This window comes from Selenomonas sp. oral taxon 892 str. F0426, from assembly GCF_000468035.1.
In the GTDB taxonomy this organism is placed as follows: domain Bacteria; phylum Bacillota; class Negativicutes; order Selenomonadales; family Selenomonadaceae; genus Centipeda.
This window is the reverse complement of sequence record NZ_KI260523.1, coordinates 1-57,671: the sequence shown is the minus strand read 5'-3', so window position 1 is coordinate 57,671 and position 57,671 is coordinate 1. Positions and strand designations below refer to the sequence as shown.

The window sequence follows — 57,671 nt, the reverse complement described above, 5'->3', positions numbered from 1 at the left end:
AGTGCAGCGAGACAGTCGAGATCTGAGGAGAGCTCCTTACGGCGAATGGTCTCCACTCCCTGCGCCGTGAGTCCAAGAAGGTCGCTCACAGCAACCCCAATGGTCGCATCACCAATATCAAGCGACAGATATCGCTTCATTTTTCGTTCTCCAGATAGAAGCGCACAAGTTCATCGAGCAATTCATCACGCTCAAGGCTGCGGATCTTCCCCCGAGCATCCTGATAACTCGTCACATATGCAGGATCACCGGAGAGCAGATAGCCGACCAGCTGATTGATGGGGTTATACCCCTTCTCCCGCATGGCCGCTGCGGCCGCTCGTATGACGACATCCGCCTTCGGTTTATCCTCACCGAAGGAGAACATCATTGTTTTCTGTTCATCCATTTGATTCACCTCACCGTGGAATATCTATAATAAATCTTCCCGGACTGCATTCATCGCAGATATGCATACTAAAATCACATGGTAGATATTACCACAAAATGGACGAAAAAACAATCTGACCGCATCATGCCTCGCTGCCAGAAAGACCTGAACTTCCAAGTGTGCGCGTGACACGGTAGACATCCTTTAACAGGCGGACACGCGTCATAACCTGTGTGATCTGGTCTATATTGCTCACATTGAGCCCAAGAAGGACCGTTGAGGTTTTATTACGGCGATTGGGTGTGGCATTGACGGTGTGAATGTTCACCTTCATCTCAGCAGGCACTGCGAGGATCTCAGAGAGCATGCCGTTACGGTCATTACAAATGATCTCGATGCCGACGGTATACTCCTTGTCCAGCCCGATATCCCAGCTCACCTCGATTACACGAGTGAACTCCGTATCGTTGAGGACATTCGGACAGTCGGAGCGATGAACCGAAACGCCGCGCCCGCGTGTGATATATCCCGTGATAGGGTCACCTGGGATCGGACTGCAGCAGCGTGCAAGGCGCACAAGATAGCCGCCCTCCCCTTCGACGAGGACGCCATGGCTCGCCTTTTTTCGCTTTCCTCTGCGCGGCGCCTTGAGTTCGGAAAGCATCTGCGAAACCTCGGGCGGTGTGCTGTCCTTGATTGACTGCTGGTGCAGTTCAATAAGCTTCGTCATAACACCACGCAGGGTTACGCCGCCGTACCCGAGCGCTGCAAGCAGGTCATCTTCACTTTGTACGTTGAGCTTCTCCGCAACCTTACCAAGGCGGCCTCCTGCCATTAGTTCCTTTGGCGCATAGCCAAGCCGCTTCGCTTCGTCGCGAATGAGGTTCATACCGCGTTCAACGTTCTCCTCGCGGTTCTCCTTCTTGAACCATCCACGGATCTTGCTCCGCGTTGCAGAAGATGCGACCGTATTCAGCCAATCAGGACTTGGCCCATTGCTCGCCTTGTTCGTGACAATGGATACGATGTCGCCATTCTTGAGTTTATACTCGAGCGGTACAATCTTCCCGTTGACCTTTGCCCCAACGCAGTGATGACCGATCTCCGTATGAATGTGATAGGCAAAATCAATTGGATTCGATCCCTTGGGCAGATCGATGACATCTCCACGCGGCGTAAAGACAAAAACCTCATCGGAGAACACATCCAACTTGAGTGCCTCAAAGAATTCCTTTGGGTCATCATATTCCTTTTGCAGGCTGACCATCTGACGCAGCCAGGACATCTTTTGATCATTTTCATCGGCCGCATTGATGCTCCGCCCTGCTTCTTTATATTTCCAGTGAGCCGCAACACCAAACTCTGAGACTTGATGCATGGAGTGCGTGCGGATCTGAATCTCAAGCGGATAACCATGTGTCATGACGGTTGTATGCAGGGACTGATAGCCGTTTGATTTTGGCATGGCAATGTAGTCCTTAAACCTTCCCGGAATAGGCTTCCACATCGCATGGATGACACCGAGCACACCATAGCAGTCCTTGACAGATGGTACAAGTACACGTACGGCGGAGAGATCGTAGATCTCACTGACACTCTTATTATCCCTCTTCATCTTCCGATAGATGCTGTAAAAATGTTTCGCGCGCCCCTTGATATCAGCCTCGATTCCAGCAGCCTCCAGCTTCTCGCGAATCTGCTGAATGGACTCCCGTATGAATTCCTGGCGCTCCTTTCGTTTGTGCTTGACTTCCTCTACGAGCGCATAGTATGCCTCCGGTTCAAGATAACGCAGGCAAAGGTCCTCAAGTTCCACTTTGATGTTGGAGATACCAAGACGGTTGGCCAGGGGGGCATAGACCTCGATGGTCTCCTTCGCAATACGATGACGCTTGTCCTCACGCATATACTTGAGTGTCCGCATATTGTGCAGACGATCAGCAAGCTTGATCATGATGACACGGATATCCTTGGCCATTGCGAGAAACATTTTGCGGTAATTCTCAAGCTTGACATCTTCTTTGGACATATATTCGATACGACCGAGTTTTGTCACACCATCGATGAGTTCCATGATGTTTTTGCCGAACTCAGCCTCCATCTCTTCGAGGGTAGCATGCGTATCCTCCACCACATCATGCAGCAGTGCAGCACAGATGGTTTCGTCATCAAGATGAAGTCCCGTAAGAATATAGGCAACATTGAGCGGGTGCATGATATAGGGATCACCAGAGATGCGTACCTGTCCACGATGTGCTTTCTCCGCATAGGCATATGCCTTTTTGATCTTCTCGATGTCTGCATCCGCCTGATAGGAACGCACCTTATCCAAGATCATATCGAGTGTGATATCCCTCTGCATGTCATCTGGCATCTTGCTTGTCCCCCTTGCTCTCCTCATACCGTCGAAATGTCGGCGCATCCATCAATTCTATTTTCCCCGCGGGTTGAATGAACTCCCAGACGCCCTCTGGAAGAGGACGGAGTATACCAAGTTCCTGGAAAATACAAAGAGCATTCTCCATGGTATAACGCGAGATATGTCCTATATCCCGCGAGAACTGCCGGGTAAGCACTATCGTATTACCTGCAATCCGGCCATCGTCTCTTCGCAGTCTTCTGAGAAATGAATACACGGATCTAAGCAAGGCACGGTCTGGAAAGATACATTCATGCTCAGCCGGCATGATAGTATCAACCATACACTGTACAGAGCGTATCCCCTGCCACTCATTGATGCTCGGCGTATAGGCGAGATCACTTGCTTCTTCGGTCACAATCTCTGCAAGATCTCCTGCGTTCCAATAGAGCGCTGACACACGTTTTTCTCGGCTGCCAACCTCTATGCGCAGATGTTTTCCCTCTGCGCCAATCGATGATGCAGACCGTGGACGAAAATCACGCGTTCCAAAAACAGGGCGTGGATTTCCCATGCCATAGGGTTCGAGACAAGCAAGTTCCTCTACTATTTCAAGCGTCCAGTCCGCTGGCGCAACAAGACCTTCGATACGTATTTTTGGCAGAAAGTCTCTGCTTCTCAAATGTGTATGTACATAGTTCGAGAATGCACATCGAAAATCCTCCACGCTCTCCCATGCGAGTGTAAGACCTGCAGCCATCTCATGTCCGCCAAATTGGATAAGCGTATGTCTGCATGCAGTCAGTGCGTCATACATATTTAGTCCCGCTATACTGCGGCAGGATCCCTTACAGATATCTCCCTGACGTGTGAGAACAATACTCGGTCGGTAGTATTTATCAACGAGACGAGAAGCTACAATACCGATGACACCGGAGCTCCAATGCTCCCCTGCGACCACAATAGCAGGTGTATCCGGTGTAATCCCCGCAAGCATATTTTCTGCCTCACTTAGGATACTCTGTTCCAGATCACGACGTTCTGTATTGAGTTCATTGAGCTCTCCAGCGATATGTTCTGCCTCTCTTGGATCGATGGAGGTAAGCAGTTCCACACCGCGATGTGCTGTCTCAAGGCGTCCCGCTGCGTTCAGACGCGGTGCCAGCTGGAAGCCAACCACGCCAGTATTGACCGTCTTTCCTTCGAAACCTGCTGCTTGAATGAGTGCAGCGATTCCAGCGCAGGGAGACTGTGTCATCTGCGTAAGTCCCATCTGAACAATCTTTCGATTCTCCCCAATGAGCGGAACAAGGTCAGCAATCGTCCCAAGTGCGGCGATATCCAAATCGTCTGCGTACGGCTGTCCCTTCTCCATCCTCCAGAGTGCCTGTGCAAGTTTAAGCGTAACGCCAACGCCTGCAAGATCCTTGAATGGATAAGAGCAGTCCGTACGATGCGGATTTATGACAGCATATGCATTTGGCAGTATCCTTCCTGGAAGATGGTGATCCGTAATGATGATATCCATCCCACAGTTCGCCTCTGCAATGACATCTGCAGACAAAATGCCGCAGTCTACAGTGACGAGCAGCTCGCATCCTTCCGCTGCTATTTGATGAAGCGCAGAAAGATTGATGCCATAGCCCTCGGTAAATCGATTTGGAATATAATAGGAGACCTTGCCGCCAAGACTTCGAATGTTCTTCATGAGCAGTGTGGTCGAGGTCATACCATCCACATCGTAATCCCCATAGACGACAATCTGCTGATCCCTACGAATCGCTTCCAAAATACGTTCTGATGCCTTCTCCATATCCATCATAAGAAATGGTTCATGAAAAGGGGCCTCAGCAGGATGCAGAAAGGTACGCGCAGCATCTGCCGTCTGTATGCCACGGTTCCAAAGGATCTGTCCGATGATCGGTGCGATCGCAAGTTCGCGGGCAAGGGCAGCGCCTTCTGCAGTTGCCTCGTTCACAATCCATTCTTTCAGCATAGTATCCCCCCTTTCACAATAATAAAAGAGAGGCTGATGCACATTCATTTGTTGCGTGCAACAGCCCTAACTTTATATTGGATATACCGATTCAAGCCCCCGTATCGACAAAGGAGGCTTTTTGAAATTACGATATTATCCCTCCACCGCCGCTGGTTTTGCAGCAGAACGTTGATCCGTACGATTGCGCAGCTCAATCCAAAACTGACTTGCAATAAAAATGGATGAATAGCATCCAACGGCAAATCCGACGAGGAGCGCAAAGGCAAAATCTTTCGTGGTCTCTCCACCGAACCAGTAAAGCGCAAATGTCGTGAACAAAACGGTAAAGACCGTATAGAGCGAACGTGTCAATGTCTGATAGATCGAACGGTTGACCAGTTCCTCGATATCGCCGTCACGACGGAAATGAAGTTTCAAATTCTCACGAATACGGTCGAAAATAACAATCGTATCATTGATGGAATACCCGACAATTGTTAAGAGCGCTGCAATAAAGGATGAGTCAATCTGCCGCTGCGTAAACGAGAACACTGCGAGCACAATAAGAATGTTGTGAATCAGTGCAAGAACTGCTGACACGCCAAATCGCCACTCAAAGCGATAGGCAACATAGACGATGATAAGCCCCCACGAAATGACAAGCGCAAGTACCGCATTCGTAATGAGTTCGCCTCCAATGGTAGCACCAACCTTCTCTTCACGAAGAACGGTGTAGGAACCAACATCCTGTGTAAGCGAGGCCATGACCTCTTTGCGTTGGTTTTCCTCGAGATCAACAGTACGAATCATGACATTCTCGGAGGACTCCACCCCGGACGCCGCTCCTGAAAGCTGGATTGTACTTCCGTCTAACCCGTACTTAGCGAGACTCGTTCGCACCTCGGGAAGCGTCACAGGCTTTTCAAAATGAAGATCCATAATGGTTCCGCCGGTGAAGTCAATGCCGAAATTAAATCCACGCATCCCCATGCAGATAATCCCTGGAATGATGAGAAGGAGCGCGATAGCAAAAAAGATTCTGCGGTGTCCCGCTATATTGAACTTAGGCATTCTTCTCATCCCCCGTCTTTTTTATCCCAAGCATGAAGCCATTCGCACCATAGAGCCATGGATTCTCCGATATCTTGGAATTGATCATGAGCTTGAGCATGAACTGCGTCAGAGTGATCGCCGTGAACATCGATAGGATCGTTCCAACGCCGAGCGTAATGGCAAAGCCTCGAATCGTTCCCGTTCCGAGGAAGAAGAGGACACCTGCCGCGATCAGCGTCGTAACATTTGAGTCGAAGATCGTCGTAAACGCACGCTTGAAGCCCGCATCCATCGCGAGCCGCAGCGATTTACGGTTCACCTGATACTCTTCCTTGAAGTGTTCAAAGATGAGGACGTTTGCATCAACAGCCATGCCGATCGAGAGAATAATGCCCGCAACGCCCGGAAGGGTCAATGTCGCATCCATCAGATAGAGAATCCCAAGAAGCATGACGGTATAGGCCATCAGAGCCACATCTGCAATGATTCCTGAGAGATGATAAAAGAAAATCATGAAGGCGACAACGGCGCCGAGGCCAACGACAAACGCAAACTGGGACTTATCCTTCGAGTCCTGCCCCAGTGTCGGACCAACCGTGCGCGTTTCGATGATCTCCACCTTTACAGGGAGTGCACCGCTACGAAGGACGACGGCGAGATTCTGAGCCTCTTCGAGGGTCTTTTGACCTGTAATCTCAGCACGCCCGCCAAGAATTGGCTCACGCACATTCGGCGCTGTGAGAACCTCGCCGTCCAAAAGAATCGCAATCGTACGGCCGACATTTCGCATCGTGAGATCGGCAAATTTCTGTGCGCCCTCATCTGAGAACTCTAGATTGACGACATTCTGCCCAGACTGCGGATTTGTGGATGCCTGCGCATCCTTTAGATCCGTGCCAGTCAGCACCGTATGCCCCTCCTCGTCACGGAACTCGAGCATCGCCGTTTTACCGATGGTCTGAATTGCTGCATCGGGGTCCTTAATACCAGGCAGCTCAATGATGACACGGCGGTCACCCTCGCGCTGGATAATCGGTTCCGTCAGACCAAGCGAATTGACGCGCTTCTCCATGATGGCGACAACACGATTCATGGAATCGTCATTGACCTGTGCCTGCTCGGTATCGACCGCTTCCAGCACAACATGCGTTCCACCCTGCAGATCAAGTCCCTGACGAATGGAACCAGCGAGAGGTTTGGCCAGGAAAAAAAACGCACCGACAATGACCGCAATCGAAATTACGAGCTTTAACAGACTATGTTGTCTCAACAGTCCTCACACCTCTTTCTCAATACATCCCGACAAGAAACGCGTCGATGCTCCGTTAAAACATAGTCTACACGAACATCCCGTCTCCCCATCGGAACGAATGGAACAAGTTGGAAATCAAAGGCTAACGCAAAGCGCACAGCATTTTCCGCCTGTGGTAAAAACCGATCATAATAGCCGCCCCCCAGGCCCAAACGTCCCCCATTTGGAGAGAATGCCGCTCCAGGAACGACTACAAGCTCGAGCTCTGTGGGTGGAATACGCGTGGAGTACAAAGGATCCGGTGTGGGGATGCCGAATTTCCCTGGGACCAGATTCTCCATCGCACGAAGTTCCCAGGCCTCCATCAGGCCTCTCTCAACGATCCGTGGAAGCGCAATGCGCCGCCCGTCAGACAGCAGCTTTTCCATAAGAGGAAACAGATTGATCTCCTCCGGCATCGACGCATACAGCATGATCGTCTGGGCATTTTGCAAGACCAACTCTTCCATAGCGCGTCCACATATCATCTGACTTATGTGCACACGCTCCTCAAGTGACAGAGCACGTCGCTTGACAGTCATATCCCCCCGCAGCGCACTCTTTTGTACAGCACAAAGTGCATCCGTCATCGCCGTCGTAATTACTCCTGCTGCGACGTATTCACGGCACTAATTGCGGAGCGCTCAAAGACGATGTGGACCGTATCTGCCGCAGCCAGGGTCACGGTTTTGTCATCCAGTGCGGTAATCGTTCCGTGCATACCACCGAGCGTTATGATCTCATCCCCGACCTTGAGGCGGCTGAGCATATCCTCACGCTTCTTCTGAGCCTGCTTCTGCGGACGATAGAGGAGAAAATAAAAGAAAAGGACCAATATGATAATAGGCCCCCACGAACTCAGCTGTGCCATCATTTCTGCATCCATAAATACAACTCCTTCAAAAAAATTATCTTTTATGATAATGGCTCATAAAATCCTGATAAAACGCTGAAAACGTACCCTCAATGATTGCTGCACGCATACGGCGCATAAATTCCTGCAGGAAATAAAGATTGTGCAGGGTCAGGAGACGAAGTCCAAAGATTTCCTCCGTGCGCACAAGATGGCGGATATATGCCCGTGTGTAACCATTGCGGCAGGCATAGCAGCCACAGTCTTCCTCAAGCACCGCATGATCATGTGTATGGATGGCGTTCTTCATGACAAGCCGCCCTGTGCACGTCATTGCCATACCATTGCGTGCCACACGTGTGGGGAATACGCAGTCAAACATGTCAATTCCATGGCGTACCCCCGTAAGAAGATAGTCTGGCGTACCGACGCCCATGAGATACCTGGGCTTGTTCTCCGGCAAAAGATCAACTGTATAGGAGAGGATCTCCTCCATCAGTTCATGCGGCTCACCGACACTCAGCCCGCCAATCGCATAGCCCGGCAGATCAAGTGCAGTCACTTCGGCCGCGTGCCATGCTCTCAGATCCCGATACATGCCGCCCTGCACGATACCAAAGAGGCCCTGTTGTTCTGCATCGACCATTGCATCACGACAGCGTATAAGCCAGCGTTGTGTTCGCTCTGTTGATGCTTTTGCATAGGCATGATCAGCAGGATACGGAATACACTCATCGAATGCCATGACAATGTCAGAGCCTAGGGCTTTCTGAACCTCCATCGACACCTCTGGTGAGAGAAACTTCTTGGAGCCGTCGATATGTGAGCGGAACGTGGCCCCCTCTTCTGTGATTTTCCTGAGATCACCGAGGCTGAATACCTGGAAGCCGCCACTATCCGTAAGGATTGCTCCATCCCAGTGCATGAAGCGATGCAGCCCGCCTGCCTCACGAACAAGTTCCATCCCGGGGCGGAGAAAGAGATGATAGGTGTTGCTGAGGATAATTCCTGCACCGAGGTCTTCCAACTCGTCGGGCGATACTCCCTTAACCGTCGCCTGTGTGCCTACCGGCATAAAGATTGGGGTTGGAAAGCTCCCGTGCGGTGTGTGAATCACGCCAGCACGCGCGCCTGTCACCGCATCTTTACGAATCAGTTCATAGGTAATCGCTGCCAATCATACACCACCATTCTCAAAACAAGCTATACTATATCACAAATAGAAAAAGTTTTCAAAACAGGAATTATCCCCTGCGTACCAGCTCTTCGCGCAGCACCCGCTTCATGAGGCTTGTATCTGGGCGCACTCCCGTCCATAGGAAAAATGCTTCCGCGCCTTGCGCGACAAGCATCGCCTCCCCATTGATGGTCTCATGTCCGCGTGCAGCCGCCTCCCGAAGAAAGCAGGTGTTGTCGGGTGTGTAGATGAGGTCATAAAGAACAGCGGCTGGATGAATCGCTGCAATATCTACCGGAGGCATCTTCTCTATGTCCGGTGTCATCCCCATCGGCGTCGTCTGCACAACAATGTCTGCACAACTAAGCGCAGTCGAAAACGCAGAATCATCAAATCGATATGCATGAACATCTGCATCCATCGTAAAGTCACAACAGAGCATTTGTCCTTTCTCTATGGTACGAACTCCAATATCCACCGAGGAAATCCCACTGCGCAGAAGCCCCCAAAGTGCTGCGCGCGCGGCGCCGCCCGCCCCGATCAAAACGGCCTTTTTCCCATGGAGGTCAATCCCTCTCTCCTCTAGACCCGCGCAAAAGCCGATGGCATCCGTATTGCAGCCACGGAGTCTTCCGTCACTCTGGACAACAACCGTGTTGACCGCCTGAATGCGCCGTGCATCCTCGCTCAGCTCATCCATCAACCGCATGACCTCCGTCTTGAACGGAATCGTTACATTGAATCCGACAACACCGGCATCACGAAGTCCGCGCACCGCTGAATCGAGTGCGCATCGAGAGACAGGAAACGCTGTATAGACATAGTCCAGATTCGCGGCACGTAGAGCAGCATTCTGAATGATCGGCGAGAGGCTATGTTCGATGGGCGCACCAATGACGCCCAACAGCCTTGTCGTTCCTGTGATCATTGCTTTTTCCCCTCTCAGCTGTGCTTGCCGCGCATATCATCGAGCAGACTCATTTTGAGTTCGTAGTATGCAGGGGTCATATCGAGATAGTGCCGATGCGGATTTTCAAACCGCTGCTCCTCTTGCCAGATCTCATCCGAGAGCTGCTTTCGGACGTAGGCGCGTATCTCATTCAAATGAGGAAGCCGCTCCACACGCTTCCCTTGACTCACGTAAAGACGACGCAGATTCACTGCGGAGAATCCTTCAAAGAATCGATTCTTCCACGGCTTACTGGGATCGACATAGCGAAAAGGAGTCGAGAGATCGATCTTTTCGCCGCACATAGCAAGCATATCTGCGACCGCATTTCCGTGATCATCATAGATACGATAGAGATCCTTGAGGCCTGGATTCGTGAGTTTTTCCACATTTTCCGACATCTTAATCCGGGGAATGAAGTCATTCCCTTTTTCCACAGCTACTAATTTATAGACCGCGCCAAAGACGGGGTCGGACTTCGCTGTAATCAGGCGTTCCCCCACACCAAAGGCATCCACCTGTGCGCCCTGAAGGAGAAGTGAGGCAATCGTGAACTCATCGAGACTGTTTGACAGGATGATTTTACAGTCGTAGAGCCCCTCCTCATCGAGTATTTTGCGGATACGCTTTGATAGGTAGGCAAGATCCCCAGAATCAATGCGAACCCCTGCGAGACGATGTCCCTGCGGTTCCAAGACCTCATGTGCCGTACGTACTGCATTCGGGAGACCGGAGTGAATAACATCATACGTATCAATGAGGAGCACCGTCGCCTGCGGATAGAGTTTGGCATAGCTCTTAAATGCCGTATACTCATCCTCAAAGAACATGACCCAGCTGTGCGCCATCGTCCCCGATATGGGGATACCGAACTGCTGTCCTGCCGAAACAGTTGCTGTCATGTCCACACCGCCAATATAAGCTGCACGAGCACCATATGTTGCAGCGTCCATATTATGTGCACGGCGTGCACCGAAATCGGACACGCTTCGCCCTTCTGCGGCACGTACGATACGTGATGCTTTCGTTGCAATCAGAGACTGATGGTTGATTTGTGAAAGGATCGCCGTCTCAAGAAGCTGCGCATCAATGGCAGGCGCAACAATAGTCATCAGAGGTTCATCGGGATAGATGATCGTCCCCTCTGGAAGTGAATAGATATCTCCGCGAAAGCGAAAAGTTTTTAAGAATGTCAGAAACTCTTCAGAGAATAGTTTCTGCTGACGGAAATACTCAATATCTTCTTCCGAAAAGGATAAGTTCTCAACGAACTCAATCACGTGCTCAAGTCCGGCGAACACCGCATAACCGCCTTTATCTGGAACCGAACGAAAGAAGAGATCAAAGGCAACACGTACATCTCCATGATGTCCATCAAAATATCCATACGACATCGTCATCTCGTAAAAATCCATCATCATGGATAAGTTTCTCTTATCAAACTGTGTCACAAATACTGACCTCCTTCACTGAAATCCTCATGACTCCATTTGTAATTTCAAAAATCGACGAAACGATATAATTGGTTATTATATCAGTTCCTGCGTATTCACGCAAAGGTCGTTTATTTGCTCTGCAGCGCAAGAAATTTCAAATCCTCCGGCATCAGCTTTGCCATAGGGAGAATCTCTGGTCGATACTGAAGCGTAGCAAGGAGGGATTGCTCTCTCCTCCAACGTGCAATCTCCGCATGATTTCCAGAAAGAAGCACCTCAGGAACCGTCTTCCCCTCAAATTCACGTGGTCGCGTATATTGCGGGTATCCCAGCAAAACATCAAAGAAGGAATCCGTCGGCGCGGATGTCTCATCGCCGAGCACTCCTGGCAGCATTCGTGCGGTCGCGTCGACCACAAGCATGGCAGGAATCTCTCCGCCCGTCAAAACAAAATCTCCCACAGAGATACGTCGATCAGCGAGATCGTAGACACGTGCGTCAAACCCTTCGTAGTGTCCACAGATGAGAACGATCTGCTCATAGTCGGAAAGTTCCTTTGCCGTCTGCTGTGTGAACACGGGGCCCGCAGGATCGAAAATGATCGTACAGCGCTTCCCTGCATATGCGGCTGTTTTCGCCCAGATATCGCGCACAGCGCTGTAAATGGGCTCGGGCTTCAACACCATGCCCGCCCCGCCACCGCACGGCGTATCGTCCACATGGCGATGCTTGTCCGTTGAGTAGTCACGGAAGTTCGTATATGCAATCTCCAATATACCTCGTTCCACGGCCCGCCCGATGATACTTGTACCGAATACACCTGTAAACATCTCGGGAAAAAGCGTCACCAAATCAATCCTCATAGCTGCTCCCTTCCTGTTCTTGAATCCCTCTCATTATACCATGAACGAAGATACGAATAAGGACGTCCTCATAAAATATTTTACGAATGCGCACAGAAGATATATAATAAGACGAGAAAAACGACATCAGGAGCTTTTTATGGACATCAATCTTGCCCATTTCAATACAGAAATCGGACGACAGAAGCCCGAGAACATCATTCACAAAGACAATGCATGCCCCTTCTGTGCAACGGATGAACTCACGGATATCATTGCGACAGATGGCGACATCATTCTACTCAAGAATAAATACAACGTCATCGAGGAGGCAGATCAGTTCGTCCTCATTGAGGGAAAAAACTGTGACATAGATATTCCAAGCTACAGCCAAGCACATATGCATCGCCTCATTGCCTTTGGCATGGATCATTGGGAGCGTATGCGTACCAGCGGAAAATATGAAACGGTGCTCTTCTTCAAGAATTACGGACCATATTCGGGGGGAACAATCCGTCACCCTCACATGCAGCTGGTCGGATTCCCCTCGTTTCGACAGGAGCTTGCGTTCCGCCGCAGCGAGTTCGACGGCCTCGTCGTAGACGAGCGAAACGGCGTTGTGCTCAGCCTGTCAACCCAGCCGCGTGTTGGCTTTTGGGAACTCAATATTGTACCCGCCGACACGCACGCAACAGAGACAATTGCTGACTATATCCAGATCTGCGTAGATTTTCTGATGAATGCTTTCCGCCGACCGCTCACAAGTTATAATATCTTCTTCTACAACGAAGGAACGGACATCTTCATCAAGATCATGCCGCGCTTTGCTACGTCACCCATCTTCATCGGATACAACATCCGTCTCCTGCCCTCCAACCTTTCAGAGATGCGGGATCGGATCCGCGCAAAATATTTTTGAAACAAACGGAGTGCATAATGACCGATACCTTAAAGGAGTCGCCACCGAAGCGAAAACAAAGGCGCAGGACATCTACGCGGAAGCGGACAAGCAAGAAAAAAACGCCCCGTAAATTTGGGCGTTTTTTCTTGAGTGCGGCGCTGTGTCTTCTCCTTGTCTCCCTTGGAACATTCCTCTTTGTTCCAAGTGTCTGGCAGGAGCTTGGTGATCTCTTGCCTGCCGCAGAACGGCAGCTCCCTGCCAACCAGCTCCATGAGCTCCACGCCCCCGATATTGGTGAACAGGCTGCACGTGTTCTCTTCATTCGGCGTTCGATTGAAGCACGTCTCAACCGCTCAAACTATGTCCCCATCCAGCACATTTCTCCAGACTTGAGAACCGCCATTGTTGCCATTGAGGATCGGCGCTTTTATGACCACTGGGGATTTGATGTGACTGGAGTAGCACGCGCAGCTCTCGTCAACATCCAGCGCGGACGCATTGAGGAGGGGGCAAGCACGATCACCCAGCAGCTTGTAAAGAATCTCTTCCTCGCAAATGAGCAGACCTTCACGCGCAAGGCGGAGGAGCTGCTGCTTGCTCTGGACATTGAGATTGCCTATTCCAAAGACGAGATCCTGGAGATGTATCTGAATGTCGTCTACTACGGCGCAGGATTCTATGGAGTAAATGATGCCTCCGCAGGATACTACGCAAAAAAACCCGCTGCGCTCGATCTGCCTGAGGCATCTATGCTCGCCGGCATTCCGAATGCCCCCTCAGAGCTTTCCCCATTTACCAACTTTATTGCTGCAAAGAAGCGGCAGGCGATCGTACTTGATGCAATGGAGGCGCAGGGACTCATTGATGCGCGCACTGCCGAGGATGCGAAGATACAGCCGCTCATCTTCCGCCCAGAGGATCGTTAGCGGTCAATCAATGCTATGCCGTCGGCAAAGAGTCCAATGCGAGTGACATATGCCTCACTGGGATCGACAGGAAGGTCAAAGTCCCGTACCATGAGGCTGAGGATCTCGATTGGCTTCACACTGCCCTGTGGTGTCACCACCAGATTCATCCAGAAGATCAGGCGCCCGTTCTCTAGTTGAAAGGAGACGGGCGTTTTTATATACGCCTTCGTCTCAATAGTCCGGCTCTTCTTTGGGGTCACCCTCTCCCATACGGCCGTATCTGCCTCGTTGTAGCGATGCACACTCTCACGTACTGCCTCCAGCGCACCCGTATAGGCGAGGACGATCCGATATCGGGCCTCGTCCACATCCGCCATCAGCGCCTTATGCTTCCCTTTCAGAATTTTGAGGCGCACAATCTGGGCACCGCGCGGCAGATGTTTTGAAAGTCGTTCCATTACAATAGGGGCAGCGAGTTCCTCCGTCATCTCAAAGTCCACATATTCGGCATCACTCGCCGCACCAAGGGACAGCGCAGAGGCGAATGCGACCTTCATATGCGGGTTGAAGCCCTCCGAGTACGCCATCGGGAGTTCTGCTCGTTTGCATGCACGAACGAAGAGGTTTGCATAGTCCAGATGTGAAACATAACGCAGCTCTTCCCCCTTCGTAATTAGTCCACGATAAACGAAGAGTTTGCGCTCTGCGGGGGGCATCGCTGTATCATTTTCCACAGACTGCGCAAATTGTTTTGTCTGTTCAGAGCTGCGCTTTTCCTCCATGCCCGCGTAGTCGATCACATCGACCCCGAGAGTTGGGCAGATACCACAGCCCGTACAATGCGTGCGACGGCAGTCCTCCGTGAGAGAAGCAGCAAGAGCTTTCTGCCATTCCGATTTCAAGAAGCGCTCTAGCACGCCGGGCGAGGTATGTGCCCACGGCAGAGGTTCGCCAATTGTACGCGTACGTCGACTAAAATATTCCCAGTCGATGCTGCATTTCTCAAAAGCGGCAAAATAGCGGCTGTCGTCGAAGAGATCCGACCAACCGTCAAATTTTGCACCGCTCTTCCACGCCTCATAAAGCGCAGCAGAAAGCCGGCGGTCACCGCGCGCAAATACCCCCTCAATTACGGAGAGGCGTGCGTCGTGGTAGTGGAACGTAATCGACCGATCCGTGATGTGCTCTTTAAGCAGCCGCTGCCTGCGCTGGAACTCCTCCATCGACAGCTGCCCGAACCACTGGAATGGCGTGTATGGTTTTGGTACAAAGCAGGAAACCGAGACCGTTACCTTACATCCACGTCGTCCACGAATCTCTGTATAGAGGTCGACCACCTTTTTGGCAAGTCGCGCAATCCCGATAATGTCCTCGTCCGTCTCCGTCGGCAGTCCCATCATGAAGTAGAGCTTCACCTGCTTCCACCCGTGACGAAATGCTGCACCGCATGCTTCTATGAGGTTCTCCTCCGTTACCCCTTTGTTGATAACATCGCGCAGACGCTGAGTCCCCGCTTCCGGTGCAAAGGTAAGTCCAGACTTGCGGACCTGCTGCATTTTATGTGCGAGGTCAATCGAAAAGCTGTCGATGCGCAGGGACGGCAGTGAGAAGCTGATCTTATCCCCTTCGTTGTCCTTCATTAGGTCGTCCACCAGACGACCAAGGCAGGAGTAATCTGCTGAGGAGAGTGATGTGAGGCTCATCTCATCGTACCCAGTCGTTTCGATCAAACCATTTGCCATGCGACGGAGACGCTCCTCCGTTCGCTCACGTGCTGGACGATAGGCAATCCCTGCCTGACAGAACCGGCAGCCGCGCGAGCAGCCGCGGAAAAGCTCCATCATAATACGGTTATGCACAATGTCCATATAGGGTACGACTGGATGCTCCACGGAGATCACTGCATCCATATCGCGAACAACACGCTTATAGATTACGGGACGCGCCTCTGGATGCAGAGGACGCAACTCTCGGAAATCTCCTCCAGCATCATAGACAGGCTCATAGAACGATGGCACATAGATGCCTTCGACAGAGAGAAGTCGTTTGAGAAAGCCCTTTCGCCCCTCCGGCCGTCCCTCTGTATCCCAGGTGATAAATACATCACAAATCTCTGGAACGACCTCCTCCCCCTCCCCAATTACGAAAAAGTCAAAGAAGTCTGCAACGGGCTCGACATTATAAACGCAGGGGCCTCCGCCCACGACGAACGTCATTTCCTCGCTGCGCTCCCGAGCATAGAGAGGAATTCCTGCGAGGTCAAGCATATTGAGAACGTTCGAGTAGATCATCTCATATTGGAGCGAGAATCCAAGGAAATCAAACTCAGCGATGGGACGACGGCTCTCGAGTGAAAATAGAGGAATCTCCCGTTCACGCATTTTCTCCTCCATGTCAACCCATGGTGCATAGACACGCTCTGCCATCGTATCCATACGACGATTCAAGATTTCATAGAGAATGGCCAGCCCAAGATTGCTCATGCCGACTTCATAGACATCTGGCAGTGCCAATGCAAATTTGCATCGCACACCGTCCCAGTCTTTTCGGACGGCATTCCATTCGCCGCCCGTATAGCGCGCAGGTTTCAGTACCGACTGTAGGATACTGTGATCAAGCTGCACCATTGTTTTGTACTCCCCCATATACACAGAAAAGAGGCTGCCGCGCGAAGGCGAACAGCCTCACAAGTTTCTCTAAAACAACAACTTTTGCCGCCGCAGCTGAATATTCAGCAGAATCGCGATTGCCATGATGTTCGTTGTGAGTGAACTTACTCCATAACTCATGAGCGGCAGCGGAATCCCAGTAACAGGCATGATGCCCATCGTCATCCCGACATTGATAAGAACATGGAATGCAATCATCGAGGTGATTCCGACGGCAAGCAGACGTCCGAACGTATCACTCGCATCCCGCGCAATCTTAACACCGCGCCAGAGAACGATGAGATAAAGCAGCAGGAGAATGGCACATCCAACGAACCCCAGCTCCTCTCCCACAACCGAAAAGATGAAGTCAGTATGGTTTTCGGGCAAGAAGTTCAGCTGGCTCTGCGTTCCGCCAAAAAGCCCTTTTCCGAACAGAAGTCCCGATCCAATTGCAATCTTTGACTGGATGATATGATAGCCCGCACCAAGAGGATCGACATTTGGATCCAAGAAAACCATGATGCGCATTTTTTGATAGTCCTTGAGAAAATGCCAGAGCACAGGCATTGCTGCAAGTCCAAGTCCAAAAATGCCAAAGAGGATTCGCAGACGAATTCCAGCAACAAAGACCATGCCCAGGAAGATTGCAAGAAAAACAAGTGATGTGCCAAGGTCAGGCTGCTTCAGAACGAGTAAAAACGGAACCGCAACATACCCGGCAATCGGAGCAAGATCGGTAAGGCTTTGTATCTTACCACGCTTTTCCATCATAGCGGCAAGCGCAATAATCATGATGAGTTTTGAGAACTCTGATGGCTGTATGCTGATGGGACCGAGTGCGATCCACCGCTGTGCACCAAGTGCTGTCTGCCCGACCAGCATGACCAAGATCAGTAAAATCAGGTTAAACACATAGAAGTGGTTGCCATAGCGCTGCAAGATCTTATAGTCAAAGTTCATCAGAAATGCAGCAAGGGCAATATCTACGATGATCGAAATCCCCTGGCGCTGGACAAACCAGTAACGCTCCTCACTCGGCGTATTGACATGCGTTGCGCTGCCAATGATGATAAGACTCATGATGACGATTGCAGCCGTTGCTGCAATGAGCGTCAGGTCCGTGCGCCGCAGGAGCCTTTTCGAGATTATCATCGCCGACGCCTTGAGAGATCGCTGCCACCATGCTGTACACTGACAACAGGAATATTGACGACGAGCGCCATTGTATCATTCTCGTTTTCGAGCGCGAACTCCATCTCCCGTGTATCGATATACATGTATTTCGAGATCACCTGGATGATTTCTGCGCGCATATTGTCCATGATTTCTGGGGAGACGTTCGCCCGATCGTTGATGATAACGAGCTGGAGGCGGCGGCGCGCAACATCGCCGGAACTTTCCTTTTTCCCAAGAAGCCTTTTGAGTGCCTCAATCACACCGGAACCTCCTTACTTTTTCCCAAAGAGCTTGCCCTTGATCGTCTCCCAGAGACTTTCCTTCGCAAACTCGCGGAACGGTATCTCCTCACCCGAGAGACGTCCCACCACATCCAGATACGCCTGTCCCGCAGGAGAATCCGGCATGGTTACACACGGTTCACCGCGGTTGGTACTCGTCACGACCATCTCATCATCTGGAATCTGGCCAATGCATCCGACCGAAAGGATCTCATCGATATCTTCCATATCAAGCATATCGCCTTTTTCAATCATCTTCGGGCGAATACGATTCACAACAAGGCGGATATCATCTTTGTCAGCACGACCAAGTTCACCAATAATCTTGTCTGCATCACGTACGGCTGAGATTTCGGGCATCGTCACCACAATTGCCGTATCGGCAGCCGCAATGGCCGTTTGAAACCCCTGCTCAATCCCCGCAGGGCAGTCAATAATAATGACATCATAGGAGCGACGAAGCTCCTCACAGAGAGCCGCAAGCTCCTCGGGATTCACCGCGCTTTTATCTTTAACCTGTGATGTTGGCAAGAGGAAAAGAGAATCATATTTCTTATGTCTTACGAGTGCCTTCTTGTAGGGCACTCGTCCCGAAGTCACATCGACCAAATCGTACATGATGCGGTTCTCGAGGCCGAGCAGGAGGTCGAGATTCCTGAGCCCCGTGTCCGTGTCAATGAGGACAACACTCTTGCCACGCATGGCAAAGCCTACCCCTAGATTCGCGGTCGTTGTCGTCTTGCCGACGCCACCCTTTCCCGATGTCACCACATAGATCACACTCATATTTCGAACCTACCTCTCTATTGGCTCAATGACTATCTGACCATCTCTGACATAGGCGCGTTCTGCCTTTCCGGAGTCCTCCGGTTCATCCGGCGAGCGCGCCACATAGTTTGCAATCCGAATCTGTGTCGGCATAAGATGATCTGCAATGATAAACGCAGTCGAATCCCCCGCTGCCCCCGCATGCACGACACCGCGACATGTTCCGCGAATGTCCACACTGCCGCCTGCCGTGATCTGAGCTCCCGGGTTGACATTACCAAATACAATGACAGAGCCCTCTGTCTCCACCGCTTGGCCGCCGCGCAGCGTCTTGTCAATGATGAGCATACGCTGCAGCTCCTGCGTGTCCTGCGCTGTCAACTTAGGTGTTTCAGAAATCTGTACCCGATGCTCGTCAGCGGGTGGAGTGAGGGGAGCGGCCGGCTCTGGCTTTGCCAAACGGCAAATGAGTCCATGCGACCGAAAAAGCTCCTGCATCTGAGCCAGCTCTTCTTTTGTAAAAAAATCTCGCGGGACACGTACCAGTGTGCCGCGCAAGAAGAACCCGGATCCAGACTCCAACTTTTTCTCGAGTTCCTCTATGATTTCTGAAAAGGATATATCGGCGGGGAAGCCGAGCATAAGCCCGTCATTTTCTCCTTTGATCTTGATCTTATCCTCGCTCATTTCCGTCCCTCACTTGTTCCCTACATTTTGTGGAGTACGATCCAGTCGGAAAGCCGCCTCCATGATTTTGCGTCCAATCGGCACAGCCGACATAGAGCCAAAACCACCCTGCTCCACAATAACCGCAACGACGATATTCGGATTTACATACGGCCCATAGGCCACAAACCATCCATGGTCACGGCCCTGAGAGTTCTCTGCGGTTCCCGTCTTTCCCGCAATATCGATCGGAAACCCGGCAAATATGCCCGCTGCCGTACCGATCTTCGTAACATCGTGTAGACCTTCCTGCACATTTCGGATCACCGTCGGACTCACATCCAGCTCCGATAGGAGCTTAGGCTGGAACTCCCGCACGGTATTGCCATTGACATCTACGATCCGCTGAACGAGATGTGGTTGATACCGCTTTCCATTCGCTGCAATCTCTGCCATGACCATTGCTGCCTGCAGCGGTGTTACGAGATTGAAGCCCTGCCCAATCGCCGCGTCGAACGTCTCTGAAAGATACCATTCGCCATCCTCATAGTTGTCCTGCTTGTATTTGCGGTTTGGCGCCAGCCCCTCCGCCTCATACGGCAGATCGATTCCCGTGCGTTCACCGAGTCCAAACATACGCGCATATCGCTCAAGAGCATCGACACCGAGACGATTGCCCATCTCATAAAAATAGACATTATCAGAATGAGCCATCGCCTCTTGAAAATTGATCCATCCTAGAGCTTCACCACCAGCGTTTGTCTTTGGAATGATCCAATGGTGTCCCGCGTCGAAGATTTTCTCCTGCGGCGTCACCTTATGCTCAGCGAGCGCCGCTGTACCTGTTACAATCTTAAATGTCGAACCTGGCGGATACTCACCTGTAATCGCCTTGTTGTCCATCGGATGATAGGGATTGTTATTCAGTACATTCCAGTTCTGCGTGGAGATACCGCCCGCAAAAAGATTTGGGTTAAAGGCTGGGCGGCTGACCATTGCCAATACCTCACCCGTCTGTGGATTCATGACGACGACTGCTGCTGCATGTGCATGCACAATAGCAAGCTGTTCATCAACCGCCCGCTCTGACGCCTCCTGGATATGCTTATCAATAGTCAAAACGAGATCGTTTCCCGGTACAGGTGACTGACGTCCAAGCAGCTGTATGGGACGTCCCGATACATCCACTTCGACTTGATCGCCGCCGTTGATTCCGCGGACATCCTTGTCATATATGCGCTCAAGACCAAACTTACCAATAATATAGCCGGATTTATACCCCTCGTCCTTGCGACGCTCTAGCTCCTCCTCATTGATCTCACTCACATAGCCGAATACGTGCGCTGCATATTCTCCATAGATATAATCGCGGATCGGCAGTACCTCGATCACAACACCGGGGTAGTCGTCCTTCTGCTCCTCGATGATCGTGACGATATCGGGCAATACATCAGTCTTGATACGTATTGGATCGAAGCCAACATGCGCATCAATCTTCTGCTGAATCTCAGTCACAGGAACATTGATGAGCTTTGATACGCGCGCCATTACCTCAGGAGAAATAGGCTCCGTCAGAGGGAGCAGAGATACTGCAAATCCCGGACGATTCGTAACGAGGAGCTCTCCGTTCCGATCGTAAAATGTCCCACGAGCGGCTTCTGCCGGTATGATGCGGATGCGATTGCCCTCAGCAAGTCGTGCATAGAGTTCTCCGTCATAAACCTGTAAATACCCCGCACGGCCAATCAGTACAAGAATAATAAGCACAATTACCGCGCTAAGAAATTGGAGGCGCCCACTAAAATCTTCATGTTCGTTCACAATTACACTCCGAGAATTTTTTAACGCTTCGGATCGCGTATGCGCTTATCGAGATGGAATGTTGCCCAATGAATCGGATACGCAAAGATCAGCTGAAACAGAAGCAGGATCAGGAGTACGCGCCCCATATGCAAAAACGGATTGAAATGATAGCCAAGCAAATACACGATAAACGCTGAAATCACATATTTTGCAAAAGTTGCCGCCAAGGATGCTGTAATTGGTAAGAAGAACTGCTCCTTGAACACGCGGTCGGAAAATCGTCCGAAGAAAAGACCAATGAGAGTCAATGTAAAGGCATGCAGACCAAAAAACGAACCTACACTGAGATCTTCCATCATTCCCAAAAGAAAGCCAACGAATCCGCCCCAGACACTGCCGCGCAGAAACGCATAGGAAACGGTCGCCAAAAGGAGTAGGTCAGGCACCACGCCATACACAGCGATGAGCGGCAAAAAAGACAATTGGAGAATAAAGAGCACCACAAAAAACAAGATAAAGAATTTATATCTCTTCACTGCGCCGCCGCCTTTGTCTGTGTTGCAGAGATCTGCGCCGCCGCTGCTGCACCTGGACTTAGCGGCATGGGCTGAATCGGCTCCGGCGGTGCCTCTCGTGATGCTGTGATGATCGCAACATCTTCGAGCCGCTGGAAATCCACTGCCGTCTCGAGCAATGCAACCTTTAAGAGGCCAGTGTCATCACTGTGCTGGGAAACAATCTGCCCTATAGGAATCCCCTTGGGATAGATCCCGCCGAATCCGGAGGTAATGACAACATCACCATCCTTGACATCCGCATTGCGCGGAATGTTTACCATCTGTGGCATATAGGGATTGTCCATCGTCCCCGTGACAATTCCTGTCACACGAGATTCTGTACGCTGAACGAGAGTCCCAACAGAGGAGCGCACATCTAGGATCAGCTGAACTTTAGACGAGATCGGAGCAACCTCCGTCACACGTCCCACAAGCCCCTTGCCTGTCACCACAGGCATGTTCTCACGCACCCCGTCCTTCGAACCACGATCTACAACGATCGTACTCGTCCAGAGTGCTGCATCCCTCCCGATCACACGCGCGGCAAGGAGATCAAACTGCTGTGCTGACTGCTTATACGCAAGAAGTTCACGCAGACGTGCATTTTCCGCCGCATATTCCTCTGCCATCGTGTTCTGCTGCCGCAGCTGTTCGATCTCATTCTTGAGCATCTTATTCTGCTCGTGGACCGTAGCGATTTCCCAGAGATTCGCTGTCACACGATGAACCTGCTGCCCCAGATAGGAAAAGGCCATCTCAAAGGGCGCCAACACAGTACCCACGGTATTGGTCGACGCAGTCGCCTGAAAGCGACCGCGCGCAGCAAAGAAAATAACACAGAAAAGCGCAAGCAGGACGAAAAGCAATGCCCAGATCTTGCGTCCCGCCTGCCTTGCCCGTCCAATTCGGTCAATCATTGCTTCAATTTCTTCGAGGACATAACAACATTCTTGAGCAGGCCAATGTTTTCAAGCGTCCGTCCCGTTCCTTCGCCGACACAGGAAAGTGCATCCTCGGATACCAATACTGGCATGCCAGTCTCATGGGAGAGGAGTTTATCCAGATTCATGAGGAGAGCACCGCCGCCTGTCATCATGATACCGTGATCCATGACATCGGCAGCGAGCTCCGGCGGAGTCTTTTCAAGAGTTCCTTTCACTGCATCGATGATTTTGTAGATTGGCTCATTCAGCGCCTCACGAATCTCCTTCGCATGGATGGTCAGCGTCTTTGGCAGACCGCTCACCAGATCTCGCCCGCGAATATCCATCGTCCGGTCAGTATCTGGAGTCACGATAGCCGTCCCAACGGTGATCTTGATTTCCTCTGCTGTACGCTCACCAATCATAAGATTATACATTCGTTTGATATACTGCACGATGGACGAATCCATTTCATCACCGCCAATACGAATGGAGCGACTCGTCACAATGCCGCCAAGCGAGATCACAGCAATCTCTGTCGTACCTCCACCGATATCAACGACCATACTTCCCGTTGCTTCCTCCACAGGAAGTCCCGCACCGATTGCGGCAGCCATTGGCTCTTCGATCAGATAGGCCTCACGTGCTCCGGCCTGCTGTGCGGCATCAATCACGGCACGTTTCTCCACCTCTGTAACACCTGAGGGAACTCCAACCACAACACGAGGGCGTACAAATGATTTCGCTCGCATCGCCTTGCGAATGAAATATTTCAGCATCGCCTGCGTCACATCGAAGTCTGCAATGACACCATCCTTCATTGGACGGATTGCAACGATATTGCCAGGCGTGCGCCCAATCATCTGCTTTGCTTCTTCGCCTACCGCAAGCACATCCCCCGAATCACTCTTTATCGCAACAACGGACGGCTCTCTCAGAACGATTCCGCGCCCCTTGACATGCACCAACGTATTTGCCGTACCGAGGTCAATCCCCATATCGTGTCCACCAAAAAGACCAAACATTGTAAATGGAGTCTCCTTCCACCAGATGAGATGTATCTGCTCTATAATTCCATATGCACTGCCTATCAGACGTGCAGAATCAGTATAGCATAAGCAAGTTTATTTTTCCATGAGATTTTTAGGGGGAACGGATGGATTGACATGCAATTCTTCTTCCATTTATGTCATTTAGGACGATCTGACCATATTCCTTGACGGATGTGCGCCTTTCCTCTATAATAAAAATAATTATATAAACTGCATAAGGAGACGGATGCGAATGGATATTCAGTCAAGATTGTTGACAGTGGATTTTTATAATTGCAAAGCAGAAAAATGCAGCGATGAAGATGCATTGCGCACAAAAGTCTCCCAGGCTCTCAGAGAACTTGATCTTATCCCCCTGCAAATCATCAGCGATGTACAGGAAAGCGGCCACATCTCCCTGATGGCACTTCTGCCGGACGGACACCTTGCACTCCACACACACCCAGAGCTGCGTCATGTCTCACTGGACATCTATCTTTGTGCGGAAGATGCCGCACTTGACCCAATTGCCCAAGTCATGCGCAAAGCACTGCAGCCAGAGAAAACAAAGAGTACCCATCTGCGGCGCGGCGATTTCCGTTCCCCTGCCGAGATTCGCCCAAAGACCACAACACGTGTAGCCCCCATCCGTAAAATTAAAAGTACGGGAGCAAAGGTCATCCGCATCCTCGCTCGCCGCAATCGCGGATAACAGTACAAATACAAAGTGACATGTCCTCTCTAAGAAGGAGGCCATGTCACTTTTTGTTTTCAAATACTTCATCAGACCTTATCAAGTGATTCGATCGAAGAGCGTAAGGTTTACAAACCATCGAGCGGTATCTGATCAGTTGTCTGACGCATTCACCTGCTGACACTCCGGGCAATAGCCGAAGAAATACATCTGCTGAGAAACAATGCGATATCCTGTCACCGCTGAGACATTCTTGTCAAGCGAGGGAAGCGAAGCGATGGGAACATCTGAGACTTTGTCACAGGCAATGCAGCGAACATGTGGATGTGCTGAGATATCCGCATCATAACGGAAGGCTTCCTCCCCCACGTTCAACTCCCGCACAATGCCGATCTCACAGAATGCGTCAAGCGACTTATAAACGGTCGCAAGACTCATCGTCGGGTAGTTGGGGCGGAGCTCCTTATACAGCGCTTCTGCCGTAGGATGTTCCTTCGACGAAGCCAACACCGAATAAACAGCAAGCCGCTGCGGCGTCACTTTTTTCTTATTTTGACGCAAAATATCCGTCACTTCGCCCAGGGTCAACATCATGTGTTCACTCATAATTGTTCCTACTTTTCATGTTCTCAAAACTAAAATCATTATTATTTATGTATCATAATACTCTATTCAAAAACTCCTGTCAATAGTCCCATCATCTTCTTTATACAGAATCCTCTCCTTTTACGCTCTTCAAAAATCATGCTATAATAGGGAAACATAAAATCAAGTGAAAGAAAGGTCTGATCTCATGCGTATCTCCGAGATTCCCGCTGTGATCGCAGAGGAACTCTCCATCCGCCGACAGCAGGTCGAGTCCGCCATCACTCTTCTTGATGAGGGGAATACCATCCCGTTCATTGCACGTTATCGCAAGGAGGCGACCGGCTCACTCGAGGACGAAACGCTGCGTCAACTGGAAACACGTTTGAACTATTTGCGCAGCCTCGTCACCCGTCAGGAGGAAATACTCGCACGCATTGAGGAACAGGGAAAGCTGACCGACGAACTGCGTGCGGAGATTGAGACAGCGGAGAAACTCCAACGCCTTGAGGATCTCTACCGTCCCTATAAACAAAAAAAACGCACCCGCGCATCCATTGCACGTGCACGAGGACTCGATGCGTTGGCAAATGCCATACTGCTCCAGCAGGTGACAAAGGGAACGCCAGAGGATTATGCCATTCCATATGTAGACACCGAAAAGGAAGTTCCAGACACTGCTGCCGCTCTTGCAGGAGCACGTGACATTCTTGCCGAAACCATAATGGACGACGCTGAGCTTCGCCGCCTTGCACGTGAACGATTTTGGAAGGGTGCTGCCCTAGAGACGACCCTGAATACGGATGCTGAGGATGCGCAGGTCTTTCAGATGTACGACGGTTACACGGAACCTGTCCGTACACTCCCCTCTCATCGCATTCTTGCCATCAACCGCGGTGAAAAGAAAAATTGCCTCTCTGTGCGCATTGCCATTGATCATGAAGCAAATATCACGTGGATATACAAACGGATTTATGCACATCCCTCGATTTTCTCAGATGAACTGCACGCAGCGGTCGAGGATGGATACAAGCGCCTGCTCGTGCCTTCTCTTGAGCGTGAGCTGCGCACACAGCTAACCGAAGCAGCTGAGGAAAAAGCCATCACGATATTTGGTCACAACCTTCGCCAGCTTCTCCTTCAGCCTCCGCTGGTGGGACATACTGTACTCGGGCTAGACCCAGGCTATCGCACCGGATGCAAGGTCGCTCTTGTCGACGCGACAGGCAATGTACTCGCAAGCGGGGTCATTCAGGTCACAAAGAGTGACGGAGAACGTCAATCTGCAGCTCAGGTGCTCCTAAAACTCATCCGTACACACAACGTGACACTCATCTCCATTGGCAATGGTACGGCATCCTATGAAACGGAGCAGTTCGTTGCTGCGCTTATTCGGGATTACGATCTCAAAAACGTGCATTATCTTATCACAAATGAGGCAGGAGCCTCCGTCTACTCTGCCTCGCAGCTCGCAAAGGAGGAGTTGCCTGACTACGATGTTACGATCCGCGGTGCAGTCTCTATCGCGCGCCGTGTACAGGATCCGCTTGCCGAACTTGTAAAGATTGACCCACAGGCAATCGGCGTTGGACAGTATCAGCACGATGTCAGCCAAAAGCAGCTCAAGGAGACATTGGACGCCACGGTGGAAGACGCCGTAAACCATGTCGGTGTTGATCTTAACACCGCATCACCCGCTCTGCTAAACCGTATCGCGGGCATAAACTCCTCCATTGCAAAAAACATTGTCACCTATCGCAACAAGAACGGACGCTTTACAAACCGCAAGACGCTTCTCAAGGTATCTCGTCTCGGCGAAGCTGCCTTCACCCAATGCGCAGGCTTTCTGCGTATTTATGAGGGAGAAACACCGCTTGACAGCACTGCGGTTCATCCGGAATCCTACGGACTCGCACGCTCAATATTGAAAGAGCTCGGTGCGACAGAGGACGATCTGCGTGAGCGTACAAAACTCCCATCACTCGCCCTTAAAACCTCACAAATACCGCCTGAGGTGCTCGCAAATCAACTTGGAGCCGGAGTTCCAACCGTCACGGATATTCTAAAAGCAATCGCGCGCCCTGGCCGTGATCCGAGGGAAGAACTTCCTCCTCCTCTTATGCGACAGAATATTGTAAAGCTCTCCGACCTCTCTGTTGGAACCATCCTCCCCGGTACCATACGCAACATTACAGATTTTGGCGCTTTCATCGATATTGGTCTGAAGCAGGCAGGACTCCTTCACATCTCGGAGATGAGTCATCGCCGTGTGCGTCACCCGCTTGATGTTGTTTCCGTTGGCGAGGCACTTGATGTTATGATTATCAACATTGACGAGGAACGGGGCCGCATTGGCCTCTCTCTCAAACGCATAAAAAAGGAAAAATCACGGGCATGAATCTTCTTGAACACACGATTAGCTCCATACGTATCCCAGATCCGACAGCTGCCGAAAGTGTTGACGCAGCATTTACAAAAAAAATGAGTGTAGACTTTGGGCGATTGAAAGCCGCCCTCCTTCGGTATATCCGCATAACAGGCGAGCGTCACCCCGCACATCCACAGACAAGGGTTGTAATCTCCTGTGCCGACCATGGTGTCGCCGCTGAAAGTGTTAGTGCATATCCACCTGAGACGACGCTGAATATGATGTGCAACTATCTCATCGCACGCGGGGGTGCGGCAAATGCTGCAGCAAACTATGCGGGCGCAGATCTGATTGTCGCTGATCTCGGTGTCAATACAGAAAGCACAGATATTCCAGGCCTGCGTCATCACAGCATTGCCCGCGGTACAATGAATATGACAAAGGGCCCTGCTATGACCCGTGCTCAGGCAATTGCATCCATAGAAACGGGCATTGCCCTTGCAAATGAATGCGCAGATGCAGGCGATCGCTGTATTCTGCCTGGAGAGATGGGGATCTCCAATACGACCTCGAGTGCAGCCATTGTTGCATCGTTTCTTGGACTGATACCCGAGGAGGTCACAGGGCGTGGTGCTAACATCTCCGATGAACGTCTCGCACACAAGGTTGAGATTGTCCGTCGCGCACTCGAGATCAACCTTCCTGACCCGCACGACGGTCTGGATGTCCTCAGCAAGGTTGGCGGTTTTGAGCTTGGCTGCATTGCAGGGCTGATCCTTGGCAGTGCCGCACGTGGCATGCTTGTCATTCTCGACGGCGCAAATACGACCTCCGCAGCACTCGTTGCACATGCTCTTGCTCCGTCATGCACCCACTACCTTCTTGCCTCTCATGCTTCACTGACAGAGCACTCGCATCCGCATGCACTCCGTCACCTTGGGCTCACCCCCATGCTGCGCCTCGACATCCGCCTGAGCGAGGCGGCAGGATCATCGATTGCCCTGCGGATGTTAGGACACATGTTGAACGTGTGGGAAACAGTAGATATATCTGCAAAGGATGATTCCCCTATTGGCTCGCGGTGCGTTCCACTTTGTCCACAAGCGGAGAAAGCGGCTCCCTCTCTCCCCGACCAAGCCGCAATGGATGCATGCCAATACCGCCTCGACAATCTCGCAAAGCCCATTCACAGCCTCGGCCACCTCGAGCGCATTGCTGTCCAGCTTGCTGGAACGATGGCGAACGAGCGTCCTCCCATTGACGCACGTGCCGCCCTCCTCCTCGTCACACAGAGAGATCTGTCCAAGCAGCACGAGCAGCTGCTCACGGCGCTCACCACAGGGACAGACATTTCCGTCCATATCCTCTGCACGGCCGAAACGGAGAGCGACGCATATCGAGCAGCATATGATCTTGCCCGCACACACCCCCTTCTCATTCTCGGCACAGGTGAGTTTGACGGCAACAGAACAGCACAGGCAATTCTTGCTGACGCACTGCGAGGAGCAGCGGCGGGCAGCAGTCTCATCCTTCCCGGTGATGCAGAGGCAGAACGCGCCGCGTGCCGTGTGGAGGAGGATGCCGTAATACGCGCGCATATCCTCCACGTCCTCCCGGCAATGCTCACAATTGATGCACCACTCGCTGTCGGCGCAGCGGGACTTCTCGGTATGGAGAACGTGCGCGCCGCCCTCCATGCCCTGAATGACATGAAGACCTTTACCGAGACAAGTGTTGCCGTTGCAATCGACGGTGTCGGTGCAGGACGTCAGGTTCGTGAATAGCAAAAAATAAGGCAGAATACTTCTGCCTTATTTTTTTGCTACAGCTCCGCCTCGAGAAGTCCTCGTTTAAACACCTTGCCAATCGTTCCAAACTGGAACGTCGCAGCATCTTTGACCGTGAACCTCCCAAAGGTGTTTCCCGCACGATAGTTTGAGTTGAATGCCTCACGCATGCCGCCAGCCATATGCATCTCCTCACCATAGACTAGAAAGGGGTTCGGCACAACGGCGAAAAGAGCATTTCCAAGGGGCATTCCCCAAAAATCCGCATCACGGGTGGGCGTAACGGCGACAAAGCGCGGTTCAAGCTCAGGACGACTGAGGCGGAGCTGCATATTCGTGCAGCGCATTCCCTGAACCTCATAAAGCTTGATGAAATCATCCTGCGCTTTTTTCTTCTGAAACATGGTCCCCTGCACTTCATAGAGCGCATTATAGTCCCGCACATAGTCTGCAGTCCGTTCGGCAGGAGTGCGCTCACGCAGTTCATGCACGGGGATCTGCTCCAAAGCAGCCTCGGCAGCTTTTTTTCGTGCAGCTTCATTTTGCTTGGCACGGTCGCTCGGTGCTGCTTCCTTGCCGCCCGTCGCACGTGCATAGGTTCCTGCAGCGCGCTCCATTGCATTCGTTGCTTTGGTCTGCAGCTGTTGTTCCGAAGGGGGTGGCGGAGCCGATGCACCAGTATAGGCGCGTGATAAATCGCGCTTCAGCTCTTCATCGAGAAGATCACTCACAGAGGGAATGGTGTGGTGTGCGGCTGCATTTTCCTCAGCGGCAGCATGCTCTACTTTCGGATGCTCTTTTCGCTCACCCGTCCGTCCCGCGCCGCGTTCCACTTGCTCCAAACGCTCAATTAGTTCGTCGATACGGCTCTGCTGACGCAGCGCCATCTTTTCGAGAAGCGTGACCCGCTTCGCGAGTTCATGAATCCGTGTCAGTTCATCCGTACCCATTCGCTTGTTTACCTCTTACAGCTCAATTGCCTTTGCATTTGCAAGCGTCTCACGAGCCTCGCGTACGATGCGGTCAAGGATCACCTTCACCGGCTCGACCTCACGCAGCAGCGTCAATGTTTCACCCGCCTGTACCATGCCGTTGACAACATCGCCATCCACTGCTGCAAGTTTGTTCGTGCCAGTAGCACGATCAAGCAGCTCTTGGCGCGTAGCCTTGCCAGAGAACTCTAGGGCAACGAACTCCTCAGAGAACTTGTTCTTGACGCCACGGACAGAACCGCCAATGGTGGATCCCGTCACGATCGTATCCGTATCTACAGCCTCGATCAGCTTTGCCTTGACATTCGGATGCACAACACACTCCTCTGAAACGAGGAAGCGTGTTCCCATCTGAATCCCCGATGCCCCCATCAGAAGTGCCGCTGCAAGCCCGCGTCCATCCCCAAATCCACCCGCCATGATGACCGGCAGCTTTACCTCAGGAATAACCTGCTCCATCAGCGGCAGCGTGGAGAGCACGCCAATATGACCGCCAGCCTCCATGCCCTCGACAACGATGGCGTCTGCTCCCTTTTCCTCCACGCGCTTAGCGAGCTTGACACTCGGGACGACCGGAATGACTTTCACTCCTGCTGCATGAAGCTTTTCAAAATATGGGACGGGATTGCCCGCACCAAGTGTGACGAACGCCGGCTTCTCCTCACAGATGACATCCACAATTTCGTCCTTGTTCGGCGCCATAAGCATAACATTCACACCGAACGGACGATCGGTCATCGTGCGGCAGCGGCGAATCTCGTCACGCGTAAACTCTGTCGTACGACCACCTGTTGAAATAATACCGGCACCACCTGCATTTGAGACAGCAGCCGTGAGGTTTGCCTCAGAAATCCATGCCATACCGCCCTGCAGTACAGGAATCTCAATCCCCAAAAGTTCTTTTAAACGATTTGCCATAATAATCCCTCCATAACACTATGTTTATTATATACGCTCGATGCCTGCAACGGCATAGGCGGACATCCCTTCTCCGGCGCCCGTAAATCCGAGGCGCTCCTCTGTGGTTGCCTTGACATTGACATCGCCTACAGGGATGTCAAGCAAGTGCGCAATATTGTCTCGCATCATAGGAATATGCGGCTGGAGTTTCGGTGCCTGCGCGACAATCGTTGCATCAACATTGCCGATAGCATAGCCTTCAGCACGGACAAGACGTGCAACCTTGGCGAGCAGTTTCCCGCTGTCTGCCCCAGCAAAGCGCTCATCCGTATCGGGGAAATGCTTTCCAATATCACCGAGCGCCGCTGCTCCGAGCAATGCATCCGAGATGGCATGGAGCAGCACATCGGCATCCGAGTGTCCGAGCAGGCCTTTCTCATAGGATATATCTACACCGCCAATGATGAGCCTGCGACCTTCAGCAAGACGATGTACATCATAGCCAATGCCAAACCGCGTCATTCTCCATCCTCCTTGCGTCGCCGCACAACTCCGCCAAGCAGGCGCTTTGCCTCATTAACGGCAGTCTTCATAAGCTCGCCCGCCCCCATGTCATTGCGCAGGATTGCCTCCGCAATCACCATATCCTCGGGCGTCGTCACCTTGATGTTGCTGTATTCTCCCCTCACGATATGGACAGGAACGCCGATGCGCTCGACGAGGCTCGCATCATCCGTCCCAAGAAAATTGTCCTCGTCTGCACGGCGATTCGCTTCGATCAGAATATCCTTATGGAACCCCTGCGGTGTTTGCACCTGCCAGAGTGTGCTGCGCGGCGGCGTCGATACGACAACACCGTCCTCAGACGCAATTTTGATCGTATTCTTCTCCGGAACGGCGACAATCGCTGCCCCTTCCGCACGCACAACGCGGATGACTTCCTCGATCGTCTCACGTCGTATCAAGGGGCGTGCCGCATCATGAACAAGAACAATATCCGCCTTTTCTGAGACAAGTGCTAGACCATTGCGGATAGAATACTGTCGCTCCGTGCCGCCCTCGACAACACGCCATGGAGCAAGACCTTTGACGCGACTGAGGAGCCCCTGCACTGCGTCCATCTCATCTGCACCAACAGCAACAATCAACTCGCCGACCTCAGGCACCTTGGAAAACGTGAGCAGCGTCCGCAGAAGCATCGGCTTGCCGGCAAGGGTCAAAAAAACCTTATTCAGCCCTGCCTGCATTCGATGCGCCTGTCCCGCCGCAGGAAAAATCACACTAACCATACATTCCCCTCCTGTGCTCCATGCGATCACCGCGTCAGCTTAGCAAAGATCATACGACCTGCCGCTGTCTGAAGCGCAGAGGTCACCTCCACAGGAACAACTTCATTCATACAGCGAAATCCGCCGTCTACAACGATCATCGTTCCGTCATCGAGATAGGCCAGTCCCTGCCCATGCTCCTTACCTGGACGAACAATCTGAACCGTCATCAGATCGCCTGGAATTGCGACTGGTTTCACTGCATTTGAGAGCGCATTGATGTTCAGCACGGGAACACCACGCAGCTGTGCCACCTTATTCAGGTTAAAGTCGTTCGTAATGATTTTCCCGCCGACCTCCTGGGCAAGCTGGAGCAGCTTGGAGTCTACCTCGGTGATATCTTCGAAGTCCGCCTCCGTAACCTCCACCTTCATACGCGATTCCTTGCGAATCTTTTGCAGAATATCAAGTCCTCGCCGTCCACGCACACGTTTCAGCGAATCCGCTGAGTCTGCAATATGCTGCAGTTCCTCCAGGACGAAGACGGGGATAAGAAGAGTCCCCTCGAGAAACCCTGTCTCGCAGATATCTGCAATACGTCCGTCAATGATGACGCTCGTATCGAGCAGTTTATACTGACGCTCTGTCTGCTGAGGTTGTGCCATCACCTGTGAGGATGCACGTACCTCACGTGCGCGAGCCATCTCACGCCGAAAACGCGGGATGAAGTCAAAGACGGCCGCCAGCTCCTCCTGCTTCTTCACCATGATGTGAGCGCCGAGATAGCCAAGCACAATGCTGAACATAATAGGAATATAGTCGCCGACAATCGGTATCATAGAGAACGAATCGCCGAGAAGGCGCGCAATGATGAGTCCAATAAAAAGTCCGATTGCCCCTGCGATTACATCCCTGGTTGGCATTTTGCCAAGCTGTACCTCCACCCATACAGAGAAGCGCCGAAGGCGTCCTGTGAAGAATGGAGCGAGCGGATAGCCAATCATCCCGCCGAGAACCGTGCCAAATAGAATACAGACGAGCCCCGCTGGAGAAAGGCCAAGTACACCAAACTCGACATGCCAAAACGGCGCAGAGAAATACTCACTCACCGATGGTATCACAAGTTCGAAGAGGGTTCCTCCAATAATCGCCATCATGAGCACGATGAAAAACCGTAATACACGATCGAATAACAAACATTCACCCCCCTCGTATGAGCAGGTTTAGAACCTCTGTCAATAGAGTTCTTCTCAACTCTTTTAGTATAATAAAAAAAGTTCGCATTGTCAAAACACACCTCTGACAAGAACATCAATAATGTAGTATTTTCCTATTGACATCCGTCTGTATCGTCCTATAATGATAATCGTGTTCATATTATTTATCATGGATGAAAGGATATATTTGCCATATGTCATTCAAAGGAAAAATGAAACAAGGGCGATATGCCTTGCTGACCGCAGCCGTGCTCGCCCGTCTCGGTGCGATGCACGGCCATGCAGCAGAGGACGCTGGCGTTGGGAGCGACAAATCAAACTTTGCAGAAGGCATTCATGTGGACGTGGACTTCGATAAAGAGATGCTCAAGAACGCCCCCCTATACCAAGACGACCATTCCCGATGCCGATCTCGATCGCAGGAAGCCGCATAAGCTCTCGAATGCCCTCGCGGCGGAGCAGGGAGGCACGAACAACAAGTGATAAAAGATCATTGACATCCGCGGCGCTGAACCACGCCGCACGCTCATTCTCGTCGATGGTCGCAGACTCGCGGGAGGTCTCAGCAAATACTACGGTGCAGCAACTTCACTATCAAGGCAGGCTGCACCTGCCTCGGTGTACGTGATTGTCAGGTGGGCAATTGTCTTGAGGGGCACCCTCTCTCACGAAAAGATCGCCCTGATCTACGGCTTGTGGAATCTGATGATCGAGGAATCCTGCCACAACTTCCTCACGTTCTACACCCACATCACAAATTTGTTCAACCAATACGACCTGTATCTCGGTATGGGCGGGCGCATCTGCCGCTTTGGTATGCGCATGATGTTCTAACTTTTATAATAAAGGAGTCAATTTTATGTCAGGTTTTGAAAGTGCAGTACATCTCTTTCACAGCGGTGGGTTGGTTATGTACCCCCTGCTCATTCTCTCGCTGATTACGTTTGCGATTGCAGTGGAACGCTTCTACTACTACCGCATCAATCGCAAGGGTTCGCGTGTGTTCTTCCACGGGGTCTATCACGCTGCTGTGCAGAAGGACTTTAACACCATCGGCAAGCTCTGCAAGGAGTTCCCCTCCGCCATCAGCCGCATCATTGAGAGCGGCATGGAGAATGCCGGCACAGAGATTTCAATGAAGGGCTCGTTCTCGGATCGCATGTCGATGGAGTCGATCAACTTCCGCCGCTATCTCGACTATCTGAGTGCAATCGTCACGATTGCCCCGCTGCTTGGTCTGCTCGGCACGGTCACGGGTATGATCCAGACGTTCAGCGTCCTCGACGCAGGCGGCGGCGCAGCCGCAATTACGGGCGGTGTTGGCGAGGCCCTTGTTGCGACGGCATCGGGTCTTTGCGTCGCAATCATTGCATTCTGCGTCTACACCTACTTCAGCCATCAGCTCGACACAGTCGTGACGGATACGGAGCGTCTGTGCGCGACGATTGTCACTGCGAAGAAAGAAAGCTGGGATGCATAATGAATTTTAGCAATCACCGTTTGAAGAAGAAGCCGGAGTTCATGATTATTCCGATGATCGATATCATCTTCTTTCTGCTCGTTTTCTTCATGATGAACAGCCTGCAGACGGTCGCACAAAAAGCGCTTGCCGTTCAGCTCCCGCAGGCACAGTCTGCGACCGCGCCTGCACAGCTTCCCATCATCATGACGATAGACGAAGAGGGGCATATCACAATTGACAACAATCCCGTGAGCATCGCGGAATCTGCGGAAATCATGAAGCGCCATATGCAGGAGAACCCGAATGCGGCGGTCGTCCTGCAGGCGGACAAGCGTACGGCACACGGTCAGGTCGTTGCCGTGATGGATATGCTCAAAGGAGCGGGGGTAAAACGGCTCTCGATTGCCGCGCAGCAGAAGGGATAGATATATGGATCAACACCTCTCATGGAGAAAGGCCTATATCGTCTCTGCCGCCGTTCATCTCGTCGTCTTCATCCTCTTCGCCATCGGCCTTGCCGTCGTGGTTGCCGAAAAGGAGCAGGTCTACGAGATCGACCTGCAGGCATCTGATTTCAGTCAGGGCAGTGGGCACGCAGGCGGCGGCGGGGGCGCAGAGAACCTCTTCCCCGAACCCCTCAAGGCGGAGGAAGTGGCAAAGCGCGTCGAGACGGTGCAGCAGACCGTCCCCGTCACCACACCGACCGAGACGGCTGTCCCGACACCGGATGCAGTTAATGTTCCGCAGGCGCCCTCATCAAGCACGGATGCATCCACATCATCTGTCGCCTCGTCCTCTGAGACGGGCGACGGCACGGGCACGGGCGGCGGCAGCGGCTCAGGTACAGGAACTGGCACGGGCGACGGTACAGGAGATGGTCACGGTATCGGTGACGGTTCGGGCGCAGGACAGGGCTCGGGCGACGGCAATGTCTCCGGTACGGGCAGTGCACCATTTGATACAAACGGGTTCTGGGCGGCAGTCAACGCGAACAAGGAATACCCCTACATGGCGATGAAGCGCCGCCTCGAAGGTACGACGACAATCGTCACGACGATCAGCGCCTCTGGTGCAATCACGAGTGTCTCGGTTGCCTCCTCCTCAGGACATGGCATCCTTGACGATGCTGCAGTTGCAGCGGCATACGCCGTCGGCAGTTACCCAAACCCCACGGGCGGAACGGTATCTGTCACCACAAACGTCAGCTTTAGTATTCGATAAAATTGCAATAAAATAGCTGTGATGGAATTTTTCCGCCACAGCTATTTTATTGCAATTATTTTTCCTCAAGCAGCTGCACAAGCTCATCATAGTCCCGCTGCAGCTGCTCATACTCATCCATCATCTGCAGGACAGTGAGTGCAGCGATGCGCTGCACGTCGAAGCTGCGCACCTTCTTCGACATCTCCTTGATCCGTCGATCACTCTCTGCCGCAAGACGCTTGAGCCGTTCTGGATCATCCGTCTTGAGCTGGTAGGTCTGCCCAAACATCTCGATCACAACCCGCTGGGGCTGCTTTTTCTCCTCTGCCATGGCTCTCACCGCCCCTATGCACGCAGCTCTGCGTGAAGCTGACTCTGTGCCGCCTCGAGGATGTCCGCAAATGCCGCATCCACTTCCTCATCGGTCAGGGTCTTGTCATCGGACTGGAAATGCAGATGGAACGCCATGCTCTTCTTGCCGCTCCCGACCTGCTTGCCCATATAGACATCAAAGAGCGTCGCACCGCGGAAGAACTTGCCGCCCTTCTTCGCGATAACGCGCTCGATCTCCGCTGTTGTAAGCCCCGCATCTACGAGGATGGCGAGGTCGCGCGTCGACGCCGGATACTTCGGCAGCGACGTAATCGTATTTTTCTTCTTACGATAGCGCAGGAGGGTGTCGACCTCCATCTCAAAGACGTAGACGCTCTGCACGATGCCGAAATTCGCGGCGACGGTCGGATGAATCTCACCGAGGGTTGCGATTACGTCGCGCCCCTTCTTGAACAGCGCTGTCTTGCCGGGGTGCATCGCAAAGTGTTCGCCGCGCTCCACTGTGTACTTCTGCACGCCGATTGACGTGAGGAATCGCTCGAGAATCCCCTTCATATCGTAGAAATCGACCTGCGCGTTGTCTGTATCCCATGCAATCGGGTTGCGGCGTCCCGTAATCAGCCCTGCAACCATGAGCTTCTCGTTTGCAAGCTCCGTGACGGGCAGCGCCTTCGGGAAGAACACGGGCGCGATGTCAAAGAGCCGCAGATCCATGTTCTTGCGCGCAACGTTGCGCGCCGCATTTTCGAGAATGCTTGTGAGAAGAGTCGTACGGATGAGCGGATACTCGTCCGTGAGTGGGTTCATGATGGGAATTGCCTGACGAAGCGAGCTGTCCTCGGGAACTGCAAGCTTGTCGAGGGTTTTCTCACTCGTAAAGCTGAATGAAAGCTCCTCCGTCATACCGAGCGCGGCGAGTGTCCCGCGCATAAGGTCGACAAAGTCCTGCCGCTCGCTCGTCCTGCCCTGCTGCACCGCCCCCATCGGGAGGCGCGAAGCAATGTTGTCGTAACCGTAGAGACGCGCAATCTCCTCGGAGATGTCCTCCATCATCGTTACATCGCTGCGCCACGAAGGCACAGCAACGTGATAGACCTCAACGCCTTTCTCCTCGACGATGAAGCCGAGCGAACGGAGTGCCGATGCCATCCAGTCGCCGGGAATGTTTGCTCCAATGCGTTCTCCGACAGCACGGGCGCTGAACTCGAGGACGGTCGGAACGCGATGCTTCGGATAGACATCGACCACGCCCTTCGCTACCTTGCACGCCCCCATCTCGACGAGCAGCTGTGCGGCTCGCGTCACTGCACGCACGGTCTCCGTCTCATCGACACCGCGCTCGAACCTGCTCGAGGACTCAGAGTGCAGTCCGATGCGTCGTGCCGTTCGGCGAATCGTCGGGCCATGGAAGGATGCTGCCTCGAGGATGACCGAAGTAGTGCCCTCCGTGATCTCGGACTCCAGCCCGCCCATGATGCCCGCAAGCCCCGCGGGCTTTTCGCTGTCGGCAATGACGAGCTCATCGCCGACAGCGACACGGCTTGAATCATCCAATGTATGCAGATTCTCCCCCGCACGCGCACGACGCGCCGTGAGGCTGTGTCCTGCGACAGCGTCATAGTCATAAGCGTGGAGCGGCTGTCCGAGTTCGAGCATGACAAAATTAGTGACGTCGACCACATTGTTAATGGAGCGAATCCCCGCTCCGCGCAGGCGGTCCGCCATCCATGCGGGTGCGGGCCCAATCTTCACATCGCGCAGGACACGCGCAGAGAAGCGGCGGCAGAGTTCCTCTGCCTCGATGCCGATGTGTACAAGTTCGTCGGCACTCTCCGGAGCTGTCTCTCCCACTTTGATCGTCGGAAAACGCAGTTCCTTTCCCGTCAGCGCTGCGATCTCGCGTGCAATGCCAATGACGCTGAAGCAGTCCGCACGGTTCGCTGTCAGCTCGAACTCGAGAACAACATCATCCAGACCAAGCGCCTCAGCTCCAGGAATTCCGACAGGCGTATCCGCAGGCAGGATGTAGATGCCGTTCACCTGCTCCTCGGGCAGCCCCTCGGTATCAATAGCAAGCTCTCCCGCTGAGCACATCATGCCGTTTGAGGCAATGCCGCGCAGTTTGCCCTTCGATATCTTCTTCCCATCGGGCAGGACAGAACCAACCGTTGCGACGGGAACGATATGCCCCTCGCGCACGTTGGATGCACCCGTCACGATCTGAATCAGTTCATCTTTGCCGATGTTCAGCTGACAGACAAGGAGATGGTCGGAATCCGGATGCGGTGTGATCTTCTCGATGCGCCCCGTGATGACCTTATCGAGCCCCTCATCCGCACGCACAATGCGCTCGACGGGAACGCCCGCCATCGTAAGGCGGTCTGCGATTTGCTCTGCTGTCTCGTCGATGTCCACATAGTCTTTCAGCCATTTGATGGAAACCTGCATAGTCCCGCCTCCTTAAAATTGATGTAAGAAACGCACGTCGTTGTCGTAGAACAGGCGCAGATCATCCACACCGTAGGCGAGCATCGCAATGCGCTCGACGCCCATGCCGAACGCGAAGCCCGACACCTGCTCCGGATCGTAGCCGCTCATGCGCAGGACATTCGGGTGCACCATGCCCGCGCCGAGGATCTCGAGCCAGCCCGTCCCCTTGCACACACGACAGCCTGCTCCGTGACAGGCCGAGCACGAGATGTCAACCTCGGTCGACGGTTCTGTAAACGGGAAGAAGCTCGGACGGAACCGCACCTTTGCATCCGCATCGAAGAGCTGATGCAGGCAGAGCTCAAGCGTACCCTTTAGATCGGCAAAGGAGATGCCCTTGTCGATGACCAGCCCCTCCACCTGCGTGAACATCGGGGAGTGCGTCGCATCATAGGAGTCACGGCGATAGACACGGCCGGGCGCAATCATGCGAATCGGCGTGTTCGGCTCGTTCTTCTGCATTGTACGCGCCTGCACGGGCGAAGTCTGCGAGCGCAGAAGAATATCTTCCGTGATGTAGAACGAGTCCTGCATGTCGCGTGCAGGATGATCCTTCGGCAGATTCAGTGCCTCGAAGTTATAGTAGTCGCTCTCGATCTCGGGCCCCTCCTCGATGGTAAAGCCCATCTGCAGGAAGATCCTCTTGATGCGGTCGAGGGTGATCGTGAGCGGATGCAGATGCCCCACAGGTGCTGTGCGTCCCGGCAGGGTCACGTCGATCTGCTCAGCGGCAATCTTATCCGCGAGCTCTCTATGTGCCAGCTCCTCGGACTTCGCCGCAAGCAGTTCTTCGAGCTCGGCCCGCGCCTCGTTGACAATCTTGCCGATGCGCGGGCGCTCCTCCTGTGCGAGGGCGCTCATGCTGCGCAGGAGAGCCGTCATCTCCCCCTTTTTTCCAAGGAATTTCACACGTATATCATTGAGTTCACTAAGGCTCTCCGCCGTCTCCGCAATCGCGGCACGGGCGCGTTCCCTGAGTTCTCTGATCTTCTCGTCCATATCGTCCTCCTGTATGTGCACGAAATGATGGCGTTTTTATACATTCTTTCGATTCATTTGATAAAAATACCACTGTTCAGTTTACCATATTTATCTGAAAAAATCCAGATTGACGCGCAGATTCGCACGTTCAAAGGAATTGAAGAACCCTCTTTTTTATAGTATGCTATAGAGAGATTCTCAAAGAAGTGGCATCCCCCCACGTACACCACACAAGGAGGTTCCTATGGACACACTCATCAAGAGCATGACAGAACTGCTCACTCAGCCGGCCAGTCTCTTCACCCTGCTTGCCGTGCTCATCTTCATCCTCGGCTATCTGCAGATGCGCCGGATCCATTTCACGACAGGCATGCTCATCAACGTCGCTCTGATGCTTGCGCTGACGATTGTGCTGCATCAGCTGCGGCTCTTCCATATGCCGCAAGGCGGCAGCATTACGCTGGGGGCGATGGTGCCGCTGCTCTTCCTCACCTACCGCTACGGCGCGGGCATAGGCTGCCTTGCGGGCTTCCTCTACGGCATGATAAATCTCATGCAGGACGCATTCATCGTCCACCCGCTGCAGGTGCTCTTTGACTATCCGCTGCCCTATATGGCACTAGCCATCGCCGCTGCCGTGCCGGGACGCCTCTACGCGGGCGCAGCACTTGCTTTTTCGGCGCGCTTCCTCTGCCACTACATCTCCGGGGTCGTCTTCTTCGGCTCATATGCCCCGCCGGACATGTCACCCTATCTCTACTCTCTGGTGTTTAATGCAACCTACCTCGTGCCTGAGGCGGTCATCTGCCTTGTGATCCTGCGCATCCTTCCCGTTCCTCGTCTCCTTGCCGCGATGGATCAAAGGACGCCACTCTATGGTGCAAAGCTGACACAGTAATCTTAGGGAAGCACTGATAAATTCAGCCCTGTCATCTTGACGTATCTTTTTTGCCAGAACTGTGTCGGCAAATCCTCCACATAGCTTTGGCTATCGTCCGGTTTGTCTCCTTGTTCGGACGAAAAAATCTACGCCAATCTGACGGACTTCATTTTATCAGCGATTCCCTAGCTATCCTCATACGTGCGCACACGCAGCGTCAGGCCACGCTCCGCACAGATCTTGCGGCAGAGCGCAATCTCCTCCTCATTCTCGACCTTCTCCACGACGGTGAGCACGACGTTCGGCACATAGGGCTTGCAGTGCTCAGCAAATGCCAGCATCGCCTCATAGGAGGAGATGCCGAATTTCGAGCGCGTGAGTGCGAGATAGCGCTCCGCATTCGAGGCGTTAAGGCTGATGGATATGGTGTCGAGCAGTCCTGCAAAGCGTTCCGCGAATTCGCAGCCATGCTCAAGCTCCCCGAGTCCGTTCGTGTTGACGCGTGTCGGCACATCGGGATGCTGCTCCTTCACGCGGCGCAGAACAGCAAGCACGGTATCGAGACGAATCAGCGGCTCGCCAAAGCCGCAGCAAACCACCTCACACACATATTCCCACGGCAGGCGGTCGAGTTCTGCAATGATCTCCTCGACAGACGGATCCCGCTCGATCCACAGGGAGGATTCCTTTGCCATCTCCTTCATGCTGCGCAGGCAGAAGACGCAGTCACAGTTGCAGTCATTTGTGATATTGATGTAGACGGCACGCTTGCCCTCCGGCTGTTCCCGAAGGCTCTCCTCGATGGGGAGATAGCGCCCGCCCGCATGTGTGGCATATACAATCATAAGATTCTCCTATCATACACAGAAATGAGAAAAGCTGCCGCATTGCGACAGCTTATTTTGTTTGCAGTGTTACAGTGTCGTAAGCTCACTCATAAACTCCTCGAATGGGAGCCCGTAGTTCCACGGCAGATCCAGCTCCTCGGCATACGCAAGGCAGTGTCCGATAAACGCCGCCGCGCGCCGTGCCCCCTCCTCAATGGGAATACCGCGCACAAGCGCCGCTGCCACAATCGCAGCAAAGGCATCACCCGAACCGGAGCGGTCGCGCCCGACCTTTGCGTTGTCAAAGGCATACCCATGCCCCTCTGCATAGAGATAGGTACGCACGCGATCCCCCGCATGCAGGCCTGTAATGATGACATCATGCGGCCCCATCGCTGCAATTGCCGCCGCCATCTCTGCAAGTTCTTCTTCCGTCACCAATCCGTTTGCAGGATAGTCCGTGCCAAGCAGCTGACACGCCTCCGTAAGGTTCGGTGTCACCACATCCGCATACGGAAGCAGCTGGCGCATCTTCGCACAGAGCTCCGGCGTATAGGAGGAGTAAAGCGTGCCGTTGTCTCCCATCACAGGGTCAACAATGACGCATGTATCCCGCCCCTTGAAACGCGCAATACACTCCAAAACGACCTCAATCTGCCGCTCCGACCCCAGAAAACCCGTCAAGATCGCGTCAAAATCGAGGGCGTTCGCCGCCCAATTCTCCATATAGGGGCGCATACGTTCCGTATAGTCGTCGATGTAGTGATTCGGAAAACCCGTATGCACGGAGAGAATTGCCGTCGGAAGAGGACACGCCTGCACGCGCATCGCAGAGATCAGCGGCAGCTGTACTGTTACAGAGCAGCGCCCAAATCCCGTGATGTCATTGACGAGGGCAATTCGTTTCTGCCGCGCCATCAGCGGTTATCCACCCGTTCCGGCACGCGGTCGTGCATGGACAGGCGCTCCCAGGCGAGCTGCTCGTATTTCGTCCCAGGCATACCGTAGTTCGCGTAGGGATCAATCGAGATGCCGCCGCGCGGCAGGAATTTTCCCTGCACCTCGATGTATTTTGGCTCCATCAGATGAATAAGATCACGCATGATAACATTGACCACATCTTCATGGAAGTCCCCGTGATTGCGAAAGCTCACGAGATAGAGCTTCAGTGACTTGCTCTCGACCATGCGCTCAGCGGGCATATAGGAGATGTAGATCGTCCCGTAGTCCGGCTGCCCCGTGATCGGACAGAGCGTCGTGAACTCGGGGCAGTTGAACCGCACCCAGTAGTCGTGATCCGCATGTTTATTTTGAAATGTCTCAAGCGCCTCGGGCGCGTAGTCATAGCCATAGTCCGTGCGCTGCTGTCCGAGAAGCGTCAGCCCCTCCTGTGTCTTGTCTCTTGCCATTACATCCCCAAGAATTTCTTTTCAAATACATCCTGCGGCTCGGGACGACCAAAGAGATAGCCCTGTATCGTATCCGTCTTGCAGATCTTCACGAGACAGTCATACTCGTCCTGCTTCTCTACACCCTCGATGCAGGTGGTCATGCCGATGCTGTGGCAGAGATCCACCGTGTACTCCACAAGCTTCTGGTCGAAGTGGTTCTCAAGGATCCGTATGACAAAGGCACGGTCGATCTTTACGATGTCGCAGTTCAGATTCTTCAGCGACGAGAGCGAGGAGTAGCCCGTACCGAAGTCGTCCATTGCCACCTTGATGCCGTGGCTGCGGAATACATCGAACTGGGCATTGACAAACTTCAGATCGCTGACAATCTTGCTCTCCGTGAGCTCAAGCACAACGGCATCCGCCGGCATATCGTGCCGCCGCAGACAGTCCTCTACAAACTCAAGGAAGGAGAGATCCTTGATCTGCTCGTAGCTCATGTTGACACTCATGTGGAAATCCGGAATGCGCTTCCGCCATTCCTTGCAGACGCGCAATGCCTGCTCGAAGATCCAGCGCCCGACGGGCACAATCGTCTTGGTCTCCTCCAGAATGCGAATGAACTCCATCGGTGCGACCATGCGCCCCTTGCTGTTTTTCCAACGGAGCAGTGTCTCCGCGCCCACAAGGTGTTGATCGTCCCCCGCCACCTGCGGCTGGAAGTAGAGCTCGAAGTTGCGGCAGCCCGCCTTGACATCCTGCAGGATCTGCTCCTGGATCGTCAGGGAGCGTAGCCAACGGTTGTAGACTTCCTTCGAGAACTCATTGATGCGATTCTTTCCGCCCGACTTCGCAGCGTCGAGTGCTGCCTGTGCATATTTGTGCAGGACGAGCGGGTCACGCGCCGACTGCGGATAGAACACCATGCCCGCCGACACAGTGACGATGTACTGACGCCCGTCATACATCTGCGGATGCGCGAACTCACGCTGCACGCGGATAAAGAACTCCGTCAGAAGATCCGCATCAGCCCCCGGATAGATGAGACCGAACTCATCGCCGTCAAGACGATAGAGAGAAAGCTTGCGCGGGATATTCTGAAGGATGCGCTCAGAGATCTGGCGCAGGATGATATCGCCAATCTCATGGTTGAACGCCTCGTTGACCGTACGGAAGTTATCGATACCCATGACGAGGAGTCCGCCGCTCCCGCCTGTCTCACGTGCCTCACGCAGTGCCTCGCCCAGATCTTCAATGAACTGATAGCGGTTGAGGAGTCCCGTGACAGAGTCTGCAGAGTTGCGGCGTGCGAGCTGGCTGATCGTCCCGACGAAGAGATTCGGCGTTCCATCCTCGGAAGTACCGATCTTCCCCTTCAGACGCAGCCACGAAAAATCTCCCTTTGCATCCTTCATGCGGAAGTCAAGCTGACGATCTCGCCCCTCGGCCAGGCTGCCGAGCGAGGAGAAGAGCTCCGCAAGGGACTTTCGATCCTGCAGATAGACAAGCGGCGTCAGTATGCCAGCGATATCCTCCATCGTCTCTGCGGGGAGGTCATACGCCTGAACGAATGCCGGAGCCGCAAGAAAAATGCCGGCAGCAGGGTCCATCAAAAAGGTATAATCAGAGGTCGTATTCTTCATCAGATCAAAGATGAACTTATGCCGTTTGAGCACAGGGCTCAGTGCAATTCTCTTCTTTCCGCTCATATTCCCTTCCCTCGCTTTTCACACACTTCTACCCTCATCCACGAAAATGATTTTTCTTTTTTTGATATTATATACCTTTTCTTGTTTACACGCAACCAGACAATCCGCTGATTGCACGGAACACAGGCCACATTTAAGGACGACAGATTTTTTCTTCACAGGGGGGTTGAAAAAAAGATGAGCATTGTTTATGATAAGCAAAAATACGAGAAAATAGCGTGAAGGAGAAGCGAGTATGGGTATTATCGAACTGACGGGAGAAACATTTGAGGCAGAGGTCTTGAAAAGCGATCGTTTGGTAATCGTCGACTTCTGGGCAACGTGGTGTACGCCCTGCCGTATGCTTACCCCCATTCTTGAGGAAATCGCCGCAGAGCGCCCGGACATTAAGATCTGCAAGATCAATATGGATGATGCACAGGACATTGCAGAACAATATGCTGTGATGAGCCTCCCCGCGCTTCTCTATTTTAAAAATGGAGAGCTGATAGAAGACTCCATCGGACTCATCTCAAAGGAGCGAATTCTATCCCTCCTGCCGGAATAAAGTAAAATTACATAGCACAAAGGGTTTGGTCTGTTCAGATCAAGCCCTTTTGTTGTTTATGCATAGAGTCGCTGGCGAAATGCCTCATACAGAATAGCGGTTGCCGCTGCGGAGACGTTCAGCGACTCCGCGTGCCCGCGCATGGGGATGTAGATATGTTCTGCCGCGTGCAGGATTTCCTCCGACACGCCGTTTGCCTCATTGCCAAGTACGACGAGCACAGAGCGGCGCAAATCTGCCGCGAAGTGCGTGCGCGCCTCTGCATCACATGCGGCTGCGAGGAGTGCGATCGACGCACTCTCTGCAAAGTGAATCAGCTCCCCTGTCGTAACACCAAGGACAAATGGGACATGAAAGACGGCGCCCATCGTCGCACGCACAACCTTGGAGCTGTAGACATCTGCAGAGCCGCTCAGGAGAATGACACCCGACGCACCGACGGCATCCGCTGTCCGCAGAATCGTCCCGACGTTGCCTGGATCCTGCACGCGGTCAAGTGCGATATAGAGAGGCATCTCATTCGAACGACGCCCTTGATAAAGGGTATCCAACGAACCGACCTTTTGCCGCTCCACGACAAGCAGAACGCCCTGCGGACTGTCTGTGTCAGAGAGTGTCGAGAACAGTTTTTCCGCAACAAGAAATGTGGGAATGCCTCGTTCAAGCAGGGTATTCGTGAGTATGCGCGTCCGCTGCCCGGTCATTGCACGCTCCGTCACGAATGCGTGGCGGATCTTCCAATCCGATTCTGCCGCCATCTCGGCAAGACGCAGTCCCTCAACCGTGAACAGCCCTTCCTTTGCCGCGCGGCGATGCGTGTGCGCAACAGCAGATGTGAGACGTATGATGGGATTCGCAGCGCTAGTAATGCTTTGTATGTTCTTCATATCGTAAAAAATACGTCTGATGAATCGAGCGACTCATCAGACGTAATCTCTTCTTACTGGTTCTCCTTCGCCACGTTGACGATCTGCGTAAATGCAGCAGCATCGGCAACAGCGAGGTCAGCGAGCATCTTGCGGTTGACTTCGACACCAGCATTCGTCAGACCTGCAATGAGGCGGCTGTACGAGATGCCGTTCGCGCGGGCAGCTGCATTGATGCGGGCGATCCAGAGACGGCGGAACGTCCCCTTCTTCGCACGACGGTCACGGCGCGCATAGTAGAGCGCCTTCATGACGGTCTCGTTTGCCTTCTTAAACTGCTTGCTGCGCGAGCCGCGGTAGCCCTTCGCGAGCTTCAGGATCTTCTTATGACGACGATGTGCTGTGACACCGCTCTTTACTCTTGGCATTGCATTTCCTCCTAGTTCCTACCCTCATGGGGATGTTGTTCGTTGCCCCAATTATGCGTAGGGGAGCATCTTGCGGATGCGCTTGTAGTCCGACGTATCGGCAAGAGCAGCCTTGCGCAGATTACGCTTGCGCTTCGGCGTCTTCTTCTCCAGAATATGTCTCTTGTACGCCTTGTTGCGGCGGAATTCTCCGCTTCCTGTTACGCTGAAACGCTTTGCTGCAGCGCGGCGCGTTTTAATCTTCGGCATCGCCATTTCCTCCTTTATCTTCCTTCGCGGGTTTGACGGTCTTCGTCGGCTTCTGTACCTTCGGGGAAAGGATCATCGTCATGTTCTTCCCCTCCAGTTTTGCACCGCGCTCGATGGTCACGAGGTCTGTCATCCGCTCGGCAACGCGGTCAAGAACCACGCGCCCGAGTTCCGGATGAGAGAGCTCTCTGCCGCGGAACATAATCGTCACCTTGACCTTGTTGCCCTCTTCGACGAAACGAAGCGCATTCTTCAGCTTGACGTTGAAGTCATGTTCGTCGATGTTCGGACGCAGCTTGACCTCCTTGATGCTGATAGTCTTTTGCTTCTTCTTCGCTTCTTTCTCGCGTTTCTGCTGCTCATAGCGGAACTTTCCAAAGTCCATGATGCGGCAGACGGGCGGCTTTGCCTTCGGCGCAACCTCGACCAGGTCGAGATGCTGCTCCTCCGCCATGCGAAGGGCGTCACGCGTCAGCATAATGCCAAGCTGTTCTCCCTCCGCGCTGGTGACACGCACCTCACGGATATGGATTTCCTCATTGATTCGCAAAGATTCCCTGCTTATGGCAAGAACACCTCCTGGTTCGGATGCACGTCTAAACGCCATCCGGCAATAGAAAAGGGCGGCACAAAGCCACCCTTAAAAATTCTTTCATTCGACCCAACGCACACAATGTCCGCAGGTGAGAAGCGGTGGCTTCTGCTTGTAACAGAAGATATACTATCACAGATGCGTATATCTTGTCAATACTCCTGTGCGCGTGTCGCAATTTTTTCCTGCACGAGTGCGATAAAATCATCCACAGTCAGCGTTGCGCTGTCCTTCTCACCATACTTGCGCAGCGCGACGGTATGATTCTCCTGTTCCTGATCGCCGACAACGAGCGTGTACGGCGTCTTCTTGACCTGACTCTCGCGGATCTTGTAGCCCGTCTTTTCGTTGCGGTCATCCACTGCAACGCGAATGCCGAGACCGAACATTTTCTGACGCAGCTGCTCTGCGTATGCCGCATGACGTTCTGTGATCGGAAGGATACGCACCTGTACGGGCGCCATCCACACGGGGAACGCACCCGCATAGTTCTCGATCAGGATGCCGATGAACCGCTCGACCGAACCGTAGACGACGCGGTGCAGCATAACGGGACGATGCTTTTCCCCGTCCTCGCCGACATAGGTGAGGTCAAACTTCTCGGGTAGGCTCATGTCGAGCTGGATCGTGCCGCACTGCCACGTGCGCCCAATGGAGTCGCGCAGGTGGAAGTCGATCTTCGGCCCGTAGAACGCGCCGTCGCCCTCGTTCACCACAAAATCCAGCCCGCGATTCTCAAGAGCCTTGCGCAGCCCCTCTGTCGCAATCTCCCACATCTCATCTGAGCCCATCGAGTCTTCGGGGCGCGTCGAGAGCTCCGCCTTATAGGTGAGACCAAACGTATTGTAGACCTCGTCAAAGAGGTCAATCGTATGCTGAATCTCCCCCTCCAGCTGGGCGGGTGTCACAAATAGATGCGAGTCGTCCTGTGTAAACCTGCGGACGCGGAAAAGGCCGTGCAGTGCACCGGACAGTTCGTGACGGTGAACAACACCAAGCTCCGCCAAACGCAGCGGCAGATCACGGTAGCTGTGGAGCTGCGAACGGTAGACGAGCATACAGCCGGGACAGTTCATCGGCTTGATCGCATAGTCCTCGTCATCTATCTCGGTCGTGTACATATTCTCGCGATAGTGGAACCAGTGCCCCGAGGTCTCCCAGAGCTTGCGGCTGAGGATCGTCGGCGTGCTGATCTCCTGATAGCCGTAGCGGCGATGTACCTCGTGCCAGTATTTCAGCAGCTCATCGCGCAGGATCATGCCGTTCGGGTGGAAGAACGGGAAGCCCGGTCCCTCCTCATGTAGGCTGAAAATATCCAGCTCCTTGCCAAGCTTGCGATGGTCACGCTTTGCCGCCTCCTCAAGCATGTGGAGGTAGGCATCCAGATCCTCCTGTTTTTCAAATGCCGTGCCGTAGATGCGCTGCAGCATCTTGTTTTTCTCACTGCCGCGCCAGTACGCACCCGCCACACTCTGCAGCTTGAACGCCTTTACTTTGCCCGTGGACAGGACGTGAGGCCCTGCGCAAAGATCCGTGAACTCTCCCTGTGTATAGGTCGAGATGGTCACGTCCGCAGGCAGATCCTCGATCAACTCCACCTTGTAGTTCTCCCCCTTTGCGCGAAAGAACTCGATTGCCTCCGCACGGGGGATCTCACGGCGTTCGAGCTTCAGATTCTCCTTGACGATCTTCTTCATTTCCTTTTCGATGTCACGCAGATCAGCATCCGTCAGCTGACGTTCGAGATCAAAGTCGTAGTAGAAGCCGTTTTCGATCGCGGGTCCGATGGCGAGCTGCACATTGCAGTCCGCATAAAGGCGCTTTACCGCCTGCGCCATGATATGCGCGCTCGTATGGCGCAGGGCAAGGCGCCCTCCCTCATCGTCAAAGGTCAGCACCCGAAATGCGGCGTCCTGTGTCACAGGCGTCGTCAGATCGACGGTTCTGCCGTCCAGACTCGCGGCAAGTGCCTTCTTCGCGAGTGAATTGCTCATTCCCTTTACAACGTCCAGCAGCGTTGTCCCCGCCTCTGCCTCACGAATAGAACCATCCGGCAGTGTCAGCTTTATCATAAACGCTCTCCTCTCATAGGAGCCACTGATAAAATGATGTCATCCATCGGTGCTCCCTCATACAAAAAAGCCTTGCCCCTTGGGATAGGAAATCCATCCCATAGGGACAAGGCTATATGTTTCCACCCTACTCGGTAACGTCATTATAAGGCGCACGGGCAGCTGTGTCAAGGGATTTATGTTCCGCCATTGCCTGCAGTTGCTCTGTAGGCTCAAGCACGGGAACACGCAGACGGCGTCCTGCTGTGACGGCACCGTCCGGTGCGAGACCATTCACCTCGATGATTGCCTCCTCAAGCTGCTCCGCCATTGTCTCCTTTGTCGCATATTTACGTGCAATCGTCCAGATATTCTCACCACGCGATACATTCACCTCAATGAATTCCGATGAGCGCAGATATGGATTTGTCAGATGAAGCGCAGATACGCCCATCCAAATAAGAGCAAATACACTGAGGAAAATACCGAACTTCTTCATCATAACCCCTCCATTATATTAATATCCGTATATACATTCTCAAAACTGTTGTTCGGATATAGAATATCACAGAAAAGATGTTCGGTCAATAGTTTTCGAACGCATTTTTGCGAAATTTTTGTTCGCGGAACATATTTTTGAAAAAAGATGCTGTTGTATGAAGTTAAGAACTTCGTACAACAGCATCTGACATGATTATTCAGTTTTTCTGCGCCAACTCTCCTGACGCTTTCTTGAAGTCCATCCCCTGCGGGCGACGCTCTTTCGCAACGGCAAGCATGAGCTTCAGGCGATTGAGCTGGTTGACCTCGCTTGACCCTGCATCGCAGTCGATCGCCGTAATGTTCACACCTTGATATGCCTTGCGCAGATCGTGCATAACGCCCTTTCCAGTAATGTGATTCGGCAAACAGCCAAACGGCTGAAGACAGACCACATTCGGCACTCCTCCCTCGATGAGCTTGACCATCTCACCCGTAAGGAACCACCCCTCACCTGCCATGTTGCCGAGACTGACATGACGCGCGGCAAGCTGTGCTGTATGGTCGATGGACTGCGGCGGACGGAAGTGACGGCTCTCCTTGAGAGCCTCACGCATTGGCGAGCGGAAGAACTCAATTACCTTAATGAACATACGTCCAAAGAGACGATCCTTGTACGATCCCGCAAGAAGCTTGTGCTGCGCAATTGGATCGTATGCTGCGTAGAGGAAGAAGTCGACAAAATCCGGCATGACAACTTCTGCCCCTTCGTTCATCAAGACCCTTTCAATATCGTTATTTGCGACGGGATGATACTTCACAAGTATTTCACCGACGATACCAACCTTAGGTTTCCAGAGGTGCTCATTGATCGGTATATGATCAAAATCACGTACAATGTCCTTTACCATCCGCCGGAACTTAAATACATTTCCATGCACTAGTTCCTCTTTCGCACGCGCCATCCACTTTTCAAACACCGCCTGCGTTGTTCCCTTTTGGAGCTCATACGGCATCATGCGGTTGCGCACATTCATGAGAAGATCCCCATAGATTGCAGCCTTGACCGCATCTACCATCATCTCACGCGTAAATGCGAAGCTGTCCGTCTCCTCGGGCAGACCACGCACAGCAAAGACGGCAACATTCGGGAAACCTGCGTCACGGAGTGCCTTACGCAGAACGCCAAGATAGTTGGTCGCACGACAGGCGCCGCACGTCTGAAAGAGGGCAATGCTCGTATGATCGGCATCACACAGCCCCGCTTTAAGGGCGGCGAGCAGCTGACCAATGACGACAATCGCCGGATAACACATATCATTATGAACATAGCGCAGTCCCAGATCAATCGATGCCTTATCCGGCATCGGCGGGATTACAACATTATAGCCGTGTTTTTTCATCGTCGTACGGAAGAGATCAAAATGAATCGGCGCCATCTGCGGTGCAAGGATCGTATGCGTCTTTTTGCACTCCTCCGTAAAGTGCGGACGCTCAATGACGGGCGCCTCATGGTAGGCAGGATTCTGCCGACGAGCAAGCGTTGCCATGAGTGAACGCAGACGTATCCGCGCTGCCCCTAGATTTGAGACCTCATCGAGCTTGATCATCGTATAGATGCGCTCATGCGACTCCAGGATCTCGCGCACCTCCGACGTCGTGAGTGCATCAAGACCACAGCCAAATGAGCTCAGCTGAATCAGAGTCACGTTTGGATGCTCCGCAACGAACTGTGCCGCATGATAGAGCCGCGCGTGATAGCTCCACTGGTTGACGACCTGAAGCCGGAGCTCCTTAACAGGAATATGATAGACCGCATCCTCAGAGAGAATCGGCAGTTTGTAGGACTGTATCATTTCCGGGATGCCGTGATTGATCTCTGGATCGACGTGGTATGGGCGTCCCGCGAGAAGAATCGCATGCTCTCCCGTCTGTGCAATGCGATCGAGAATCTGCTGCCCATAGTCACGCACATCCTGCCGATATTGCTCGATCTCGGCATACCCCGCGTCGACGGCAGCAGTGATTTCCTTCTTTCCGATGCCCTCGATTTTGCCGAACTCCTCCACAAGGCGCTCAATCATACGCCCGCGGTCATTGATCGGCAGGAACGGCTGGACAAATCGAATATTCTTCTCGCGCAGAATATCCATGTTGATACGAATATTCTCTGCGTAGGAGGCTACAATAGGACAGTTGTAGTTGTTCGCCGAGGAGTCTGGTTTATCGGCCATATTGTGCGGCTCGCACGGATAGAATATTGTATCGACGTCCTTCTCGACGAGATCAACAATGTGCCCATGTGCAAGCTTTGCTGGATAGCAAAGCGAATCCGACGGAATCGTCGCCATTCCCTTGTAGAAGAGCTGCGGTGTAGATTTGCCCGAAAGTACGACCCCATAGCCAAGCTTGTCAAAGAAGGTGAACCAGAACGGATAGTCTTCATACATATTGAGCGTACGCGGTATGCCGATGCGGCCACGACGCGGCTCTGCGGGAGATTTGTAATGTTTGAACACACGCCGATACTTAAACTTGTATATATTCGGCGTATCGTCCTCACGCTTCTCTCCGCCGATGCCGCGCTCACATCGATTTCCAGTGAAATAGCGCTCCCCGTTGGAGAACTGCTGCATGGTAATCAGGCATTTATTCCCGCACTTCGTACAACGATAGGAGCTTGCCTTTGTCGTAAAGTCACCAAGCTCATCCGCTCCAAGCAAAGTGGATTGTTCTGTACCTCTCTCAAGCGCAAGGATAGCAGCACCGTATGCGCCCATAAGTCCTGCGATATCGGGACGAATGACATCCTTTCCAATCAGATGCTCAAGGGCACGCAGGACAGCATCATTATAGAATGTCCCCCCCTGTACGACGATGTGATCACCGAGCGCAGAGACATCCTTGATCTGCATGACTTTGAAGAGTGCATTCTTGACGACGGAGAGCGCAATGCCCGCCGAGATATCGGCGACCTCCGCCCCCTCCTTCTGCGCCTGCTTCACCTTTGAGTTCATAAAAACTGTACAGCGTGTGCCAAGATCAACGGGGGCTTTCGCATCCACCGCCTTCCCTGCAAACTCTGCTGGCGTCATATGAAGTCCTTCGGCAAAATTCTGGATAAACGAGCCGCAGCCCGCCGAGCACGCCTCGTTCAGCGTAATGTTGCCGACACTGCCGTCCTGCACAAAGAAGCACTTCATATCCTGACCGCCGATATCCAGAACGAAGCTGACATCGGAGCAGAATTCCTGTGCTGCGCGCAGATGGGCAAAGGTCTCAACCTCACCGCCGTCGGCATGGAGTGCCGCCTTGACGATTGCCTCACCATAGCCCGTTGTCATCGCTCCAGCGATGTGACACCCCTCCGGCATCTGTTCATAGAACCCCCGCAGTGCATCGATGACTGACTGCAGCGGAGAACCGTGATTGCTTCCATAGGAAGTATAAAGAAGCTCCTTATCACTGCCGATAGCGACAAGTTTCGTCGTCGTTGACCCCGCATCAATACCGATACAGATTGCTCCACGATAGGATGCCAAATTGCCGCGCTTCACACGATCACGATCATGTCTCTCCTTGAACGCAGCGTAGTCCGCAGCGTCCTTGAACAGCGTCACATCTGATGTTCGTGTCTCCTCTGCAGCTGCCTGCTCCGCACGTGCAATGCACGCCTCCATCTCTCGCATATCAATCGCCTTGGCATCGTCCGACAGGGCTGCTCCAACAGCGACGAAATAATTGCCGTAATCCACATCGACAACATGGTCATCGTCGAGTTTCAATGTTTCGATAAAACGTCTTTTCAGTTCTGGGAGAAAATAGAGGGGCCCTCCGAGGAATGCAACTCGACCATCAATCGGACGCCCCTGCGCCAGATTCCCGATTGTTTGATTGACCACGGCCTGAAAAATCGAAAGTGCAATATCCGCCTTTGCCGCGCCGTCATTCATGAGTGCCTGTATATCCGTCTTGGCAAACACGCCGCAGCGAGAAGCGATCGCATAGACGCGCTTGCCCTGCTCGGCAAGTGCGTTGAGTCCGATGGGATCCGTCGAGAGAAGGGACGCCATATGATCGATGAACGAGCCGGTACCGCCTGCACAGACACCGTTCATACGCTGTTCCGGCGCATCGCCGAAATACGTAATCTTGGCATCCTCACCACCGAGCTCAACCGCCGTCGTCGTCTCCGGAATAAGACGGCGCACCGCCGAAGCACAGGCAATGACCTCCTGCACAAACGGCAAGCCGATACGCTGGGCAATACCCATGCCCGCCGATCCTGTAAGTGCAAACGAGAATTTCGCCTCGCCCACCACATCCTTCAGCTGCGCAAGATTGTCCTGCAACGCCTTTCCGATCTCAGAAAAATGCCGTGCATAGTTCTTATAGATGATCTCATGCTCCTCCCCGAGCACGACCAGCTTGATCGTTGTCGATCCGACATCCACCCCGACACGAAATGGGGATTCCAAAATAACACCACCTATCCAAATCTATATAAAAACATATAGATTTTTCAGTTGAAACATATTAAATAGGAAAGCCTATTCTAAGGCTTCCCTATTTTAACGTATTTCACAGGAGTATGCAAGTGTATGAGGCACAGCTCTGCGAATTCCAATTTCCAAATAACAATTCTTTATTTTATCAGAAGAAATCTCGTTTAGATTTAGATGTTGTATGGAGCAGCCAACTTCTTGAAGTAATTGCGCGCCTTCTGCATTGTACGGATGATCGGTTCCATAAGTTTTGGCTGACGGACGACTGTACGAATTACAGCTTTGCGCAGCTGACGGTACTCCGCATCGAAATCGCGCATGACTTCCTCCATTTCTGCCTCAACAGAAACAGATGAAATATTCGACGGAATAAGATTGGCGCTCCGTCCCTGTATCGTTACAACATCACCGAGGAAGGGAGCATAGACCTCAAGGCCAAGCTCCTCCTGAATTCGCTCCTTGAGGGCCTCCTGTGCCTGTCCCTCACCATGAACGAGGAACACCTTCGCGGGACACGGCTCTTTGATGGACTCCATCCACCGTACGATCTGTTCCGCATCTGCGTGCGCCGAGAATCCATCCAGCATCTGGATCTGAGCCTTGACCGCGATCTCTTCTCCCAAGACACGTACACGCTTGATACCGTCAATCAGACGACGCCCAAGGCTTCCCTCTGCCTGATAGCCCACAAAGAGAATGGTGGACTCAGGGCGCCATAGGTTATGCTTGAGATGATGAAGTACGCGTCCCGCATCTGCCATACCAGAGGCGGAGAGGATGATCGCTGCCCCCTCGGCAGAGTTCAGCGCACGCGACTCCGCTGCAGTCTCCGCAATACGCACCTGAGGGAATGCGGGAATTGTCCCCTGTTCTCCAAAGAACGCGATCGTCTCCTCGTCGAAATCCTCATAGTTCTTGAGAAAAACACGCGTTGCTTGGATTGCCAGCGGACTGTCGATGATGATCGGAATATCGCCGTCGAGCCGTCCCGCTTTCCACAGATTGTAAAAATAGTAAAGCAATGTCTGCGTCCGTCCGACGGCAAAGGACGGAATGATGACATTGCCGCCGCGATCCATTGTGTCGCGAATGACCTCGAGCAGTGCAGACTCCTTATCATAGTCGCGGTGGATGCGGTCCCCGTAGGTTGACTCGACGAGCAGAAAATCCGCCCCATCAATCACTTCAGGATCACACAAAATGGGCTGATCTGGCTGCCCGAGATCCCCTGAGAATACAAGTTTCGTCTCCTTTCCTTGCTCCACCACGACAATCTCAATGATTGCGGAGCCTAGGATATGACCTGCATCACGGAACGTCAGCCGCAAATCATCCACTTGCAGAGGCGTCCGATAATCAACAGGCTCGAACTGCTCGAGTGCCGCATAGGCATCAGCCTGTGTGTAGAGCGGTGTGATCGGTGCCTCACTCCGACGCGCATTCTTGCGGTTCATCAGCTCCGCATCGCTCTCCTGGATATGTGCTGAGTCCGGCAGCATGATCCGGACAAGATCGCACGTCGCACGCGTTGCATATACCTTTCCGCGAAAGCCTTCACGCACGAGCCGCGGAATACGTCCACAGTGGTCAATATGCGCGTGTGTCAGAAAAACCGCTTCGATCTCGGCGGGGTTAAAGGGAAAATCCTCGTAGTTCATCTCACGCAGTCGACGTGTTCCCTGATACATTCCACAGTCAATCAGATACAGATGATCACCCACATGAAGCAGATAACACGATCCAGTGACAACGTGTGCAGCGCCCAAAAATTCAAGCCGCATAACATATCCTCCCTCCAAATTTATATATTTTCTCGTATCACATTTATACTTATAAAATTCGGAATCCATCAAAAAAATCCTGCTTCCTGCAGGATTTTATGATACACTGAGCATATGGACAACGTGTGAAATGGAGGAAATGCTATGAAAAAAATCGGCTTTATCGGACTCGGCATCATGGGTGCAGCGATGGCAGGACACCTGATGGATGCGGGCTATGAACTCAGTGTCTACAACCGTACAAAGTCCAAAGCAGATGAACTCGTCGCGCGCGGCGCAAAGTACTGTGACAGTCCCGGCGCATGCGCACGCGGGCAGGATATCGTCATCACCATCGTCGGCTATCCGAAGGATGTAGAGGAGATCTACCTCGGCGCAGACGGCATTCTCGCAAATCTCAGTGCGGGTGCATATACCGCCGATATGACAACCTCCTCCCCCGCACTCGCCGAGCGTATCTACACAGAGGCAAAAAAAAGCGGCATTCACGCGCTCGATGCCCCCGTCACAGGCGGTGACATGGGCGCACGGAACGCCACGCTGAACATTCTCGTCGGTGGAGACGAGGATGCGTTCAACGCCATACACCCCGTCTTTGCAGCGATGGGCAAGAACATCGTCTATGAGGGCGCAGCGGGTGCGGGACAAAAGACGAAGGCAGCCAATCAGATCGCCATTGCGGGCACACTTGCGGGCGCCTGCGAAGCATTTGCCTACGCGCGCGCTGCGGGGCTCGATGTGGAAAAGGTCTACGCTTCCATCTCAGGCGGCGCAGCAGCAAGCTTCCAGATGAGCAATATGATCCGCATGGCACTCGACGGCAACTTCGCCCCCGGCTTTATGATCAAGCACTTTGTCAAGGATATGACGATCGGTGCCGAGACGAGCAAAGAATACGGTGTCGACCTGCCCATTCTGGAGCAGGTGCTGAGCGAAGCACGCGCACTTGAGGAGCGCGGCGGTGGGGCTGACGGCACACAGAGCTTGCTGAAATATTACGAGTGATTGATTGTAATGCGTGTCCCTCACGAACACCTCGTTACGCAATCGGTCGGGCGCTTATCTGCCTAAATACCTGCGGATTCCAAACGCGCTTCGCTTGAACGAATAAA

General features: G+C 52.9%; 55 protein-coding genes and 1 other annotated feature (1 of these 56 running past the window's edge). Of the genes, 13 read left to right on the top strand and 42 right to left on the bottom strand.

The features are described from left to right. From ruvX to trmD, 12 genes are all read right to left on the bottom strand, one after another. Positions 1-140 carry the start of a Holliday junction resolvase RuvX gene (ruvX, locus tag HMPREF1992_RS01250; protein WP_021683991.1) on the bottom strand. The gene continues 286 nt to the left of window position 1, outside the view, so the window shows 140 of its 426 coding nt (coding positions 1-140); its start codon is at positions 138-140; the stop codon falls past the left edge of the window. Further along, on the bottom strand, positions 137-388 hold the full coding sequence (locus HMPREF1992_RS01245; RefSeq protein WP_021683990.1) for an IreB family regulatory phosphoprotein: 252 nt from the start codon (positions 386-388) through the stop codon (positions 137-139). Before HMPREF1992_RS01245 ends, ruvX begins: the two co-directional genes overlap by 4 nt. Before the next feature lie 124 nt (positions 389-512). Continuing rightward, the gene (locus HMPREF1992_RS01240; RefSeq protein ID WP_021683989.1) at positions 513-2,744 is read right to left on the bottom strand and encodes a bifunctional (p)ppGpp synthetase/guanosine-3',5'-bis(diphosphate) 3'-pyrophosphohydrolase; all 2,232 of its coding nucleotides are present in this window, start codon (positions 2,742-2,744) and stop codon (positions 513-515) included. Then, complete coding sequence (recJ, locus tag HMPREF1992_RS01235; protein WP_037357948.1) at positions 2,734-4,725, bottom strand: single-stranded-DNA-specific exonuclease RecJ; 1,992 nt, start codon at positions 4,723-4,725, stop codon at positions 2,734-2,736. The genes HMPREF1992_RS01240 and recJ overlap by 11 nt, the downstream gene beginning before the upstream one ends. 135 nt (positions 4,726-4,860) lie before the next feature. Continuing rightward, a complete protein-coding gene (secF, locus tag HMPREF1992_RS01230; RefSeq protein WP_021683987.1) occupies positions 4,861-5,778 on the bottom strand; it encodes a protein translocase subunit SecF in 918 nt (305 codons plus the stop codon). Beyond that, complete coding sequence (gene secD / locus HMPREF1992_RS01225; protein WP_021683986.1) at positions 5,771-7,030, bottom strand: protein translocase subunit SecD; 1,260 nt, start codon at positions 7,028-7,030, stop codon at positions 5,771-5,773. The genes secF and secD overlap by 8 nt, the downstream gene beginning before the upstream one ends. Continuing rightward, positions 7,027-7,641, bottom strand: coding sequence for a 5-formyltetrahydrofolate cyclo-ligase (locus HMPREF1992_RS01220; protein WP_021683985.1), 615 nt, complete (start codon positions 7,639-7,641; stop codon positions 7,027-7,029). The genes secD and HMPREF1992_RS01220 overlap by 4 nt, the downstream gene beginning before the upstream one ends. Before the next feature lie 11 nt (positions 7,642-7,652). Then, positions 7,653-7,937, bottom strand: a complete 285-nt coding sequence (gene yajC / locus HMPREF1992_RS01215) for a preprotein translocase subunit YajC (RefSeq protein ID WP_021683984.1) — start codon at positions 7,935-7,937, stop codon at positions 7,653-7,655. Between the two features lie 22 nt (positions 7,938-7,959). After that, positions 7,960-9,081 (bottom strand): tRNA guanosine(34) transglycosylase Tgt, encoded by a 1,122-nt coding sequence (gene tgt, locus HMPREF1992_RS01210; protein WP_037357945.1) that lies wholly within the window; start codon positions 9,079-9,081, stop codon positions 7,960-7,962. Positions 9,082-9,148: 67 nt separating this feature from the next. After that, positions 9,149-10,009, bottom strand: a complete 861-nt coding sequence (locus HMPREF1992_RS01205; protein WP_021683982.1) for a shikimate dehydrogenase — start codon at positions 10,007-10,009, stop codon at positions 9,149-9,151. Between the two features lie 14 nt (positions 10,010-10,023). Beyond that, positions 10,024-11,481 (bottom strand): nicotinate phosphoribosyltransferase, encoded by a 1,458-nt coding sequence (locus tag HMPREF1992_RS01200; protein WP_037357941.1) that lies wholly within the window; start codon positions 11,479-11,481, stop codon positions 10,024-10,026. Between the two features lie 113 nt (positions 11,482-11,594). Then, on the bottom strand, positions 11,595-12,329 hold the full coding sequence (trmD, locus tag HMPREF1992_RS01195) for a tRNA (guanosine(37)-N1)-methyltransferase TrmD (RefSeq protein ID WP_021683979.1): 735 nt from the start codon (positions 12,327-12,329) through the stop codon (positions 11,595-11,597). Between the two features lie 139 nt (positions 12,330-12,468). Between trmD and HMPREF1992_RS01190 the strand changes: the two genes are divergently transcribed. After that, positions 12,469-13,227 (top strand): DUF4931 domain-containing protein, encoded by a 759-nt coding sequence (locus HMPREF1992_RS01190; RefSeq protein ID WP_037357938.1) that lies wholly within the window; start codon positions 12,469-12,471, stop codon positions 13,225-13,227. A gap of 17 nt (positions 13,228-13,244) precedes the next feature. Further along, positions 13,245-14,135: a transglycosylase domain-containing protein gene (locus HMPREF1992_RS01185; RefSeq protein ID WP_021683977.1), complete on the top strand. Its 891-nt coding sequence runs from the start codon at positions 13,245-13,247 to the stop codon at positions 14,133-14,135. Here the strand turns inward: HMPREF1992_RS01185 and HMPREF1992_RS01180 are convergent. From HMPREF1992_RS01180 to HMPREF1992_RS01140, 9 genes are all read right to left on the bottom strand, one after another. Continuing rightward, a complete protein-coding gene (locus tag HMPREF1992_RS01180; protein WP_037357935.1) occupies positions 14,132-16,744 on the bottom strand; it encodes a TIGR03960 family B12-binding radical SAM protein in 2,613 nt (870 codons plus the stop codon). The two genes, HMPREF1992_RS01185 and HMPREF1992_RS01180, sit on opposite strands and share 4 nt — an antisense overlap. A gap of 69 nt (positions 16,745-16,813) precedes the next feature. Continuing rightward, positions 16,814-17,920: a rod shape-determining protein RodA gene (rodA, locus tag HMPREF1992_RS01175; RefSeq protein ID WP_021683975.1), complete on the bottom strand. Its 1,107-nt coding sequence runs from the start codon at positions 17,918-17,920 to the stop codon at positions 16,814-16,816. Next, positions 17,917-18,204 carry a cell division topological specificity factor MinE gene (gene minE, locus HMPREF1992_RS01170; RefSeq protein WP_021683974.1) on the bottom strand — a complete coding sequence of 96 codons (288 nt, stop codon included), beginning with the start codon at positions 18,202-18,204 and terminating at the stop codon, positions 17,917-17,919. Before minE ends, rodA begins: the two co-directional genes overlap by 4 nt. 12 nt (positions 18,205-18,216) lie before the next feature. After that, positions 18,217-19,011, bottom strand: coding sequence for a septum site-determining protein MinD (minD, locus tag HMPREF1992_RS01165; protein ID WP_021683973.1), 795 nt, complete (start codon positions 19,009-19,011; stop codon positions 18,217-18,219). Between the two features lie 9 nt (positions 19,012-19,020). Further along, positions 19,021-19,680, bottom strand: coding sequence for a septum site-determining protein MinC (minC, locus tag HMPREF1992_RS01160; RefSeq protein ID WP_021683972.1), 660 nt, complete (start codon positions 19,678-19,680; stop codon positions 19,021-19,023). A gap of 9 nt (positions 19,681-19,689) precedes the next feature. Next, complete coding sequence (mrdA, locus tag HMPREF1992_RS01155; protein WP_021683971.1) at positions 19,690-21,480, bottom strand: penicillin-binding protein 2; 1,791 nt, start codon at positions 21,478-21,480, stop codon at positions 19,690-19,692. 20 nt (positions 21,481-21,500) lie between these two features. Beyond that, entirely contained in the window at positions 21,501-21,998 is a 498-nt protein-coding gene (gene mreD / locus HMPREF1992_RS01150) for a rod shape-determining protein MreD (RefSeq protein WP_021683970.1), read from the bottom strand. Further along, positions 21,995-22,936, bottom strand: a complete 942-nt coding sequence (gene mreC / locus HMPREF1992_RS01145; RefSeq protein WP_021683969.1) for a rod shape-determining protein MreC — start codon at positions 22,934-22,936, stop codon at positions 21,995-21,997. The genes mreD and mreC overlap by 4 nt, the downstream gene beginning before the upstream one ends. Continuing rightward, positions 22,933-23,967, bottom strand: coding sequence for a rod shape-determining protein (locus HMPREF1992_RS01140; protein ID WP_021683968.1), 1,035 nt, complete (start codon positions 23,965-23,967; stop codon positions 22,933-22,935). Before HMPREF1992_RS01140 ends, mreC begins: the two co-directional genes overlap by 4 nt. 259 nt (positions 23,968-24,226) lie before the next feature. Here HMPREF1992_RS01140 and speD point away from each other — a divergent pair, with 259 nt between their 5' ends. After that, complete coding sequence (speD, locus tag HMPREF1992_RS01135) at positions 24,227-24,685, top strand: S-adenosylmethionine decarboxylase (protein ID WP_021683967.1); 459 nt, start codon at positions 24,227-24,229, stop codon at positions 24,683-24,685. Between the two features lie 135 nt (positions 24,686-24,820). On the opposite strand, the gene HMPREF1992_RS01130 is transcribed toward speD, so the two are convergent. Beyond that, positions 24,821-25,273, bottom strand: a complete 453-nt coding sequence (locus HMPREF1992_RS01130) for a Fur family transcriptional regulator (RefSeq protein WP_021683966.1) — start codon at positions 25,271-25,273, stop codon at positions 24,821-24,823. Between the two features lie 187 nt (positions 25,274-25,460). Here HMPREF1992_RS01130 and HMPREF1992_RS01125 point away from each other — a divergent pair, with 187 nt between their 5' ends. Continuing rightward, positions 25,461-27,650, top strand: a complete 2,190-nt coding sequence (locus tag HMPREF1992_RS01125; protein WP_021683965.1) for a Tex family protein — start codon at positions 25,461-25,463, stop codon at positions 27,648-27,650. Then, positions 27,647-29,404, top strand: coding sequence for a nicotinate-nucleotide--dimethylbenzimidazole phosphoribosyltransferase (locus HMPREF1992_RS01120; RefSeq protein WP_021683964.1), 1,758 nt, complete (start codon positions 27,647-27,649; stop codon positions 29,402-29,404). Before HMPREF1992_RS01125 ends, HMPREF1992_RS01120 begins: the two co-directional genes overlap by 4 nt. Positions 29,405-29,442: 38 nt before the next feature. On the opposite strand, the gene HMPREF1992_RS01115 is transcribed toward HMPREF1992_RS01120, so the two are convergent. The 5 genes from HMPREF1992_RS01115 to HMPREF1992_RS01095 are packed head-to-tail and all read right to left on the bottom strand — an operon-like array spanning position 29,443 to position 33,763. Further along, positions 29,443-30,357 (bottom strand): hypothetical protein, encoded by a 915-nt coding sequence (locus tag HMPREF1992_RS01115; protein ID WP_021683963.1) that lies wholly within the window; start codon positions 30,355-30,357, stop codon positions 29,443-29,445. Between the two features lie 15 nt (positions 30,358-30,372). After that, a complete protein-coding gene (locus tag HMPREF1992_RS01110; protein ID WP_021683962.1) occupies positions 30,373-31,317 on the bottom strand; it encodes a nitronate monooxygenase family protein in 945 nt (314 codons plus the stop codon). A gap of 27 nt (positions 31,318-31,344) precedes the next feature. After that, complete coding sequence (gene ispF / locus HMPREF1992_RS01105; protein WP_021683961.1) at positions 31,345-31,821, bottom strand: 2-C-methyl-D-erythritol 2,4-cyclodiphosphate synthase; 477 nt, start codon at positions 31,819-31,821, stop codon at positions 31,345-31,347. Further along, entirely contained in the window at positions 31,818-32,588 is a 771-nt protein-coding gene (ispD, locus tag HMPREF1992_RS01100; protein WP_021683960.1) for a 2-C-methyl-D-erythritol 4-phosphate cytidylyltransferase, read from the bottom strand. The genes ispF and ispD overlap by 4 nt, the downstream gene beginning before the upstream one ends. Positions 32,589-32,614: 26 nt before the next feature. Next, a complete protein-coding gene (locus HMPREF1992_RS01095) occupies positions 32,615-33,763 on the bottom strand; it encodes a PIN/TRAM domain-containing protein (protein ID WP_037357928.1) in 1,149 nt (382 codons plus the stop codon). Between the two features lie 215 nt (positions 33,764-33,978). Between HMPREF1992_RS01095 and HMPREF1992_RS11580 the strand changes: the two genes are divergently transcribed. The 5 genes from HMPREF1992_RS11580 to HMPREF1992_RS01070 all read left to right on the top strand — a co-directional run bounded on the left by HMPREF1992_RS11580 (position 33,979) and on the right by HMPREF1992_RS01070 (position 36,467). Further along, positions 33,979-34,218: a hypothetical protein gene (locus HMPREF1992_RS11580; protein ID WP_021683957.1), complete on the top strand. Its 240-nt coding sequence runs from the start codon at positions 33,979-33,981 to the stop codon at positions 34,216-34,218. Between the two features lie 214 nt (positions 34,219-34,432). Further along, positions 34,433-34,618: a hypothetical protein gene (locus tag HMPREF1992_RS11575; protein ID WP_037357925.1), complete on the top strand. Its 186-nt coding sequence runs from the start codon at positions 34,433-34,435 to the stop codon at positions 34,616-34,618. A gap of 25 nt (positions 34,619-34,643) precedes the next feature. Beyond that, positions 34,644-35,264 (top strand): MotA/TolQ/ExbB proton channel family protein, encoded by a 621-nt coding sequence (locus tag HMPREF1992_RS01080; RefSeq protein ID WP_021683954.1) that lies wholly within the window; start codon positions 34,644-34,646, stop codon positions 35,262-35,264. Next, positions 35,264-35,671, top strand: coding sequence for a biopolymer transporter ExbD (locus HMPREF1992_RS01075; protein ID WP_021683953.1), 408 nt, complete (start codon positions 35,264-35,266; stop codon positions 35,669-35,671). Before HMPREF1992_RS01080 ends, HMPREF1992_RS01075 begins: the two co-directional genes overlap by 1 nt. A gap of 4 nt (positions 35,672-35,675) precedes the next feature. Beyond that, positions 35,676-36,467, top strand: a complete 792-nt coding sequence (locus HMPREF1992_RS01070; RefSeq protein WP_021683952.1) for an energy transducer TonB — start codon at positions 35,676-35,678, stop codon at positions 36,465-36,467. A gap of 55 nt (positions 36,468-36,522) precedes the next feature. On the opposite strand, the gene HMPREF1992_RS01065 is transcribed toward HMPREF1992_RS01070, so the two are convergent. The 3 genes from HMPREF1992_RS01065 to pheS are packed head-to-tail and all read right to left on the bottom strand — an operon-like array spanning position 36,523 to position 40,271. Continuing rightward, positions 36,523-36,780, bottom strand: coding sequence for a cell division protein ZapA (locus HMPREF1992_RS01065; protein WP_021683951.1), 258 nt, complete (start codon positions 36,778-36,780; stop codon positions 36,523-36,525). Positions 36,781-36,794: 14 nt separating this feature from the next. Further along, on the bottom strand, positions 36,795-39,230 hold the full coding sequence (gene pheT, locus HMPREF1992_RS01060) for a phenylalanine--tRNA ligase subunit beta (protein ID WP_021683950.1): 2,436 nt from the start codon (positions 39,228-39,230) through the stop codon (positions 36,795-36,797). 12 nt (positions 39,231-39,242) lie between these two features. Next, on the bottom strand, positions 39,243-40,271 hold the full coding sequence (gene pheS / locus HMPREF1992_RS01055; RefSeq protein ID WP_037357921.1) for a phenylalanine--tRNA ligase subunit alpha: 1,029 nt from the start codon (positions 40,269-40,271) through the stop codon (positions 39,243-39,245). A 226-nt stretch (positions 40,272-40,497) separates the two neighbouring features. On the opposite strand from pheS, the gene thiT reads away from it, so the two are divergent. Next, positions 40,498-41,151, top strand: a complete 654-nt coding sequence (gene thiT, locus HMPREF1992_RS01050; protein WP_021683947.1) for an energy-coupled thiamine transporter ThiT — start codon at positions 40,498-40,500, stop codon at positions 41,149-41,151. Positions 41,152-41,318: 167 nt separating this feature from the next. Here the strand turns inward: thiT and HMPREF1992_RS01045 are convergent, their stop codons facing one another. The 4 genes from HMPREF1992_RS01045 to HMPREF1992_RS01030 all read right to left on the bottom strand — a co-directional run bounded on the left by HMPREF1992_RS01045 (position 41,319) and on the right by HMPREF1992_RS01030 (position 45,060). Continuing rightward, on the bottom strand, positions 41,319-41,978 hold the full coding sequence (locus tag HMPREF1992_RS01045; protein ID WP_021683946.1) for a TatD family nuclease-associated radical SAM protein: 660 nt from the start codon (positions 41,976-41,978) through the stop codon (positions 41,319-41,321). Between the two features lie 69 nt (positions 41,979-42,047). Then, a complete protein-coding gene (locus tag HMPREF1992_RS01040) occupies positions 42,048-42,878 on the bottom strand; it encodes a pyridoxamine kinase (protein ID WP_021683945.1) in 831 nt (276 codons plus the stop codon). Next, positions 42,878-43,369, bottom strand: coding sequence for a preQ(1) synthase (queF, locus tag HMPREF1992_RS01035; protein ID WP_021683944.1), 492 nt, complete (start codon positions 43,367-43,369; stop codon positions 42,878-42,880). Before queF ends, HMPREF1992_RS01040 begins: the two co-directional genes overlap by 1 nt. Continuing rightward, positions 43,369-45,060: a bifunctional diguanylate cyclase/phosphodiesterase gene (locus HMPREF1992_RS01030; protein WP_021683943.1), complete on the bottom strand. Its 1,692-nt coding sequence runs from the start codon at positions 45,058-45,060 to the stop codon at positions 43,369-43,371. The genes queF and HMPREF1992_RS01030 overlap by 1 nt, the downstream gene beginning before the upstream one ends. A gap of 235 nt (positions 45,061-45,295) precedes the next feature. Here HMPREF1992_RS01030 and trxA point away from each other — a divergent pair, with 235 nt between their 5' ends. Further along, positions 45,296-45,607, top strand: a complete 312-nt coding sequence (gene trxA / locus HMPREF1992_RS01025; protein WP_021683942.1) for a thioredoxin — start codon at positions 45,296-45,298, stop codon at positions 45,605-45,607. A 56-nt stretch (positions 45,608-45,663) separates the two neighbouring features. On the opposite strand, the gene HMPREF1992_RS01020 is transcribed toward trxA, so the two are convergent. The 8 genes from HMPREF1992_RS01020 to HMPREF1992_RS00985 all read right to left on the bottom strand — a co-directional run bounded on the left by HMPREF1992_RS01020 (position 45,664) and on the right by HMPREF1992_RS00985 (position 56,559). Then, complete coding sequence (locus HMPREF1992_RS01020) at positions 45,664-46,494, bottom strand: RNA methyltransferase (RefSeq protein ID WP_021683941.1); 831 nt, start codon at positions 46,492-46,494, stop codon at positions 45,664-45,666. Between the two features lie 53 nt (positions 46,495-46,547). Beyond that, a complete protein-coding gene (rplT, locus tag HMPREF1992_RS01015; RefSeq protein ID WP_021683940.1) occupies positions 46,548-46,901 on the bottom strand; it encodes a 50S ribosomal protein L20 in 354 nt (117 codons plus the stop codon). 51 nt (positions 46,902-46,952) lie between these two features. Further along, entirely contained in the window at positions 46,953-47,150 is a 198-nt protein-coding gene (rpmI, locus tag HMPREF1992_RS01010; RefSeq protein ID WP_006693988.1) for a 50S ribosomal protein L35, read from the bottom strand. Continuing rightward, complete coding sequence (infC, locus tag HMPREF1992_RS01005) at positions 47,137-47,700, bottom strand: translation initiation factor IF-3 (RefSeq protein WP_037357916.1); 564 nt, start codon at positions 47,698-47,700, stop codon at positions 47,137-47,139. The genes rpmI and infC overlap by 14 nt, the downstream gene beginning before the upstream one ends. Positions 47,701-47,759: 59 nt before the next feature. Further along, positions 47,760-47,862 (bottom strand) — a sequence feature (ribosomal protein L20 leader region). Between the two features lie 32 nt (positions 47,863-47,894). After that, positions 47,895-49,814 (bottom strand): threonine--tRNA ligase, encoded by a 1,920-nt coding sequence (gene thrS / locus HMPREF1992_RS01000; protein ID WP_021683938.1) that lies wholly within the window; start codon positions 49,812-49,814, stop codon positions 47,895-47,897. A gap of 127 nt (positions 49,815-49,941) precedes the next feature. Then, complete coding sequence (locus HMPREF1992_RS00995; RefSeq protein ID WP_037357913.1) at positions 49,942-50,292, bottom strand: LysM peptidoglycan-binding domain-containing protein; 351 nt, start codon at positions 50,290-50,292, stop codon at positions 49,942-49,944. 199 nt (positions 50,293-50,491) lie between these two features. Beyond that, positions 50,492-54,751: a 2-hydroxyacyl-CoA dehydratase gene (locus HMPREF1992_RS00990; RefSeq protein ID WP_037357910.1), complete on the bottom strand. Its 4,260-nt coding sequence runs from the start codon at positions 54,749-54,751 to the stop codon at positions 50,492-50,494. A 197-nt stretch (positions 54,752-54,948) separates the two neighbouring features. Beyond that, positions 54,949-56,559 carry an MBL fold metallo-hydrolase RNA specificity domain-containing protein gene (locus HMPREF1992_RS00985; RefSeq protein WP_037357907.1) on the bottom strand — a complete coding sequence of 537 codons (1,611 nt, stop codon included), beginning with the start codon at positions 56,557-56,559 and terminating at the stop codon, positions 54,949-54,951. Positions 56,560-56,703: 144 nt separating this feature from the next. Between HMPREF1992_RS00985 and HMPREF1992_RS00980 the strand changes: the two genes are divergently transcribed. Then, positions 56,704-57,564, top strand: coding sequence for an NAD(P)-dependent oxidoreductase (locus tag HMPREF1992_RS00980; RefSeq protein WP_021683934.1), 861 nt, complete (start codon positions 56,704-56,706; stop codon positions 57,562-57,564). Positions 57,565-57,671: the final 107 nt, after the last annotated feature.

Bases quoted from the DNA above. Each gene is read 5' to 3' on its own strand.
- HMPREF1992_RS01130 (WP_021683966.1), bottom strand. From the start codon at position 25,273: ATGAGTGAACACATGATGTTGACCCTGGGCGAAGTGACGGATATTTTG.
- HMPREF1992_RS01120 (WP_021683964.1), top strand. From the start codon at position 27,647: ATGAATCTTCTTGAACACACGATTAGCTCCATACGTATCCCAGATCCG.
- trxA (WP_021683942.1), top strand. From the start codon at position 45,296: ATGGGTATTATCGAACTGACGGGAGAAACATTTGAGGCAGAGGTCTTG.
- secF (WP_021683987.1), bottom strand. From the start codon at position 5,778: ATGCCTAAGTTCAATATAGCGGGACACCGCAGAATCTTTTTTGCTATC.
- HMPREF1992_RS01075 (WP_021683953.1), top strand. From the start codon at position 35,264: ATGAATTTTAGCAATCACCGTTTGAAGAAGAAGCCGGAGTTCATGATT.
- recJ (WP_037357948.1), bottom strand. From the start codon at position 4,725: ATGCTGAAAGAATGGATTGTGAACGAGGCAACTGCAGAAGGCGCTGCC.
- HMPREF1992_RS01185 (WP_021683977.1), top strand. From the start codon at position 13,245: ATGACCGATACCTTAAAGGAGTCGCCACCGAAGCGAAAACAAAGGCGC.
- rplT (WP_021683940.1), bottom strand. From the start codon at position 46,901: ATGCCAAGAGTAAAGAGCGGTGTCACAGCACATCGTCGTCATAAGAAG.
- minD (WP_021683973.1), bottom strand. From the start codon at position 19,011: ATGAGTGTGATCTATGTGGTGACATCGGGAAAGGGTGGCGTCGGCAAG.
- trmD (WP_021683979.1), bottom strand. From the start codon at position 12,329: ATGAGGATTGATTTGGTGACGCTTTTTCCCGAGATGTTTACAGGTGTA.
- mreC (WP_021683969.1), bottom strand. From the start codon at position 22,936: ATGATTGACCGAATTGGACGGGCAAGGCAGGCGGGACGCAAGATCTGG.
- HMPREF1992_RS01080 (WP_021683954.1), top strand. From the start codon at position 34,644: ATGTCAGGTTTTGAAAGTGCAGTACATCTCTTTCACAGCGGTGGGTTG.
- HMPREF1992_RS01110 (WP_021683962.1), bottom strand. From the start codon at position 31,317: ATGGCAAATCGTTTAAAAGAACTTTTGGGGATTGAGATTCCTGTACTG.
- HMPREF1992_RS00995 (WP_037357913.1), bottom strand. From the start codon at position 50,292: ATGAAGAAGTTCGGTATTTTCCTCAGTGTATTTGCTCTTATTTGGATG.
- HMPREF1992_RS01065 (WP_021683951.1), bottom strand. From the start codon at position 36,780: ATGGCAGAGGAGAAAAAGCAGCCCCAGCGGGTTGTGATCGAGATGTTT.
- queF (WP_021683944.1), bottom strand. From the start codon at position 43,369: ATGGCAAGAGACAAGACACAGGAGGGGCTGACGCTTCTCGGACAGCAG.
- HMPREF1992_RS00980 (WP_021683934.1), top strand. From the start codon at position 56,704: ATGAAAAAAATCGGCTTTATCGGACTCGGCATCATGGGTGCAGCGATG.
- speD (WP_021683967.1), top strand. From the start codon at position 24,227: ATGGATATTCAGTCAAGATTGTTGACAGTGGATTTTTATAATTGCAAA.
- rodA (WP_021683975.1), bottom strand. From the start codon at position 17,920: ATGATAATCTCGAAAAGGCTCCTGCGGCGCACGGACCTGACGCTCATT.
- HMPREF1992_RS01125 (WP_021683965.1), top strand. From the start codon at position 25,461: ATGCGTATCTCCGAGATTCCCGCTGTGATCGCAGAGGAACTCTCCATC.
- HMPREF1992_RS01070 (WP_021683952.1), top strand. From the start codon at position 35,676: ATGGATCAACACCTCTCATGGAGAAAGGCCTATATCGTCTCTGCCGCC.
- pheT (WP_021683950.1), bottom strand. From the start codon at position 39,230: ATGCAGGTTTCCATCAAATGGCTGAAAGACTATGTGGACATCGACGAG.
- yajC (WP_021683984.1), bottom strand. From the start codon at position 7,937: ATGGATGCAGAAATGATGGCACAGCTGAGTTCGTGGGGGCCTATTATC.
- HMPREF1992_RS01205 (WP_021683982.1), bottom strand. From the start codon at position 10,009: ATGATCACAGGAACGACAAGGCTGTTGGGCGTCATTGGTGCGCCCATC.
- minC (WP_021683972.1), bottom strand. From the start codon at position 19,680: ATGAGCGAGGATAAGATCAAGATCAAAGGAGAAAATGACGGGCTTATG.
- HMPREF1992_RS01190 (WP_037357938.1), top strand. From the start codon at position 12,469: ATGGACATCAATCTTGCCCATTTCAATACAGAAATCGGACGACAGAAG.
- HMPREF1992_RS01030 (WP_021683943.1), bottom strand. From the start codon at position 45,060: ATGAGCGGAAAGAAGAGAATTGCACTGAGCCCTGTGCTCAAACGGCAT.
- thrS (WP_021683938.1), bottom strand. From the start codon at position 49,814: ATGATAAAGCTGACACTGCCGGATGGTTCTATTCGTGAGGCAGAGGCG.
- thiT (WP_021683947.1), top strand. From the start codon at position 40,498: ATGGACACACTCATCAAGAGCATGACAGAACTGCTCACTCAGCCGGCC.
- HMPREF1992_RS01040 (WP_021683945.1), bottom strand. From the start codon at position 42,878: ATGGCGCGGCAGAAACGAATTGCCCTCGTCAATGACATCACGGGATTT.
- ispD (WP_021683960.1), bottom strand. From the start codon at position 32,588: ATGGTTAGTGTGATTTTTCCTGCGGCGGGACAGGCGCATCGAATGCAG.
- rpmI (WP_006693988.1), bottom strand. From the start codon at position 47,150: ATGCCGAAGATTAAAACGCGCCGCGCTGCAGCAAAGCGTTTCAGCGTA.
- HMPREF1992_RS01180 (WP_037357935.1), bottom strand. From the start codon at position 16,744: ATGGTGCAGCTTGATCACAGTATCCTACAGTCGGTACTGAAACCTGCG.
- HMPREF1992_RS00985 (WP_037357907.1), bottom strand. From the start codon at position 56,559: ATGCGGCTTGAATTTTTGGGCGCTGCACACGTTGTCACTGGATCGTGT.
- HMPREF1992_RS01115 (WP_021683963.1), bottom strand. From the start codon at position 30,357: ATGGGTACGGATGAACTGACACGGATTCATGAACTCGCGAAGCGGGTC.
- ispF (WP_021683961.1), bottom strand. From the start codon at position 31,821: ATGACGCGGTTTGGCATTGGCTATGATGTACATCGTCTTGCTGAAGGT.
- HMPREF1992_RS01240 (WP_021683989.1), bottom strand. From the start codon at position 2,744: ATGCCAGATGACATGCAGAGGGATATCACACTCGATATGATCTTGGAT.
- HMPREF1992_RS01020 (WP_021683941.1), bottom strand. From the start codon at position 46,494: ATGAAGAACATACAAAGCATTACTAGCGCTGCGAATCCCATCATACGT.
- HMPREF1992_RS11580 (WP_021683957.1), top strand. From the start codon at position 33,979: ATGTCATTCAAAGGAAAAATGAAACAAGGGCGATATGCCTTGCTGACC.
- HMPREF1992_RS01140 (WP_021683968.1), bottom strand. From the start codon at position 23,967: ATGTTTGGTCTTTTTGGTGGACACGATATGGGGATTGACCTCGGTACG.
- pheS (WP_037357921.1), bottom strand. From the start codon at position 40,271: ATGGACGAGAAGATCAGAGAACTCAGGGAACGCGCCCGTGCCGCGATT.
- HMPREF1992_RS01220 (WP_021683985.1), bottom strand. From the start codon at position 7,641: ATGACGGATGCACTTTGTGCTGTACAAAAGAGTGCGCTGCGGGGGGAT.
- HMPREF1992_RS01245 (WP_021683990.1), bottom strand. From the start codon at position 388: ATGGATGAACAGAAAACAATGATGTTCTCCTTCGGTGAGGATAAACCG.
- HMPREF1992_RS01045 (WP_021683946.1), bottom strand. From the start codon at position 41,978: ATGATTGTATATGCCACACATGCGGGCGGGCGCTATCTCCCCATCGAG.